At 63.8% G+C, this 56643-nt stretch carries 56 protein-coding genes (2 of these 56 running past the window's edge); 31 read left to right on the top strand and 25 right to left on the bottom strand.

Going from position 1 to position 56643, the window contains the following annotated elements; genetic code table 11:
- Positions 1-5, top strand: partial view of a GGDEF domain-containing protein gene (locus MUO32_RS04715; protein WP_374708587.1) — the 3' portion only. It extends 961 nt beyond the left edge of the window; the window shows 5 of its 966 coding nt (coding positions 962-966); its start codon lies beyond the left edge, outside the window; the stop codon is at positions 3-5.
- Here MUO32_RS04715 and MUO32_RS04710 read toward each other — a convergent pair whose 3' ends face one another.
- From MUO32_RS04710 to MUO32_RS04680, 7 genes are all read right to left on the bottom strand, one after another.
- On the bottom strand, positions 6-332 hold the full coding sequence (locus MUO32_RS04710; protein WP_257947061.1) for a cupin domain-containing protein: 327 nt from the start codon (positions 330-332) through the stop codon (positions 6-8).
- Between the two features lie 8 nt (positions 333-340).
- Complete coding sequence (gene kduD / locus MUO32_RS04705; RefSeq protein ID WP_257947060.1) at positions 341-1096, bottom strand: 2-dehydro-3-deoxy-D-gluconate 5-dehydrogenase KduD; 756 nt, start codon at positions 1094-1096, stop codon at positions 341-343.
- Positions 1093-1935 (bottom strand): 5-dehydro-4-deoxy-D-glucuronate isomerase, encoded by an 843-nt coding sequence (gene kduI / locus MUO32_RS04700; protein ID WP_257947059.1) that lies wholly within the window; start codon positions 1933-1935, stop codon positions 1093-1095. Before kduI ends, kduD begins: the two co-directional genes overlap by 4 nt.
- Positions 1936-1960: 25 nt before the next feature.
- Positions 1961-2692 carry an ATP-binding cassette domain-containing protein gene (locus MUO32_RS04695; protein ID WP_257947058.1) on the bottom strand — a complete coding sequence of 244 codons (732 nt, stop codon included), beginning with the start codon at positions 2690-2692 and terminating at the stop codon, positions 1961-1963.
- Positions 2692-3711 carry an ABC transporter permease gene (locus tag MUO32_RS04690; protein ID WP_257947057.1) on the bottom strand — a complete coding sequence of 340 codons (1020 nt, stop codon included), beginning with the start codon at positions 3709-3711 and terminating at the stop codon, positions 2692-2694. Before MUO32_RS04690 ends, MUO32_RS04695 begins: the two co-directional genes overlap by 1 nt.
- A gap of 72 nt (positions 3712-3783) precedes the next feature.
- The gene (locus MUO32_RS04685) at positions 3784-4734 is read right to left on the bottom strand and encodes a substrate-binding domain-containing protein (protein ID WP_308311250.1); all 951 of its coding nucleotides are present in this window, start codon (positions 4732-4734) and stop codon (positions 3784-3786) included.
- A gap of 123 nt (positions 4735-4857) precedes the next feature.
- Complete coding sequence (locus tag MUO32_RS04680) at positions 4858-6372, bottom strand: aldehyde dehydrogenase family protein (RefSeq protein WP_257947055.1); 1515 nt, start codon at positions 6370-6372, stop codon at positions 4858-4860.
- Between the two features lie 124 nt (positions 6373-6496).
- Between MUO32_RS04680 and MUO32_RS04675 the strand changes: the two genes are divergently transcribed.
- Positions 6497-7198, top strand: a complete 702-nt coding sequence (locus MUO32_RS04675) for a GntR family transcriptional regulator (protein WP_257947054.1) — start codon at positions 6497-6499, stop codon at positions 7196-7198.
- Here the strand turns inward: MUO32_RS04675 and MUO32_RS04670 are convergent.
- Positions 7187-7966 (bottom strand): ABC transporter permease, encoded by a 780-nt coding sequence (locus tag MUO32_RS04670; protein WP_257947053.1) that lies wholly within the window; start codon positions 7964-7966, stop codon positions 7187-7189. The two genes, MUO32_RS04675 and MUO32_RS04670, sit on opposite strands and share 12 nt — an antisense overlap.
- Positions 7967-8078: 112 nt before the next feature.
- Here MUO32_RS04670 and MUO32_RS04665 point away from each other — a divergent pair, with 112 nt between their 5' ends.
- Entirely contained in the window at positions 8079-10175 is a 2097-nt protein-coding gene (locus MUO32_RS04665; RefSeq protein ID WP_257947052.1) for a 4Fe-4S binding protein, read from the top strand.
- Positions 10172-11047 (top strand): FAD:protein FMN transferase, encoded by an 876-nt coding sequence (locus MUO32_RS04660; protein ID WP_257947051.1) that lies wholly within the window; start codon positions 10172-10174, stop codon positions 11045-11047. Before MUO32_RS04665 ends, MUO32_RS04660 begins: the two co-directional genes overlap by 4 nt.
- A 2-nt stretch (positions 11048-11049) precedes the next feature.
- On the opposite strand, the gene MUO32_RS04655 is transcribed toward MUO32_RS04660, so the two are convergent.
- Complete coding sequence (locus MUO32_RS04655) at positions 11050-11946, bottom strand: transporter substrate-binding domain-containing protein (protein ID WP_257947050.1); 897 nt, start codon at positions 11944-11946, stop codon at positions 11050-11052.
- A gap of 6 nt (positions 11947-11952) precedes the next feature.
- Positions 11953-12639: a cytochrome c-550 PedF gene (gene pedF / locus MUO32_RS04650; protein WP_257947049.1), complete on the bottom strand. Its 687-nt coding sequence runs from the start codon at positions 12637-12639 to the stop codon at positions 11953-11955.
- Between the two features lie 150 nt (positions 12640-12789).
- Here pedF and MUO32_RS04645 point away from each other — a divergent pair, with 150 nt between their 5' ends.
- The 6 genes from MUO32_RS04645 to MUO32_RS04620 are packed head-to-tail and all read left to right on the top strand — an operon-like array spanning position 12790 to position 17542.
- Positions 12790-13977: an ABC transporter substrate-binding protein gene (locus MUO32_RS04645; RefSeq protein WP_257947048.1), complete on the top strand. Its 1188-nt coding sequence runs from the start codon at positions 12790-12792 to the stop codon at positions 13975-13977.
- A 1-nt stretch (position 13978) separates the two neighbouring features.
- Entirely contained in the window at positions 13979-14944 is a 966-nt protein-coding gene (locus MUO32_RS04640; RefSeq protein WP_257947047.1) for a YVTN family beta-propeller repeat protein, read from the top strand.
- Positions 14945-14965: 21 nt separating this feature from the next.
- Entirely contained in the window at positions 14966-15424 is a 459-nt protein-coding gene (locus tag MUO32_RS04635; protein WP_257947046.1) for a hypothetical protein, read from the top strand.
- A 5-nt stretch (positions 15425-15429) separates the two neighbouring features.
- Positions 15430-16143, top strand: coding sequence for an ABC transporter ATP-binding protein (locus tag MUO32_RS04630; RefSeq protein ID WP_257947045.1), 714 nt, complete (start codon positions 15430-15432; stop codon positions 16141-16143).
- Positions 16140-16982 carry an ABC transporter permease gene (locus tag MUO32_RS04625; protein WP_257947044.1) on the top strand — a complete coding sequence of 281 codons (843 nt, stop codon included), beginning with the start codon at positions 16140-16142 and terminating at the stop codon, positions 16980-16982. The genes MUO32_RS04630 and MUO32_RS04625 overlap by 4 nt, the downstream gene beginning before the upstream one ends.
- A 14-nt stretch (positions 16983-16996) precedes the next feature.
- Positions 16997-17542, top strand: coding sequence for a tetratricopeptide repeat protein (locus tag MUO32_RS04620; RefSeq protein WP_257947043.1), 546 nt, complete (start codon positions 16997-16999; stop codon positions 17540-17542).
- On the opposite strand, the gene MUO32_RS04615 is transcribed toward MUO32_RS04620, so the two are convergent.
- Together MUO32_RS04615 and MUO32_RS04610 are read right to left on the bottom strand one after the other, a co-directional pair.
- Positions 17482-18159, bottom strand: coding sequence for an ABC transporter ATP-binding protein (locus tag MUO32_RS04615; RefSeq protein ID WP_257947042.1), 678 nt, complete (start codon positions 18157-18159; stop codon positions 17482-17484). The genes MUO32_RS04620 and MUO32_RS04615 overlap by 61 nt on opposite strands.
- Positions 18131-19105 (bottom strand): ABC transporter substrate-binding protein, encoded by a 975-nt coding sequence (locus MUO32_RS04610; protein ID WP_257947041.1) that lies wholly within the window; start codon positions 19103-19105, stop codon positions 18131-18133. Before MUO32_RS04610 ends, MUO32_RS04615 begins: the two co-directional genes overlap by 29 nt.
- 195 nt (positions 19106-19300) lie before the next feature.
- On the opposite strand from MUO32_RS04610, the gene MUO32_RS04605 reads away from it, so the two are divergent.
- The 5 genes from MUO32_RS04605 (at position 19301) to MUO32_RS04585 (ending at position 25824) form a co-directional block, all read left to right on the top strand.
- The gene (locus MUO32_RS04605) at positions 19301-21067 is read left to right on the top strand and encodes a PQQ-dependent methanol/ethanol family dehydrogenase (protein ID WP_257947040.1); all 1767 of its coding nucleotides are present in this window, start codon (positions 19301-19303) and stop codon (positions 21065-21067) included.
- A 114-nt stretch (positions 21068-21181) separates the two neighbouring features.
- Positions 21182-21868: a response regulator transcription factor gene (locus MUO32_RS04600; protein WP_257947039.1), complete on the top strand. Its 687-nt coding sequence runs from the start codon at positions 21182-21184 to the stop codon at positions 21866-21868.
- Positions 21869-21962: 94 nt separating this feature from the next.
- Positions 21963-23114: an FIST N-terminal domain-containing protein gene (locus MUO32_RS04595; protein WP_257947038.1), complete on the top strand. Its 1152-nt coding sequence runs from the start codon at positions 21963-21965 to the stop codon at positions 23112-23114.
- The gene (locus MUO32_RS04590) at positions 23111-25303 is read left to right on the top strand and encodes a PAS-domain containing protein (RefSeq protein ID WP_257947037.1); all 2193 of its coding nucleotides are present in this window, start codon (positions 23111-23113) and stop codon (positions 25301-25303) included. Before MUO32_RS04595 ends, MUO32_RS04590 begins: the two co-directional genes overlap by 4 nt.
- Positions 25304-25386: 83 nt before the next feature.
- Positions 25387-25824, top strand: a complete 438-nt coding sequence (locus MUO32_RS04585) for a pseudoazurin (protein ID WP_257947036.1) — start codon at positions 25387-25389, stop codon at positions 25822-25824.
- Positions 25825-25886: 62 nt separating this feature from the next.
- Here the strand turns inward: MUO32_RS04585 and MUO32_RS04580 are convergent, their stop codons facing one another.
- The 3 genes from MUO32_RS04580 to MUO32_RS04570 form a co-directional block, all read right to left on the bottom strand.
- Positions 25887-26498, bottom strand: a complete 612-nt coding sequence (locus MUO32_RS04580; protein WP_257947035.1) for a TerC family protein — start codon at positions 26496-26498, stop codon at positions 25887-25889.
- 168 nt (positions 26499-26666) lie between these two features.
- Positions 26667-27344 carry an aspartate/glutamate racemase family protein gene (locus MUO32_RS04575; protein ID WP_257947034.1) on the bottom strand — a complete coding sequence of 226 codons (678 nt, stop codon included), beginning with the start codon at positions 27342-27344 and terminating at the stop codon, positions 26667-26669.
- A gap of 5 nt (positions 27345-27349) precedes the next feature.
- Positions 27350-28810, bottom strand: coding sequence for an MFS transporter (locus MUO32_RS04570; protein ID WP_257947033.1), 1461 nt, complete (start codon positions 28808-28810; stop codon positions 27350-27352).
- Between the two features lie 153 nt (positions 28811-28963).
- Here MUO32_RS04570 and MUO32_RS04565 point away from each other — a divergent pair, with 153 nt between their 5' ends.
- Complete coding sequence (locus tag MUO32_RS04565) at positions 28964-29815, top strand: MurR/RpiR family transcriptional regulator (RefSeq protein WP_257947032.1); 852 nt, start codon at positions 28964-28966, stop codon at positions 29813-29815.
- A 21-nt stretch (positions 29816-29836) separates the two neighbouring features.
- Here the strand turns inward: MUO32_RS04565 and MUO32_RS04560 are convergent, their stop codons facing one another.
- The 3 genes from MUO32_RS04560 to MUO32_RS04550 are packed head-to-tail and all read right to left on the bottom strand — an operon-like array spanning position 29837 to position 33428.
- The gene (locus MUO32_RS04560) at positions 29837-30991 is read right to left on the bottom strand and encodes a M20 aminoacylase family protein (protein WP_257947031.1); all 1155 of its coding nucleotides are present in this window, start codon (positions 30989-30991) and stop codon (positions 29837-29839) included.
- A gap of 2 nt (positions 30992-30993) precedes the next feature.
- On the bottom strand, positions 30994-32232 hold the full coding sequence (locus tag MUO32_RS04555; RefSeq protein WP_257947030.1) for a Zn-dependent hydrolase: 1239 nt from the start codon (positions 32230-32232) through the stop codon (positions 30994-30996).
- Complete coding sequence (locus MUO32_RS04550; protein WP_257947029.1) at positions 32229-33428, bottom strand: diaminopropionate ammonia-lyase; 1200 nt, start codon at positions 33426-33428, stop codon at positions 32229-32231. Before MUO32_RS04550 ends, MUO32_RS04555 begins: the two co-directional genes overlap by 4 nt.
- A 101-nt stretch (positions 33429-33529) precedes the next feature.
- Here MUO32_RS04550 and MUO32_RS04545 point away from each other — a divergent pair, with 101 nt between their 5' ends.
- Positions 33530-34006, top strand: coding sequence for an Lrp/AsnC family transcriptional regulator (locus tag MUO32_RS04545; RefSeq protein ID WP_257947028.1), 477 nt, complete (start codon positions 33530-33532; stop codon positions 34004-34006).
- Here the strand turns inward: MUO32_RS04545 and MUO32_RS04540 are convergent.
- The 4 genes from MUO32_RS04540 to MUO32_RS04525 form a co-directional block, all read right to left on the bottom strand.
- The gene (locus tag MUO32_RS04540; protein WP_257947027.1) at positions 33978-35027 is read right to left on the bottom strand and encodes an acyltransferase; all 1050 of its coding nucleotides are present in this window, start codon (positions 35025-35027) and stop codon (positions 33978-33980) included. The genes MUO32_RS04545 and MUO32_RS04540 overlap by 29 nt on opposite strands.
- Positions 35024-36277, bottom strand: coding sequence for an O-antigen ligase (locus MUO32_RS04535; protein WP_257947026.1), 1254 nt, complete (start codon positions 36275-36277; stop codon positions 35024-35026). Before MUO32_RS04535 ends, MUO32_RS04540 begins: the two co-directional genes overlap by 4 nt.
- 7 nt (positions 36278-36284) lie before the next feature.
- Positions 36285-37508, bottom strand: coding sequence for a polysaccharide biosynthesis/export family protein (locus MUO32_RS04530; RefSeq protein WP_257947172.1), 1224 nt, complete (start codon positions 37506-37508; stop codon positions 36285-36287).
- A 138-nt stretch (positions 37509-37646) separates the two neighbouring features.
- Entirely contained in the window at positions 37647-38324 is a 678-nt protein-coding gene (locus MUO32_RS04525; protein WP_257947025.1) for a sugar transferase, read from the bottom strand.
- A 713-nt stretch (positions 38325-39037) separates the two neighbouring features.
- Between MUO32_RS04525 and MUO32_RS04520 the strand changes: the two genes are divergently transcribed.
- Both MUO32_RS04520 and MUO32_RS04515 read left to right on the top strand, forming a co-directional pair.
- Complete coding sequence (locus MUO32_RS04520) at positions 39038-39361, top strand: exopolysaccharide production repressor protein (protein WP_308311249.1); 324 nt, start codon at positions 39038-39040, stop codon at positions 39359-39361.
- Positions 39362-39461: 100 nt separating this feature from the next.
- Positions 39462-40454 carry a glycosyltransferase family 2 protein gene (locus tag MUO32_RS04515; RefSeq protein ID WP_374708597.1) on the top strand — a complete coding sequence of 331 codons (993 nt, stop codon included), beginning with the start codon at positions 39462-39464 and terminating at the stop codon, positions 40452-40454.
- An 88-nt stretch (positions 40455-40542) separates the two neighbouring features.
- Here MUO32_RS04515 and MUO32_RS04510 read toward each other — a convergent pair whose 3' ends face one another.
- Together MUO32_RS04510 and MUO32_RS04505 are read right to left on the bottom strand one after the other, a co-directional pair.
- The gene (locus MUO32_RS04510) at positions 40543-41466 is read right to left on the bottom strand and encodes a polysaccharide pyruvyl transferase family protein (RefSeq protein WP_257947023.1); all 924 of its coding nucleotides are present in this window, start codon (positions 41464-41466) and stop codon (positions 40543-40545) included.
- A gap of 23 nt (positions 41467-41489) precedes the next feature.
- Positions 41490-42449: a glycosyltransferase family 2 protein gene (locus MUO32_RS04505; protein ID WP_257947022.1), complete on the bottom strand. Its 960-nt coding sequence runs from the start codon at positions 42447-42449 to the stop codon at positions 41490-41492.
- Positions 42450-42572: 123 nt separating this feature from the next.
- Here MUO32_RS04505 and MUO32_RS04500 point away from each other — a divergent pair, with 123 nt between their 5' ends.
- The 9 genes from MUO32_RS04500 to MUO32_RS04460 all read left to right on the top strand — a co-directional run bounded on the left by MUO32_RS04500 (position 42573) and on the right by MUO32_RS04460 (position 53796).
- The gene (locus tag MUO32_RS04500) at positions 42573-44051 is read left to right on the top strand and encodes a lipopolysaccharide biosynthesis protein (RefSeq protein WP_257947021.1); all 1479 of its coding nucleotides are present in this window, start codon (positions 42573-42575) and stop codon (positions 44049-44051) included.
- Positions 44052-44422: 371 nt separating this feature from the next.
- A complete protein-coding gene (locus MUO32_RS04495) occupies positions 44423-45538 on the top strand; it encodes an acyltransferase (RefSeq protein ID WP_257947171.1) in 1116 nt (371 codons plus the stop codon).
- 2 nt (positions 45539-45540) lie between these two features.
- Entirely contained in the window at positions 45541-46317 is a 777-nt protein-coding gene (locus MUO32_RS04490; protein ID WP_257947020.1) for a glycoside hydrolase family 16 protein, read from the top strand.
- Positions 46318-46329: 12 nt separating this feature from the next.
- Positions 46330-47535, top strand: a complete 1206-nt coding sequence (locus tag MUO32_RS04485; protein ID WP_257947019.1) for a glycosyl transferase family 1 — start codon at positions 46330-46332, stop codon at positions 47533-47535.
- Positions 47525-48523 (top strand): glycosyltransferase family 2 protein, encoded by a 999-nt coding sequence (locus MUO32_RS04480; RefSeq protein ID WP_257947018.1) that lies wholly within the window; start codon positions 47525-47527, stop codon positions 48521-48523. The genes MUO32_RS04485 and MUO32_RS04480 overlap by 11 nt, the downstream gene beginning before the upstream one ends.
- The gene (locus MUO32_RS04475) at positions 48520-49443 is read left to right on the top strand and encodes a glycosyltransferase family 2 protein (protein WP_257947017.1); all 924 of its coding nucleotides are present in this window, start codon (positions 48520-48522) and stop codon (positions 49441-49443) included. The genes MUO32_RS04480 and MUO32_RS04475 overlap by 4 nt, the downstream gene beginning before the upstream one ends.
- The gene (locus MUO32_RS04470; RefSeq protein ID WP_308311247.1) at positions 49440-50447 is read left to right on the top strand and encodes a glycosyltransferase family 2 protein; all 1008 of its coding nucleotides are present in this window, start codon (positions 49440-49442) and stop codon (positions 50445-50447) included. Before MUO32_RS04475 ends, MUO32_RS04470 begins: the two co-directional genes overlap by 4 nt.
- A 4-nt stretch (positions 50448-50451) precedes the next feature.
- Positions 50452-51357 (top strand): UTP--glucose-1-phosphate uridylyltransferase, encoded by a 906-nt coding sequence (locus tag MUO32_RS04465; RefSeq protein WP_257947016.1) that lies wholly within the window; start codon positions 50452-50454, stop codon positions 51355-51357.
- 84 nt (positions 51358-51441) lie between these two features.
- Complete coding sequence (locus MUO32_RS04460) at positions 51442-53796, top strand: polysaccharide biosynthesis tyrosine autokinase (protein WP_257947015.1); 2355 nt, start codon at positions 51442-51444, stop codon at positions 53794-53796.
- A 38-nt stretch (positions 53797-53834) separates the two neighbouring features.
- On the opposite strand, the gene MUO32_RS04455 is transcribed toward MUO32_RS04460, so the two are convergent.
- Entirely contained in the window at positions 53835-54365 is a 531-nt protein-coding gene (locus tag MUO32_RS04455; RefSeq protein ID WP_257947014.1) for a dihydrofolate reductase family protein, read from the bottom strand.
- 193 nt (positions 54366-54558) lie between these two features.
- Between MUO32_RS04455 and MUO32_RS04450 the strand changes: the two genes are divergently transcribed.
- The 3 genes from MUO32_RS04450 to MUO32_RS04440 all read left to right on the top strand — a co-directional run.
- Positions 54559-54864: a hypothetical protein gene (locus tag MUO32_RS04450; protein WP_257947013.1), complete on the top strand. Its 306-nt coding sequence runs from the start codon at positions 54559-54561 to the stop codon at positions 54862-54864.
- Between the two features lie 132 nt (positions 54865-54996).
- Complete coding sequence (locus tag MUO32_RS04445; protein WP_257947012.1) at positions 54997-56166, top strand: ATP-grasp domain-containing protein; 1170 nt, start codon at positions 54997-54999, stop codon at positions 56164-56166.
- A 51-nt stretch (positions 56167-56217) separates the two neighbouring features.
- Positions 56218-56643: the 5' portion of an esterase family protein gene (locus MUO32_RS04440; RefSeq protein ID WP_257947011.1), read on the top strand. 285 nt of this gene lie beyond the right edge of the window; 426 of the gene's 711 nt are visible here — the first part of the coding sequence; it begins with the start codon at positions 56218-56220; its stop codon lies beyond the right edge, outside the window.

The raw sequence follows: 56643 nt of genomic DNA, 5'->3' as shown, positions 1-56643 counted from the left end.
AATGATCACAGGAAATCGTCACGGCCCGGCGTGAAGGTGTCGATCAGCAAGCCGGGTGCAAGGGCCACGACGCCGTGCACGAGGTTGGGAGCGACGATGAAGCTGCTGCCGGCGGCAAGGCGTGTGGTAACACCATCCACCGTGACGTCGAACGCGCCTTCGGCGACATAACTCACCTGCGTATGCGGATGGGAATGCAGCGCGCCGACAGCCCCTTCTTCAAAACGGAAGGCGACGAGCATCAATTCCGGACGATGGCTCAGAACCGCTCGGCGATTGCCGGGGGCGACTTCGGTCCAGACGGTGTTTTCGGGTAGGGTATAGGGCTGCATGGGTTCTCTCATCGCGCAAGCCATCCGCCATCGACGGGCAGGATGGTGCCATGGATATAATCGGATGCCGGGCTCGCAAGGAAGACTGCGGCGCCGGCCATGTCTTCCGGCCGCGCCCAGCGGCCGGCAGGAATGCGCTTCAGGATATCGGCATTGCGCTCGGCATCCGCGCGCAATGCGGTCGTGTTGTTGGTCTCGACATAGCCGGGCGCAATGGCGTTCACGTTGATCCCCCGCGCCGCCCATTCGTTTGCCAGAAGCCTGGTGATACCGGCAAGGCCGCTCTTTGCCGCCGTATAGGACGGTACGCGGATGCCGCCCTGGAAGGAAAGCAGGGAGGCGATATTGATGATCTTCGCCGGCCTGCCTGCCGCAATCGCCGCCTTGGCGAAGGCCTGGCAGAGAAAGAAGACGGATTTCAGGTTGGTGTCGAGCACCGCATCCCAATCCTCTTCCGTGAAATCGAGTGAATCCGCCCGGCGGATGATGCCGGCATTGTTGACGAGGATGTCTGGCGTCGCACCCGCCTCCAGCGTCTCGGCAATGACCTTGCCAGCAACACCCGGCTCGGAAAGGTCAGCCGCGATGGCAACAAACCGCCGGCCGGCCGCCTTCACCTCCGCTTCGGTCTCCGTCATGACGGAACGCCCGACGCCGACGATATCGGCGCCCGCCTTCGCCAGTCCCACGGTGATGGCCTGGCCGATGCCGGTATTGGCGCCGGTGACGATTGCCCAGCGGCGGGAGAGATCGAAAGATGTCATCGCAGCGCTTCCATAGGCACCTTGTCCATGTCGGTGAAGCTCATGTTATCGCCGGCCATGGCCCAGATGAAGGCATAGCGGCCGGTGCCGGCGCCCGAGTGGATCGACCAGCCGGGCGACAGTACCGCCTCATGGTTCTTCAGCACGACATGGCGTGTCTCGGCTGGTTCGCCCATGAAATGGAAGACGCGCGTCGCGTCCTGCATCCCGAAATAGAGATAGACCTCCATGCGCCGGTCATGCACATGGGCCGGCATGGTGTTCCAGACGGAGCCCGGCTCGAACATGGTGAGGCCGACGAGCAGCTGGCAGCTTTCGCAGACGTCGGGATGCACATACTGGTTGATGGTGCGGTGATTGGATTCCTCCGCAGAGCCAAGATGCACCTTTTTCGCCATGTCGCGGGTGATATGCACCGTCGGGCATGTCCGGTGCGCGGGAGCGCTCAGGACATAGAACAGGGCCGGTTCGGCGGGATCGTCGCTGGCAAAGCCGAGCGCACCCTCGCCCATGCCGATATAGATGCCTTCCTGAAAGCCGAGCGCAAAATCCTTGCCTCCGACGCCCACCGTGCCGGGACCGCCGATATTGATGATCGCGGCCTCGCGGCGCTCGAGGAATTGATCCGTGCCTGTTTCGGCGACACGGCCGATTTCAAGCCTCTTGTCGGTTGGCACAACGCCGCCGACGATCATGCGATCCAGATGACTGTAGGTGAGATTGACCTCGCCCGGCCGGAACAGCGTCTCGATGACGAAGCCATCGCGAAGCCCTTGCGTGTTGCGCCTTGCGGCGTCCTCAGGCCCGACGACCTGGCGTACAGATACGGAAAGTGTCACGGCATATGCCTTTCAAAAGTGGAAATCAGGTGAGCACGACATAGTCGGTGAGCTGGTTGATCGTCGTGTCGGCCTTGGCGACATCGAAGACCTTGGTGCCGTGGCTCATGATCACGAAGCGGTCGCAGACCTGATAGGCGTGGTAGATATTGTGCGTCACCAGCACGCTGGAGACGTTCTCCGCCTTCAGCTTCAGCACCTGGTTCAGCAGCGCCTCCGTCTCACGTACGGAAAGGGCCGAGGTCGGCTCGTCGAGCAGCAGCACGCGCTTCTTGAAATAGACGGCGCGCGCAATGGCGACGGCCTGCTTCTGGCCGCCCGAGAGATTGCCGACCAGCGTGTCGGGGCTATCGATACCCGAAATATGCACCGCGTTCTGCAGCACCTCCATGGCGATCTCGCGCATCTCGGCCTGCCGCAGGAAACCGAAACGATCGGTCAGCTCGCGCCCCATGAAGATGTTGCGGGTGATCGAGAGGCTGTCGACCAGAGCTGTGTGCTGGTAGATCGTTTCGATGCCGGCATCCGCCGAATCCGAGCGGCAGGTGAAGAGCGTCTTCTTCCCGTCGACGCTGAGGTAACCGTCCGTTGGCTTGTGAATGCCGGAGATCAGGTTGACCGTCGTCGATTTGCCGGCGCCATTGTCGCCGAGCAGGCCCACCACCTCGCCTTCGCCGATATGGAAGCTCAGATTGCGCAATGCTGTCAGAGCGCCGAAACTTTTGGAAATGTTGTGCAGTTCGAGAAGATTGGACATCACGCAACACCCCGCCGCTCGATGAGATGGTTGAAGATGGCGGCCAGCACGATCAGCGTCGCGATGAACATGTCGAGATAGAAGCCGGGAGCGCGCAGCAGCAGCAGCACGTCGGTGATGGTGTGGATGAGCAGCACGCCGAGAAAGATACCAATGATCGAGCCACGCCCGCCGCGCAGTGACAGGCCGCCGATCACGCAGGCGGCGATCGCCTGGAGTTCGAGGCCCGCACCCTGACCGGGCTGCACGCTGCCGACGCGGGCCGTGGCGAGGATGCCGGCAACCGCCGCCATGCCGCCGGCAATGGCAAACGCAACCAGCTTGACGCGATTGGTGTTGATGCCGATGGCCTCCGCCGCCCCGCGATTGCCGCCCGTCGCGAAGACATGGTTGCCGAAGCGGTGGCGATGCAGCAGGAAATGGAAGCCGACGACGAAGAGCACGATCCAGATGAAAGCGGCGTTGATGCCGAGCAGCGTACCGGAAAACAGGCTGGTGAAGACGGGTTCGGGATCGAAGCGCACCTGCACTGCGCCGTTGTAGAGCAACACGGCGCCGCGCCAGAATAGCAGGCCGCCCAGCGTCACGATAAAGGACGGCAGGCCGAAGCGGATCGTGATCTGGCCGTTGAGAAGGCCGATCATCACGCCGGCCAGGACACCGAGCGGTGCGGCGACGAAGGCGCTGACGCCGGCACCGACAAGGCTCGCCATCAGGACGGCGGTGAAGGTGTAGACAGAGCCGATGGAGAGGTCGAATTCACCCGCGATCATCAGCACGCCGGCGCCGAGCGCCAGGCAGCCGAGCACCGGGACCGCCTTCATCAGGATCGTGAGGTTCTGCGGCGAGAGATAGCGGAACTCATTGGGATAGAGCAACGCGCCGGCGATGCAGACGATCTGCAACGTCATGAAGACGAGGAAGATCGCACCGGCGGGCATGCCCATGATCTGCTTGAGGATGGATTGTCTTTGCGTGCGCGAACGGGGCGCGGCGCTGTCGGCAAGGATAGGTGTCACGGTCTGGCACTCGATCTTTTTTCGGGGGAAGGTACCCGCCGGGGCACGCCGGCAGGTTCCCGCGCATTCCGGTTAGCGGAAGCTGCCGATCAGCGGCTTGACCGAGCTGATGCGCGACTTGTCGAGGAAGGCGCCCTGTCCCGTATCGACATCCGTCGGGGTCAGCCCATACTTCTTGGCAAGCGCGATCTGGGCGATCGGATAGTAGCCCTGGAGGTAGGGCTGCTGGTCCATCGTGGCGAACATCGCCCCCGATTCCACCGCATTGACGATCTCGACGGCAAGATCGAAGCCGCCGAACGGGATGTTGACGCCGGCATCCTTGATGGCGCCCGCACCGACCGTCGAGGTGACCGAGCCCGTGCCGAACAGCGCCTTCACGGTCGGATTGGCGATGAGGAACTGCGCGATGATGTTCTGCGCTTCGGCCGGGTCGAGACCGGCACGCACCGTCTCCACCTTGATGCCGGCTTCCGTCATCGCCTTCTCGATACCGCCGCCACGAGCGACCGCGAAGCTCGCCTCGGGGATTTCGCGCGGATTGAAGACGACGTCGCCGGACTTCAGGCCGAATTCCTTGATCATGCGTTCGCCGAGTTCGACACCTGAGGCGAACTCGTCCATGCCGACATAGGCTTGGCGGCAATTGCCCTTGGCGCCTTCGAGGTCGTCATTGTTGAAGCCGATGACGACGATACCAGCCTTGACGGCCGCGCAGATGCTCTCGTCGAAGGCATCCGACGAGGAGATCGCCACCGCGATGCCGTCGACGCCGCTCGCCGTCGCGCTTTCGATCAGGTCGTTCTGGCGCACCGGATCGTTGTTGGCATATTGCACGTCGAGATCGACGCCGAACTGGCTGGCGGCGTCTTGCGCGCCCTTCACCACGGGGTTAAAGAACTGGACACTCGGATCGAGGTAGATGATCATCGTGGCCTTGACGTCTGCGGCAATCGCCGTAGATGCCATCATGGTGGCAAGACCCGCGGCCATTGCCGCGGCTTTCAACCTGGTCATTTTCATTTGCGTATCCTCCCTTTGGATGTGCAATGCGGGTCCAAAAGACCCAAGTCTCGGCTGGCGGGCTCCGACCAAAGATTTCGCCAGCCGAGGTTTTCCTCCTAATGACCGCAAGTCGCGGTCCTGTTACCCGAACCAGGGCGCGGGGCGCCCGAACGTGACGTGCACGCCCTTGAACTGGGAATATTCATCGAAGCCGTAGCGGCCGAGTTCGCGGCCGAGGCCGCTCTTCTTGTAGCCGCCGATCGGCAGTTCCGGCGTGCCGTCGATCACGCTGTTGATCCAGCAGCGGCCGGCACGAATGCGGCGGATACTCTGCAACGCGTTTTCGAGATTGGTGGACCAGACGGAGGCCGACAGGCCGAATTCCGTCGCATTGGCCATCGCCACCGCCTCGTCCGCCGTCTTGAAGGTCAGCGTCGACAGCACCGGCCCGAAAATCTCCTCGCGGGCAATCGACATATCGGGCGTGACACCGGCAAACACCGTCGGCGCGTAGTAGAGACCGGCCTCCCTGCCAACCCTCTCGCCACCGAGCAGAAGCTTCGCGCCGGAAGCGACGCCCGCCTCGACATAGGAATGCACTTTCTCCGCATGTGCCTCGGAGATCATCGCGCCGATCTTGGTGCGCTCGTTCAGCGGATCGCCAAAGGTGACCTTGCGCGAAATATCGAGCAGGCGTTCCATCAGCGCATCGCGGATGCTTTCCTCGACCAGCAGGCGGCTGCCGGAAATGCAGCACTGGCCGGCATTGTGGTAGACGCCATAGGCGATGCCGTCGGCCGCCGCGTCGAGATCCGCATCGGCGAAGACGATCTGCGGCCCCTTGCCGCCCAGCTCCAGACCGACGCGCTTGACGCTGCGCGCCGCGATCTCGCCGAGCTTGGTGCCGACACGCACCGAACCGGTAAAGGCCACCATGTCGATGCCGGGGTCCTCCGCAAGCACCTGGCCGGCCGGATCGCCGTATCCTGTGACGACATTGAACACGCCATCCGGGATGCCAGCCTCACGCGCCAGCTCGGCCATGCGGATCGAGGTGCCGGAGGTGAATTCCGAGGGCTTCAGCACCACCGTGCAGCCGGCGCCGATGGCCCAAGGCACGCGCTCGGAGGCGATGATGAAGGGGAAATTCCACGGTGTGATGATACCGACGACACCGACCGGTTCGCGCAGCACGAGGCCGAGACGGTCGTCGCCGATATTGTTGTGGCTCTGGCCTTCCAATGCACGCGCCTGGCCGGCGGCATAGGACCAGAGGTCGGCGCAGAAGCCGATCTCGCCGCGCGCCTGGGCGATCGGCTTGCCGACCTCCAGGCTTTCGGCCAGCGCCAGCTCTTCCTGATGCACAAGGATAAGGTCCGCCACCTTGAACATCAGGCGCGAGCGCTCGGCGCCCGACATGCGCGGCCACGGGCCGGTATCGAAGGCGCGGCGTGCGGCGGCAATCGCCAGGCGCACGTCATCCGCCGAGGCTTCCGGCCACGTGCCGACGACGGTTCCAATGTGGCCCGGGCTTACCCGATCGATCGTCCGGCCGGATGCCGCATCGACGGACTTGCCATCGACAAGCATCTGATAGCGGGCTTTAATATTCAGCCGCGGGTCACGGGAATCGGGTGTTATGAAATTGGACAGCAATATCGTCTTCCGGCCGGCAAGTTGGCGCCGGCCCCTCCCTGTTGATCCGGATTTGAGGCCACCGGATTTCTGTTGCACATGAATTGTATGGTACTGTATGGTGGCTCCAAATGGATGTCAACGCATGATGGTGGGAAAAGACGTGAACCTTGAATCCTTGAAGATCGACACGGGCGAAACCGCGGCAGCGCAGGTGGAACGGGACCTGCGCGAATCCATCATCCGTCTGGAACTCGCCCCCGGAATGCGGCTCTCCGAACAGGAAATCGCCACCCGCATGGGTGTTTCGCGCCAGCCGGTGCGCGAGGCGCTGATCGCGCTCGGCAAATCGAAGCTCGTCGATATCAGGCCGAATCGCGGCACCGTCGTCGTGCGCATCTCGGCGCGCCAGATGATGGAGGCGCGCTTCGTACGCGAGGCGATAGAGACCGCCGTCGCGCGCCGTGCCAGCGAGAGCTTCGACAGCTGGACCCGGCGAAAGATCGATACGATCCTCGCCCGCCAGAAGGCTGCACGGGATACCGATGACCACAATGCCTTCCGCCGCGAGGATGAGCAGTTTCACATTGCCATTGCCGAAGGGGCGGGCTGCGGGCTCGCCTGGAATGCCATCTCGGATATCAAGGCGCATATGGACCGGGTCTGCAACCTGCAGCTCCGCCATCCCGATTCCATGACGCGGCTGATTGCCGAACACGAGGCGATCATCAACGCCATCGACACTCGCAACGCCGACACCGCCGAGACTGCCATGCGCAGTCACCTCAACGGCATTCTCGCCGACCTGCCGCAGATCGAGGCGGCAAATCCCGATCTATTTGAGTGACAGCGTCTTCCAGCGCGTCACATGCGCCTCCCAGCGCTGGATGAAGGCGTGCTCGACAACCAGCATGACCGCGACGAAGGCGAGGGAATAGACGAGCACGTGGGCGATTTCGAATTGCTGGAAATAGAGGTGGATGCGGAAGCCCACACCGTTCGAGCGGCCGAGAAACTCGACCACGAGCACGATCTTCCAGATCACCGCGATGCCGTTGCGTGCCGCGACCGCAAGCCACGGCGCCAGCTGTGGCAGCACGAGGTGACGCAACCGCTCTCGGCGGGAGAGACGGGCGACGGCTGCAAGGTCCTCCAGCGCCGGATCGAAGCTGCGCACGCCCTGGCGCACGGTGATCATCACCATCGCCGTCTTGTTCAGCGTCACCGCGACGATCGCTGCGAACTCGTTGAGCCCGATCCAGAGATAGCAGAGCACGATCAGCACCAGCGCCGGCAGGTTCATGAAGATCGTCACCCACGGGTCCGCCCAGCGATTGAAGGACCGGTAGCGACCGAGAAGAAAGCCGAAGAGGCTTCCCGCCGCCATCGCCAGCACGAAGGAAACGATCACCCGCAATAACGTCGCCAGCAGTTCGCGCGGCAGCCGCCCGGAAACTGTTTCCGACCAGAAGACACGCGCGACATCGACCGGTCCGGGCAGGACAGCCGGATCGGCCTTCAGGCCGGCGAGTGCAGCCCAGAACAGGCCGAAAAAACCGAGCGATAGAAAGAAGACCATGCCCGAAGGGCGGTCTTCGGCGCGCGTCCGTGCCATCGTAAGTCTCCCATTCCGACCATAGCCGCCGCGCCCATCCGCCGATCCTCGACCTTGGTCGTATGGCGGCGCCTCGGCAGGCGCATAGAAATCAGGGCGGGAGGATCTGACGATGGAGAAACGGCTGGCGCGGCGTCTAGCGCTCCTGGGCGTCCTCATTCTCGGCCTTGTCCTCTGCGGGCGCGGCGCGCTTGCCGCTCCCCTTGACCGGGAGGCGCTCGCCCGCATGGTCGTGCCACCTTATGCGCTCGGCGAGCTGGTAAACGACAAGGGTGTCTGGACGCTGCTCAATTCCGGCGGGGCGGAGGCGGGTTATGTCTTCGAGACAGGCCCCCTTGCGCCGCTTCCCGGTTTTTCCGGCGCGCCGATCAACATGCTCGTCACGATCGACAGGGACGGCCGCTTTCTCGATGTCCGGCTCGTTTCGCACAATGAACCGATCTTCGTTTCCGGCCTTGGTGAGGCGCCGTTACGCGCCTTTCTCGAGCAATATCGCGGCCATTCCATCCGCGAACCGCTCGTCGTCGGCACGCCCTATGGAGAGGCCGGCAACGGTTCCGACCTCGTCTACCTGGACGGCGTGACCAAGGCGACGGCTTCGGTGCGCATCGCGCACGAATCGATCCTTGCCGCGACGCTCGCCGTGGCGCGGGAGAAGATGCAGGGGATAGCAAGCGGCCCGCCTGTCCACCCCGATCCGGCGATAGACGAACCGCTCGACTGGACAGCGCTGGTCGCGCGCGGGCTTGCCCGGAACATCAAGGTCGACAATGCGGGAGTGGACGAGGCGTACAAGGGCACGATCTGGGCACATGACGACCCCGAGGCCGCCGCCGACCCCTCGGGCCTCTTCCTCGATCTGTGGGCAATCGATATCGGCCCTCCGGCAATTGCCCGTGCGGTGCTGAGCGAAGAAAGCCTTGCCGATCTTCAGCGCCTGTTGCGCGTTTCACCGGATGACGAGCCCATCCTCGTCATCGATGCAGGGCGTCATGGCCTCGTCTCTCCGGATTTTGTGCGCAACACGGCGCCTGACCGGCTTTCAGCCGAACAGGATGGCCTGCCGGTCGCCCTTCGGGATGCCGATATGACGGTGGAAACACGCGACGGCGTGCCGCAAGGCACGACCATGCTGTTGCGCGTCGACCGTCGGCTCGGCTTCGACCCGACACGGGACTGGACGCTCTCTGCCCAGGCTGTGCGGGCGCATGGCATGCTGAAACCGGAAATGGGATCCGTGCATTTCCCGCTCGCCCTCAAGGCCGATGCCGCCTTCTATGTCCGTCCCGAGACTGCCGTAGCCCTCCCGCCGTGGCAGGCGGCGATGGTTGATCGCCGATGGGATCTCGCGGCACTCGGCGTGCTGCTGGCCGGGTTGATGGCCGCGGTCGGTCCCGGCATGCACGCGCTTTCCGCGCCCTCGGTGCTGCGCCCCGCGCGGCTTGCCTTTCTCACGCTCGTCGTCGGGTTCGTCGGCTGGTGGGGCCAGGGTCAATTGTCGATCGTCACGCCGCTTGCGGTGCTCAGGACGGCGAGCGGCGGCGGCAACCTGGCCGTCCTTCTGTACGATCCCTTTTCGCTGCTGATCTGGGCGGCAGCCATTGCCGGCTTCGTGCTCTGGGGACGCGGGCTCTTCTGCGGCTGGCTCTGCCCCTTCGGCGCCATGCAGGAATTCGCCCATCACGCCGGCCGCCTGCTGCGGCTGCCGCAATGGAACCCCTCGCCAAAATGGGATGCGCGGCTGAAGGCAGGCACATGGCTTTCGCTTGCGGGCGTCATAACGGTCGCCGTGCTTGTGCCGGAACAGGCGGAAACGGCCGCCGAGATCGAGCCGTTCAAGACCGCCGTAACCACGTTCTTTCAACGCGAATGGTACTACGTCGCCTATGCCACCTTCTGGCTGCTGCTTGCCATGGTCACCTTCAAGGGGTTCTGCCGTTATCTTTGCCCGCTTGGCGCGCTCATGGCGTTGGGCGGTGTTTTGCGCATGCGCAAATGGATACCCCGGCGTGCGCAATGCGGCTCGCCCTGCCAGCTCTGCCGCGTCCGCTGCCCCTACGGCGCCATCGGGAAGACCGGTGAAATAGCCTATTCCCAGTGCTTCCAATGCCTCGACTGCGTGTCGATCCATGACGACGCCACGCAATGCGTGCCGCTGGTGCTCGCAGCGCGCAAGCGCACACCGATATCTGCGGAGGCGAGAGCATGAACCGTCGACGTTTCCTTTTCATCGCCGCGGCCGCCGCCTTTTCCGGCACCGCACAGGCGCAAACCACGACCTGGCAGGCGGACATGCTGGGCGGCACGGTGCGCGTAGACCTGCGTGGCCCGCGTGGGCTTTGCGAGGACACCGCCCGCAGGATCGGTGCGACGATTGCCGAGGTGGAGGCGGCAGCAAGTCTGTTCAAGGCAGATTCCGCCCTATGCCGGCTGAATTCAGCAAGCTATCTGGATAATCCGCCCCCTGTCCTTCTCGCGCTGCTGCACCTCTCCGATCACCTGCACAAGGCAACCGGCGGACTGTTCGATCCGACGGTGCAGCCGCTTTGGCGCGCGCTTGCTGAAGGGCGCAGTCCCGCAGAAGGCCGCATTGCGATCGGTTGGGAACGAGTGTCGATCGGACCGGCCATTCGCCTTGCCGAAGGCCAGGCCCTGACCTTCAACGGCATCGCGCAGGGTTATGCGGCGGACCGCGTGCGCAATCTGCTGCGGGACGCCGGCTACGGCCAGGCGCTCGTCGAAATGGGAGAATTCGCCGCGATCGGAGGGCCGTTCAGCGTCGCGGTGGAGGATCCGGCCCTCGGTGAAATCGCCATTCGCCGCCTCACCGGCAACGCCATCGCCACATCAAGTCCTTCGGCCATGCTGATCGGCAACGCGTTCCACATTCTGGGCCCAGGGGGCGAACGCCCGTGCTGGTCTACGATTTCGGTGGAAGCGGAAAGTGCCGCCGCCGCCGACGGTTTCTCGACGGCCTTCTGCCTGATGCCGGCTGCAGACATCCGTGCCGCATTGCGCCGGACCCGCTCCATCACCCGCGTAACGGCGGTGGATCTCGCCGGCGATGTCTCGACCTTCTGAGCCTAGCGCTGTGGCGCCGTGAAGGTCAGCCCGTGCTCGGCGAAAATACGGCCGATCTCGCCGTCGGCCAACGCCTTCTCGATTGCATCGTCAACGGCATAGGCGAGGTCCTTGTGCTGGAAGTTGATGCCGACGCCGAGCGTCCAGCTTCCCCGCGCGAAGCCGACGAGCGGTGGGGAATGCACTTTCAACCCATCGTCCGGATGCTGAGCGAGCCCGGCTTCCAGCTCGGCGCGTGGTCCCATCGCCGCCTTGGTGTCACCCTCCGCGAGCCCATCCACGGCTGCGGCGGTCGAGCGGAAGCGGTGGATCTTATCCACGGGGCCGATCAGCGACGTCAGGTAGAAATCGGAAATCGAGTCGTTTTCGACAGCGACGGGATCGAAACGGAAGAAGGGCGGAGTGGGCGCCTTTTCCTCATATTCCGCCGCGCGATAGGCGATCGCGACGTTTTCGGTGGCATACTGGCCGGTGAAGGTAACCTGCTCGATGCGGCAGACGAGAGCGCTGTCATAGGGTACATGCAGCATCACATCGCTGACGCGACCGCCGACGGCGGCCCCCTTCCACACATAGTTGAGCAGGTCGGCTTCCAGATTTTCACCGGCAGCGACGAGGCGGAACTTTGCCTCGACACCGAGAGCCTTCGCGATCAGTTTGCCGATCTCGACGTCGACGCCCGCCGCCCTGCCTTTCTGCTCGAAGGACCACGGCGCGTAGTCGTCATAGACCGCGAATTCGATCCAGCCCTCCTCGATGATCCGGTCGAAATCCCGGCCGACATCCTGCGCGAAGGTGTTCTGCGGCTTGGGCTGGGGCTTGTAATCCTCACAACGTGCAAAGGCGCCGCCCGGCAGGGCGGCACCGATGACGAGGGCCAGAAGGACGCGGCGCAGCATGGCGCTTTACTGCGTGGCGGAAAGGCCGACGGTCAGCACTTCCGCCGCCTTCTTCCAGCTTTCCGGCTTGTCGGAGAGGATGCGCGCCGCCTCGTAGGTGACGCTGTCGGCGATCGGGGCGCCGGAGGCCGTCTTCACGTCCGTCGCGATCGTCTCCAGCTCCTTCTTGAGCGCGGCAGTGTCGGCCACCTTGCCGCTGCCGAGCTCATCACGGATTTCGTGCAGGCGCTTCGCGTGGGCGTCGAGCGCGCCGTCCTCGGGTCGCGTTTCCACATAGGTTCGGATCGCCCAGGCAGCCTTCTGGCCGAGGATATCACCGAAGGCCGGCATCTTGGTGGTGCCGTCCTGGGTATAGCCGTGCCGGAAGCGCTCGATGAACCATTCGTCGCCCGCCTCTTCCGCCTCGAGGAAGCGCAGGTCCGGCGCAAGGCCACCCGAAACAGCACCGAGGCCATGACAGCGCGCACAGTTCTGGTTGTAACCCGACGAGCCGATCTCCACGGCCTTCAGCCAGATCTCGTGGCCCGCCTTTGCTTCACGATAGGGGTTTTCGGTGAGCCACTCCTCGCCAACTTCCGGCAGCGCATCCGTATTGACCGGTTGCGGCGCCACGTCGCCATGGGCAATCACCAGGCCGGTCGTTGCCAAGAGGATGACTGCGGCAATCCCGCCGCGAATGATGTTGGCCGACATGCGGTCCTCCCTCGCATTTCAAACTGATCGTTTTCTAAGACACACACCGCATCCTGCGATATGCGACCTAGGTCTCCCCGCCCCATGGCACCAAGGTCGTATTTCCGCTCCCGCCCCAGGACGACATTCTGGCCGGCGGGAGGAATTGACATGCCGGCAGTTTTTGCAGCGCGCCGTTGGGGCCTATGCCTTGCGACCGTGACCGTCTGCCTGGCGTCACCGGCCGCAGCCGGGATCGCCATACCGATGACCTATCTCCGGCAGGAGGTGGAGGCGCCGCCGGTGCTCTCCAACCTCGATCCGATCCCTGAAGATCGCGGCATCGCGGGCGCCGACGTGGCGCTGACGGATACGAAGACGACCGGCAGCTTCATGGGCCATGACTACAGCCTCGCCGTCGTGTCGGTCGAACCCGGCGGTGATTTCCTCGATGCAGCCCGAAAGGCGCTTGCCGCCTCGAAAATCCTCTTTGTCGACGGCACGCCGGAAGGCATGCTCGCCGTCGCCGACCTGCCGGAAGCGAAAGGCGCCCTGCTCTTCAACATCGCCTCGGGCGCCCGGCGGCTGCGCGATGCCGATTGCCGCGCGAACCTGCTGCACACCATGGCCGAAGACGCCATGCGCACTGACGCGCTGATGCAGGTCCTGAAGGCCCGGCGCTGGACGCGCACCGTGCTGATCGTCGGCCCGAAGCCGGAAGACAAGGCCTATGCCGAGACGTTGCGCGCCTCCGCCCAGAAATTCGGCGTCGACATCCTCGCCTCGAAGGACTGGAGCTTCGACACGGACCTGCGGCGCGCCGCCGGCCAGGAAATTCCGCTCTTCACCCAGGATTTCCCCGATCACGACGTTCTGCTGATCGCTGACGAAGCCGATGATTTTGCCCGCTACGTGCAGGACAACACCTGGCTGCCGCGTCCCGTTGCCGGCGCGGACGGGCTTCGCGGCGAAGGCTGGGCGCCCGTGCTCGAGCAATGGGCCGCCGTGCAGCTTCAAAACCGCTTCGAGAAGGCGGCGGGACGGGAAATGGGCTCGCGCGACTATGCCGCCTGGACGGCGCTGCGCACCATCGGCGAGGCGGTGACACGCACCAACTCCGCCGACCCGGCGGTGCTGCGCGCCTTCATTCTCTCGGACAAATTCGCCCTCGACGGGTTCAAGGGCCGCAGCCTCAGCTACCGTGCCTGGAACGGCCAGCTCCGCCAGCCGATGGCCGTCGTCAATGCCCGGGCGCTAGTCGAACTGGCGCCGCTCGACGGCTACCTGCACCAGACCAACGAAATGGACACGCTGGGCCTCGACCGGCCTGAAAGCGCCTGCACCGCCTTTGGAGAATGAGATGAGATTTCCCGCCCTGTTGATCGCCCCGCTCCTGGCCACCGTCCCGCTTCCTGTGCTTGCCGGTGAAATCTGGGTCACGAACGAGAAGGACGACACGATTTCGGTGATCGATACGACAACGCTGGAAGTTGTCCGCACCATCAAGACCGGCGAGCGGCCGCGCGGCATCACCTTTAATTCCGATCACAGCCGCGTCTATATCTGCGCCTCCGACAGCGACACGGTGCAGGTCATGGACCCGGCGACGGGAGAGGTCCTGCACGAACTGCCGTCCGGCGAGGACCCGGAGCAGTTCGTGCTGGCGCCCGACGACAAGCACCTCTGGATCGCCAACGAGGACGATGCGGTGACGACCGTCGTCGATGTGGAGACGCGGCAGGTGGCGGGCCAGATCAATGTCGGCATCGAGCCCGAGGGCATGGCCGTCTCGCCGGATGGCAAGATCGTCATCACCACCTCGGAAACGACGAACATGGCGCACTGGATCGACACCGAGAAGAAGACGATCTTCGCCAACACGCTGGTTGATTCCCGCCCGCGCCATGCCGAATTCGCCAAGGGCGGTACGGAACTCTGGGTCTCCTCGGAGATTGGCGGCACGATCACCGTCTTCGACGTCGCCACGCAGGCGGAAAAGGCAAAAATCCGCTTCGAGATATCAGGTGTCAACGCCGACCTCATCCAGCCTGTCGGCTTCGAATTCACGCCTGACGGCAAGAGGGCCTTCGTCGCGCTCGGCCCGGCCAATCATGTGGCGGTGATCGACGCGGAGACCTTTGCTGTCGATAAATACGTGCTCGTCGGCCGCCGCGTCTGGCACCTTGCCTTCTCGCCTGACCACAAACAGCTTTTCACCACCAACGGGGTCTCGGGTGACGTGACCGTCGTCGACGTCGCGACGCTCGAATCCGTGAAATCCATCAAGGTCGGCCGCTTCCCCTGGGGCGCGGCGACCCGGCCATGATTTTTTGAAGGAGAGGATAAAATGAAGAAAGCACTTTTCGCCGCCATGATGCTCGCCGCCATGCCATTCGCAGCGCTGGCAGACGACGATGACGACGCCAAGCCCGAGGCAGGCATGGGTCTTGCCGGCGTCCTCTCGAAATCCAATCGCGAGACGTTGCCGGAGCTGACGCTCTCGGCCGGGCAACCTGTTGCCAAGGCGCCCCTGACGCTGAAGTCCGGCAAATACTACACGCTGAAGATCGAGGCCGATGGCAGCCAGGAACTGGCTCTGGAAGGCGCCGGGTTCTTCCGTGCCATCTGGGTCAACGAGATCGTCATCGAGGGCATCGAAATCCGCCCGCTCGGCGTCGATTCCATCGAGTTCGACGAGGCGGGCGAGGCAGAGATCAGTTTCGTCGCGATCAAGCCCGGCAGCTACCACCTGAAAATTCCAGGCAGCACGGGCGATACGCAGCAGGTCGCCATTACCATCGAGTGAGCATCATGGGCGGATTGACGGTGGACGGCATCAGCCATGACTGGGGCGCGCGACGCGCGCTCGATGGCGTGTCGTTTTCCGTCGAGCCCGGCCGCTTCTGCGCCCTGCTCGGTCCCAACGGCGCTGGAAAATCGACGCTGTTCGGCATGCTCACACGCCTTTTCACTCCGCGCGAAGGGCGCATCGCCGTCGCCGGACACGACATGGCGCAAGAGCCGCTCGCCGCACTCGCCCGCATAGGCGCCGTCTTCCAGGCCTCGACGCTCGATCCCGACCTTACCGTCAAGCGCAACCTCCTCTATTTCGCGGCCCTGCATGGCCTTTCGGGGCGGGAGGCGGAGACGCGCGCCATGGCGGCGCTCGAGCAGCTCGGCATGGCCGAGCGCGCCGGCGAGAAGGCGGCGAAACTGAATGGCGGCCACCGCCGGCGCATGGAAATCGCGCGCGCCCTGCTGCACAGGCCACGGGTGTTGCTGCTGGACGAGCCGACGGTCGGGCTGGATGCGGCCTCGCGCGCCGCGATCACCGCCCATGTGCACGATCTCGCATCCGCCGGTCTGACCGTGCTCTGGGCGACCCATCTGGTAGACGAGGTGCGGACAACGGACCGCCTCGTCATTCTCCATCAAGGCCGCGTGCTCGCCGATGGAGAGGCCGGCGCGATCGGCGGCGACGACCTCACCGCCCGCTTCCTGGCGCTGACAGGAGAGCGGGCATGATGGCGGAGGCTTTTCCGGCAATCGAAGAGACGTCGCGCGGCTTCCTGCGCTCCCATCCCTTCATTGCGCTCAAAGCCATCCTCCACCGGGAGGTCCTGCGCTTTCTTGGGCAGCGCGGCCGGCTTATCGCGGCCCTGGTGCGACCGTTGGTCTGGCTCTTCGTTTTCGCGGCCGGCTTTCGCGCCGCACTCGGCCTGTCGATCACGCCGCCCTACCAGACCTATATCACCTACGAGATCTACATCGTGCCGGGGCTGGTCGGCATGATCCTGCTCTTCAGCGGCATGCAATCCTCCTTGAGCCTCGTCTATGATCGGGAGATGGGCTCCATGCGCCTGCTCCTGACGGCACCGTTGCCGCGCTGGTGGCTGCTGTTCTGCCGGCTCCTGGCAGGAAGCCTGATCGCCGTTCTGCAGGCCTACGCCTTCCTCGCCATCGCCGCGCTCTACGGCATCCGCTTCCCATGGTTCGGATATCTTGCCGCTGCCCCGGCCATGGCGGCAGCAGCCATGATGCTCGGCGCGCTCGGCCTGTTGCTCTCCTCCTTCATTCGCCAGCTCGAAAACTTTGCCGGCGTGATGAATTTCGTGATCTTCCCGATGTTCTTCCTCTCCTCCGCGCTCTATCCGCTTTGGAAAATGGCCGAGGCCTCGCCGCGACTGCGCGATTTCTGTGCGCTCAATCCCTTCACCCATGCCGTCGAGCTGATCAGGTTCGCCCTTTATGCAAAGGGCAATCTCACAGCACTTGCCGTCACGCTCGCCGCCTTCGTCGTCTTCGGCCTCGTTGCCGTCTGGGGCTATGATCCCGCCCGGGGCCTTGCCGCCCGAAAGGCCTGAACAGGAGAACCACCATGCGCCTTGCCATCCTCGCCGCCAGCCTGCTGCTTTCCGCCACCGCCGCCCTGTCGCAGACCGACGCCGGAGCGGGCGGCACGCTCAATCCCGAGGAGTTGACGCTGAACCGCGTCATGAAAGACGTCGCCGAAGGGCGCACCAGCATGACCATCTGCGCCACCGGCTACTACATCACCAAGTCCGGCCGGCACGAAATGGCGCGCGAACTCTTCGAACGCTGTGCCGCGGCCGGTTGGACGGGAGCCATGACCTGGATGTCGCAACTCGACGACAACGGCCTTGGCGGCGTGGAAGATCCGGATGCCGCAGCGGAATGGGACCGCCGCGCGGCCGAGGCCGGCGACCCCGTCGGCAAGCTCAATTATGGTCTGGACCTCATGCGCGGCCGTGGCGTCGTGGAAAACCGGGCGCTGGGCCGCCAGCTCGTCGATGAGGCGGCGGAGAGCGGGCTTCCCACCGCTCGGCGTCTCAAGGGCGCTGGCTATGACCTCGACGTGGTGACGCCCGACGCCGATAACTGGAAATACGCGCCAGCCTTCTGATCCTCTACAAGCCTTGCCGGGCGTCCTTCCAGACGAAGGATGCGTCCGGCGAGACGCTCCGCCTCCGCGCGCATATGGGTGACGAGTAATGTCGCGCATGGGCGCGCTGCGGCGAGCCGCTCGAAAAGGTCCATCATCTCCGAGGCCAGGGCCGGATCGAGGCTGACGAAAGGCTCGTCCATCAAGAGCAAGTCCGGTGTGGAGGCGAAGGCGCGCGCGAGTGACAGGCGTCGCTGCTGCCCGAGGGAAAGCGTGCCGGGAAAGCGCTCGCCAAGTCCCGCCAGTCCCACCTCCTCCAGCCAGCCTTGTGCCTCGTCCGCGGAAATGCGCGCGACAAGGGTGAGGTTCTGGATAGCCGTGCGCCAGGGCAGGAGAACCGGTTCCTGAAAGACCATGGCAATGCGCTCGGGTGCCTGGCGGTGTCCGGCGAAAGTGCGGTCGAGACCGGCCACGATGCGCAGCAAGGACGTCTTGCCGACCCCGGAAGGACCGGTCAGCGCCACCGTTTCGCCAGGCTGCAGCGACAGCGCCATGGCGCCGAGCACATGGTCCGGTCCCCCGCTTTCGAGGTCGAGGCTAAGAACCGGCTCAACTGCCGGGATGGTGGAAAACGCCATCGGGCAGCTCTTTCAGATCGCCGACGAGATCGGCGCCGCCGAGTTCCGTCAGCAACGCCAACAGGCGGGCGGCGGCCTTCTCATCGACCGCGCCCCGCTTGGGAATGCCGGCAAGGAAGCCTGCCTTCAGTGCCTCGAATTCCGCGTCGCTCGATGCCTTCATCATCGGACGGATGCGCTGCCAGGCGGCCGGATCGGACACGAGCTTGTCCTTGGCGGCATGCGACGCGGCGGCGATCGCTTCGGCAAGCCCGGGACGAGCCTTCAGCAGTTCCCCACGCACCACATAGCCGACGAGCGGCATTTCCGGATCAAGACCCAGGGCTTGTGTGGCCTTGTCGACCGAGACCAGCATGCGCATGCCCGCTGCCTGCATCCGGGCGCCGAAATTCCAGAAATTCAGGGCGCCCTGCACTTCGCCGTCCAACGCCGCCTTGTAGATCAGCGGCGGAGCGCCAAAGACCTGCGCCGTCGCATCCGAGAGGTCGAACCCCTCGGCCTTGCGGGCATAGGCGCGCAGGATCAGCCAGCTCTTGTCGATGGGGCTGCCGGCGACGCCGATCTTCTGACCCTTGAGATCGGCAAGCGTCCGGGCAGGACTGTTCGCCGGCACCATCAATCCACCGACGGCGCGGGAGTAGGGAATGAAGACGAGATCGCGGCCGGCCGCGCGCTGGCGCGCCACCCAGAGCCAGTCGGACACGATCATATCCACCTCGCCAGCGACAAGCGCGATCTGTGCCGCTGGCGCCCCGGCGACATCGCTCACGGCGAGGGAAAACCCGTTCGCCTTGTCGAAGCCGTGGTGGCGGATGGTGTCGGCCTCCCAGTTCACGGTGCCTGAAAGCTGGAGCGCGGCGCGCACCACCGGCGTTTCGGCAAGTGCGGGCATAAAGGACAGAAGTGCGGCGGCGACAGCGCCGGCGAGCGATATCGGAAATCTCATGGGCTCCTCCTCCGGTGAGGCTAACCGCCCGCGCGTCGGCCCGATATACGACCTATTGACGGGGGGCGAAGACGCCCGCAGACGGGCTGAAGGGGCTCTTTACGACCAAGGTCCAATTCAACCCTTCCGGAACTGCGCCGATGATCCCATTCGTGGAGCCCGCACCCTGCTGCGGGCATGGAGTGGGAGGATGCCATGAGGAAACTCGTTCTGGCCGCGATCGCGGCCATCGCCTGTTCGAGCGTAGCGCATGCCGGCGTGACGGAAGACGATCTTGCCAAGGATGCCGAAACCGTCGGCGATATCCTGACCAACGGCATGGGGCGCAGCCTGCAGCGCTTTTCGCCGATGGAGACGCTGAACACCAAGAACGTCAAGAACCTGCTGCCTGCCTGGGCCTTCTCGCTCGGTGGCGAAAAGCAGCGCGGCCAGGAAAGTCAGCCGATCATCTATGACGGCATCATGTACATTACCGGTTCCTACAGCCGTCTTTACGCTATCGACGTCAAGACCGGCAAGGAGATCTGGCAGTACGATGCCCGTCTGCCGGAGGGTATCCTGCCCTGCTGCGATGTGGTCAACCGTGGCGCAGCGATCTTCGGCGACAATATTTACTTCGGCACGCTCGATGCACGCCTCGTCGCGCTCAACCGCAAGACCGGCGACGTCGTCTGGAACAAGAAGATCGCCGACTACAAGGAAGGCTACAGCTATACCGCCGCACCGCTCATCGTGAACGGCCTCGTCGTTACCGGCAATTCCGGCGGCGAATTCGGTGTCGTCGGCGAGGTGCAGGCGCGCAATGCCGAGACTGGCGAACTCGTCTGGACCCGACCCGTCATCGAAGGCCACATGGGCACCTTCAAGGGCAAGGAAAGCACGATGACCGGCACGCTCAACGCGACCTGGCCGGGCGACATGTGGAAGACCGGCGGCGGGGCGACCTGGCTCGGCGGCTCCTATGACGAGGACACCAAGACGCTTGTCTTCGGCGCGGGCAATCCGTCGCCGTGGAACAGCCACCTGCGCAACGCCGGCAAGCCCGTCGAAGGCAACAAGGGCGACAATCTCTATGCCGCCTCGCGGCTTGGCATCGATCCTGAAAACGGCGAGATCAAGTGGCATTTCCAGACGACGCCCCGTGAAGGTTGGGACTTCGACGGCGTGAACGAGGTCGTTCCCTTCGTCGACAAGGGCGGCAACAAGCGCTTCGCGACCGCTGACCGCAACGGCTTCTTCTACGTGCTGAACCGCGAGGACGGTAAATTCGTTTCCGCCCATCCGTTCGTGAAGAACATCTCCTGGGCGAAGGGCATCGATGAGACCGGCCGCCCGATCTACAACGAAGACAACCGTCCGGGCGATGCCGCCGAGGCGGCGGATGGCGCCAAGGGCCAGCAGGTCTTTGCCGTTCCGTCGTTCCTCGGTGGCAAGAACTGGATGCCGATGGCCTACAGCCCGAAGACCGGCCTGTTCTACGTGCCCTCCAACGAATGGGGCATGGATATCTGGAACGAGCCGATCAGCTACAAGAAGGGCGCCGCCTATCTGGGTGCCGGCTTCACCATCAAGCCGCTCTTCGAGGATCACATCGGCAGCCTGAAGGCGATCGACCCGAACACCGGCGAGATCAAGTGGGAATACAAGAACGGTGCTCCGCTCTGGGGTGGCGCAATGACCACGGCCGGTGGTCTCGTCTTCTTCGGCACGCCGGAAGGTGACTTTATCGCCCTGAACAACGAGACCGGCGAGGAGCTTTGGAAGTTCCAGACAGGCTCGGGCATCGTCGGCCAGCCCGTGACCTGGGAACAGGACGGCGAGCAATATGTCTCGATCATCTCGGGCTGGGGTGGTGCGGTTCCGCTCTGGGGCGGGGAAGTCGCCAAGAAGGTCAACTATCTCAACCAGGGCGGCATGGTCTGGACCTTCCGCTTGCCAAAACAACTGGCCTCGCTGGATTGAGATTTGGAGCCGGGCGGAAACGCCCGGCTTTCATGCTTTGGCGCCTGGCCAAAAGGCCGATGAAGACGGATGAATTCGATGCTAAGCTATCGCCAGCCCTATCGGGAATGTCGCATGTTGCCAGTTCTACTGCCGGAAAAACCTGTTCGTGTGCTGAAGTCGGCGCTGATCGTGGACGATCATCCGCTGTTCTGCGACGCGCTGGCCATGACGCTGACAGGGCCGGTCGGTATTCCGGACGTGGAGGCCGTGGGCACGCTGGAGGCGGCACTTGCGCGGCTTGCCGCAGGTCCGCGGCCCGACGTCGTGGTGCTCGATCTCAACCTGCCTGACGTCAACGGGCTCGACGGGGTGGTGCGCCTGCGCCAGGCTGCACCGGAAACGCCGATCGTCGTCGTTTCGTCGCTCGACGAGGTCCGCGTGGTGCGTGCGGCGCTGAAGGCCGGCATCAATGCCTTCGTACCGAAACATGCCTCGCGTGAGGAGTTCCGCGAGGCGTTCTCGGTCATCGCGCGTGGCGAAATCCATGCAAGCCGTCTCGCTCTCGAAGGGTCGGCACCGAGCCTGTCGGAGGAAGCCGTCAAACGGCTCGCGCTGCTGACGCGCCAGCAGGCCCGCATCCTGCAGCTCGTCTGCGCCGGGCGCATGAACAAGCAGATCGCCTACGAGCTTTCCATTGCCGAGACCACGGTGAAGGCGCATGTCACCGCCATCATGCGCAAGCTTGGCGTCCAGACGCGCATGCAGGCGGTGCTCTTCGCCCAGGAAGCGAGTTTCGCGACGATGATCACCGACGCCTAAGACTATCGGGTAAGAACCGCATTCCATGCTGGCCGTCGCTGCGCCGGATGCTTTAGAGTGGAAGACGGGGGAACGGCGGAGGAGGCCATCACCCGTGGATGAACACTATGTCGCCCGTGCGCTCGTTTCCGCGCACGAGAACTGTCCTGTCGATCGTCTGGCGGCCAGCCTTGGCTCCGGTCCGTTTTCGCTCGTGCTGCTTTTCGTTTCGCCCGAGGCGGATGTCGCCGGCATTGTCGCGGAGGCCTCGAAAGCATGGCCGGATGCGAAGATTGCGGGTTGCACGACAGCGGGCGAGATTACCGGTGATGGCTACGACGAGGAAACGATTGTCGCCGTCGGTTTCAACGCCCGCCATTTCGCTGCGGAAACGCTTCTCGTTCCCGATCTCTCGAAACTCGCCGCCAGCGAGCTTTCCGACGCGTTGCTCCTCATTCGCCAGTCGCTCGCCCGCGACCACGGCCACCTGCCGGAGGAATTCGCCCTGCTTCTCGTCGACGGGCTTTCGGCGCGCGAGGACGAACTTGCCTCGGCGCTGGCCGCCGCAACCGGCGCAATGCCGCTGATCGGCGGCTCGGCGGGCGACGGCACGCATTTTCGCGAAACGCTTGTCTTCGACGGAGAGCGGCTTCTCGCCAATGCCGCCGTCATCTCCGTCATTCGCGGTGACTGTCCCCTGCGCTCCTTCAAGATGGACCACATCAAGCCGACGGAGCGGCGAATGGTGGTGACGGAGGCGGATCCTGCGGCCCGTATCGTGCGGCGCATCAATGCGGAGCCGGCCATTCATGAATATGCACGCCTCATCGGCATGGATCCGGAAAGCGTCAACACCCTGACCTTCGCGATCCATCCGCTCACCGTGCGCATGGGCGAGCGCCATCATGTGCGCGCCATCCAGCGGGTGCTGCCTTCGGGCGAGCTGCTGTTCTTCTCGGCGATTGACGAGGGCATGGTGCTGACGATCGCCGAGCCGCACGATCTCGTCGGGCACCTTTCGGCGGAACTGCAGGCGCTGAAGGCGCCGGCCAATCCCGTCGCCGTGCTCGCCTTCGATTGCATTTTGCGGCGGATAGAAGCGCAGGAGCGGCAGATGACCGGCCGTGTCTCGGATCTGCTGCGCCAGCACGGCGTCATCGGCTTTTCCACCTATGGCGAGCAGATCGGCCCCATGCATATCAACCACACGATGACCGGCTTCGCCTTCTACCCACCGGGCACCGTCGTTTCGGGAAAAAGCCCATGAACAGCCGCATTTCCGACGGGCTGTTCGATCCTGCCGATGGCGAGGCCCGCAATCTCGAAAAGATGCTTGTCATCGCCGACGCGCTGATGCGCCATGTCGAGCAGAGCACCGGTGAGCGGGGCGCCGCCTTCGAGCAGTTTCGCCGCGCGGCCATGCTGGAGGAGCGGGTGCGCCAGCGCACGCGCGACCTCGAGGCGACGCTGAAGCTTCTCAACGATGCCAACAGCGCTGCCGAGAGGGCGCGCCGCGATCTCTCGCTCGCCATCGAGGCCATCGAGGAGGGCTTTGCGCTCTTCGATCCGGCGGAGGTCCTCGTGCTGTGCAATTCCCGCTTCTGCCGGGACCTCGCCGATATACGCCCGGCACTTTCGCCCGGGATTACCTTTGCCGACTACGTCCAGACGGTCAGCCGCTCCGTAAAACTTGCACTCCCACGGGGTGTCACGCCAAAGAGCTGGGCAGCGGAGCGCATGCGGCTGCACAGGGCGCGGCAGGTCTTCAATGTCGGGCTTTCCGGCGACCGCTGGCTTCAGGTCAGCGAGCAGCGCACGGCCGATGGCGGCACCGTCATCCTCCAGACCGATATTACCGACCTGATCCGCATGGAGCGCTCGGAGCGCGGCAAGCTCCTCGACGACCAGGCGCGCATGATCCGCGCCACGCTGGAGCATATCAACCAGGGCGTCGGCATTTTCGACGCCAACCGCCGGCTTGTCGGCTGGAACAGCCGGATCGCGCAACTGCTCGACATTCCCCCCCGCCTTTTGCGGCGGGGCATCCCCTTCGAACTCCTGGCCAACCATATCAGCCACGCGGTTACGCTCGGCGACGGTTTTTCGGGAGACATGCTGCGGCAATGGATCGACGGCGGTTTGCCGCGCGGGGCCCTTTCCTTCGAAGTCACGCATGCCTCCGGCATCATCCTCGATGTTTTCGCGCAGGAAATGCCCGGCCGCGGTTTCGTGATGTCCTTTGCCGACGTGACGCGCGAACGCCTTGCCATCCACGCCATGATCCGGGCGAACAACTCGCTGGAGGCGCGCGTGGCTGCCCGCACCGGCGATCTCGCCGCCGCTCTCGCCGAGGCCGAACGTGCCAATTCCGCCCGCGTGCGCTTCGTCGCCGCGGCCAGCCACGACCTTCTTCAGCCGCTGTCCGCCGCTAAACTCTTCGTTGCCGCCGCCCGCGACGATGCGGAAGCGACGCCCATGCAGGGGACGCTGGAAAAAGCGCACAACGCGCTGGTCAGCGTCGAAGGCATTCTGGGCGCGCTGCTCGACATTTCCCGGCTGGAAGCAGGCGGCGCGGCGATCGATATCGGTCCGGTGCCACTCTCGCTGCTTCTCAGGCAGCTCACCGACGAATTCGCTCCCATAGCCGCCCGCAAGGGCCTGCGGCTCGACATCCTGCCCTGCGGACTCACCGTTTCGAGCGATCCGACATATCTGCGCCGCATCCTGCAAAACCTCATCAGCAATGCTATCCGCTATACGGCGAGCGGCCGTATTCTTGTCGGCCCGCGAAGGTCGAACGGTCAGGTCCGCATCGAGGTGCACGATACGGGACCGGGCATCGCGCCGGACCAACAGCAGGCGATCTTCCGGGAATTCCACCGCGTCCAGGGATCCGCGTCCGCCTCGGAAGGCATGGGCCTTGGCCTTGCCATCGTCGAACGGGCCTGCGGGCTTCTCGGCCATCGGCTCTCGCTGCGCTCGGAGCTTGGTCGCGGCACCTGTTTTACCGTTGAGCTCAATCCCGTCGCGCACCAGGCCGGCCCCATCTACCGCGAGGTGACGCCGATTATTCCGGAGGAACCCGGCGACAACGGCGACCGCATCGCCCTGCTCGTCGAAAACGACGTGGACCTGCGCCGGGCCATCGCACTGCTGCTGGAACGCCGTGGCGTCAGCGTGCTGGAGGCGGCAAGCGGCGAGGAGGCGCTATCCTTGCTGGAGGAAATCGGCATCGTGCCCGATATCTACCTCGTCGATCAACAGCTCGACGGCGCGCTGACGGGCATCGAGACGGTGGAGGCTTTGCACGCCCAGTACGGCGAGCGCCCGACCCGCATCCTGACGGCCGACCGCAAGCCGCAGACCCGCCTTGCCGCCGAGGCCGCCGGCATCGAGATCATGTACAAGCCGATCGCTGCCGATGCGCTGGAAGCCTTCGCGCTGCACGCCGGCTGATCCGCAAGGCCGACACCAAGGTCGCATTGCGACGTCAGCCGCCCCATGGGACATCCCTTTCACCTGGTCTGGAGGAGATGGACATGAAGAAATTTCTGGCGGCGGCAGCCCTGATGATCCTCGCGAGCGGCACGGCGCATGCCGCCGAGCACATGGTCAAGATGATGAACAAGGGCGAGAGCGGCAGCATGGTTTTCGAACCTGCCGCGATTGCCGCGCAGCCGGGCGATACGGTCCACTTCATCCCCACGGACAAGAGCCACAATGTCGAGGGCATCAAGGGCATGCTTCCCGAAAGTGTCAAACCCTTCAAGAGCAAAGTGAACGAGGAATATGTGCTGACGGTCACCGAACCCGGCTATTACGGCGTCAAATGCTCGCCGCATTACAGCATGGGCATGGTCGCCCTCATCCGCGTGGGCGACGGTGCGTCGAATGCCGAGGCCGCCAAGGCGGTCAAGCTGCCCAAAAAGGCGGGCGAGCGGATGACGGTCTCCTTCGAGGCCCTAGCGGCGAAGTAGGCACGCGGCGAAGATGGCGCCGGGCGCCATCCATTCAGGTGTCGGCTGGAAGCGGTCGGTCTTCAGCCGGCGCCAAGATAGGGCATGACCTCGAGCGCACCGCGATAGATCATGTCGAGCGAGACATACAGGATGATCGCAAGACCGACATAGGCGATCCACCGGTGCCGGTTGAGCAGGTTGGCGATGAAGTTCGCCGCGATGCCCATCAGCGCGATGGAAAGCACGAGGCCGATGACCAGCACGCTCGGATGCTCGCGGGCCGCTCCTGCGACGGCCAGTACATTGTCGAGCGACATCGAAACGTCCGCGACGACGATCTGCGTGGCGGCCTGGAAAAAAGTCTTCTTCGGCGCATCCTGAAGACTTGCCTCATCCTGGCCGCCATGACCGGCATGCAGCTCGCGCCACATTTTCCAGCACACCCAGAGCAGAAGCAGACCGCCGGCGAGCAAAAGGCCGATGATCGCGAGAAGATGCACCGCAACCGTCGCAAAGAGGATGCGCAGCACCGTTGCCGCGATGATGCCGACGAGGATCGCCTTCTTGCGCTGGGCCGGATCGAGACCCGCCGCGGCAAGGCCGATGACGACGGCATTGTCGCCGGCCAGAACCAGATCGATTGCAATGACTTGCAGAAGCGCCGTCAGACCGGCGGCTGTCAGAATTTCCATGCGTCCCACCTTCCGATGCGCGAGGCTCAGGCGGACCGTCCCCTGCCCACCTGATTCCGATCAGTACCCTTTCGGATTTGCGGTTTGCAAGGCGAATTCACATTTTCGTGAAAATGCAGATCGGCGGGCCGGAGCCCGCCGATGAGAAAGGCCATGATCAGGCTGGCCTCAGATCGCCTGTGGTATGTTTCCGTCCTGATCGATCAGGCTGAAGACCCGTTCTACCGCGCAGGGGATGGGCCCAAGCACCGGCCGGCCGAACCGTGTCCGAAGCTGTTCGGCGGCCTGGCCGAGCGGGCCGCCGCCGATGATAACGGCCTCGGCGCCATCCCGTTCGATGCATTCGCGCACCGAACCCGCAAGCGCCTCCGCCAAAAGCCCGGCATCGGCGGCCAGAGCCAGCGGGTCGCCCGCCGTGCAGCGCGCACCCGCATAGAGATGACCGAGGCCAAGATCATGAGCTCGCTGGTCGATGGCTTCGGCAAGATCCGGCGTCGAGGTGGCGACGGCAAACCGGCGCGCGCCTTGCGAGGCTTCGATCATCGAAGCCTCGCAGATGCCGACGACGGGTACGTTCACCTTACGGCGAAGCTCGGCAAGGCCGGGATCGCCGAAAGCGCTGACGATGATCCCCACACAATCGCGGTCGTGCGCCGTGCCAAGCTCGACCACCTGGCTGGCGGAGGCCGCCAGCTGTTCGGGCGTGGTGATCATCGACGGGCTGCGATCCGCCGTCACGACCCGGACGTCGAGCCTGCCACCTGCGGCCTTCTGCGCGATGGTCTGCATCATGTCGCTGGTGGCAAGCGAACTGTTGGGGTTGATCAACAGTATATGCGGGGTCATTTCGGTTATGTTCCTGCCTTGAGGGGCGCGCCCGCGGCGACGTTTTCACTCGTGCCGACGTTATCCGCGCGTTGGGTGATGTCCTCCATCGACATGCCGTAGGTTTCAGGTCCCAGGCGAATGCAGACCGCGAAGACGGCATACATGGCGGCCGCCAGGCCGAACACGCCGCCCATGCCGTAGCTGTCGAACAGCGCGCCCGAGATGGTCGGTACGAAGGAACCGGCGGCCGAGCCCGATGCCAGGATGAACGCGACGCCGAAGGCACGGATGCGGGTCGGGAAGAGTTCCGGCGCGTAGATCCAGATCGAGGTGTTCAAGAGAAGCACGAAGAACTGGAAGAGCGCGCCGAAGAACAGCACCATATAGATGGTGGTTCCGAACTGGAGGATGGAGAGTGCTGCAAGGCATGCGCAGATCGCGCCGACCGTCAGCACGCGCTTGCGGGGGAAGTAGTAGCCGAACAGCGAGGCAGCGATGGCGCCGAGAACGCTGCCGCTCTGAATGATCATGCTGTAGAACAGGCTGCCCTGCAGCGTGTAGCCCATCGAGACGAAGATGATCGGCATCAGGGTGAGCACGGAAAGCTGCGCGCCGTAGCTCATCAGGATGGCGATCGACACCGGCACGATGCGGCCGAGGAACGGTCTGCGGAAGAGTTCCTTCCAGGCACCCTTGGCACGTGGCGCGTCCTGTTCGTTGTCCTTCGTCAGGTATTCGCGGACGACAAGATTTTTTGGCCGGAGCGTACCGGAATCCAGCACCGAGAGCACCTTGTTCGCCTCGTCGATGCGGCCCTGCGACGCAAGGAAACGCGGCGTTTCCGGCACGTAGCGGCGATAGAAGACGACAAGCAGGGCTGGCAGCGCCAGCGAGGCGAAGAGCCAGCGCCAGCTATCCTCACCGGGGAAGATGGTAAAGATCATCAGCCCGTAGACGGGCGCCAGGAAATTGCCGAAGCCGCCCGCGCCCACATTGACGAGGCCGGCGGCCGTTCCGCGAAATTTCGGCGAGCAGAATTCCGACAGCATGGTGACGGCGGTCGAGATTTCGCCGCCGACGCCGAAGCCGACAATAGCGCGGGCGATGCACAGGAACATGAAATCCGGTGCGAGTGCGCAAGCGGCCGAGCCGAGCGAAAACAGCAAGAGATTGATGGTCAGCATGACCCGACGGCCGTAGCGGTCGCCGAGAATGCCCGAAAGCAGGCGGCCGATGGCCGCACTTCCGAAGGTGATCGTATTCAGGAAGCCGATATCCGTGCCCGTCAGGCCCCAATGCTCCTTCAGGAGCGGGCCGGACACGCCGATCGTGTTCTGCTCGAAGCTGTCGAACAGGCAGCCGATCAGTACCAGCGCGATGATCTGTTTATGCGCGCGCGTGACCCCGATGCGGGTGAGCGCGCCCTCCAGTTGACGAATTGCCGGCGATGATTTGCCGGACTGCACCATGCCTTCTGCTGCCATAGTCTCCTCCTCTTTGGCCTCAGTATGAAAATGTATTTTCTTATACTATATGTATGAAATCATTTTTTCAAGGAACTTTAAGTGCGCTTTGACCGGCGCACCTTGCGAAGTGCGACGGCTCCGTTACAACCTTGATTTTAATGGGAGGCTGGCGTGACCAAGACGGGTTCCACGGATCGTTCGTTTCTGCACCGCGTGCGCGACGCGCTCGACGACCTGCACCCGGCCGAGCGGCGGTTGGGCGATTTCGTCTGCGACTTTCCAGGCGAACTGGCCAGCTATTCCGCCTCTGAACTCGCCAAACTCGCGCAGGTCTCGAATGCTACGGTGACGCGCTTCGTTCGAAGGCTCGGCTATGAGAGCTATGAGGAGGCGCGCCGCCATGCGCGCGACGAGCGGCAGACGGGTTCACGCCTTTTTCTCGCCGCCTCCAGCGATGCCGCCGCAGCGCAATCCGTCGCCGCCCATGTCGCACAGGGCATCAGCAATCTAGAGGGCACCTTCGCGACGATTACGGATGTGCAGGTCGACGCCGTCGCCGATGCCATCTTCGACGCGCGCAAGACCTGGGTGATCGGCTTTCGCAGCAGTCACGCCTTTGCCGAGTATCTGCAATGGCAGATGACCCAGGTGGTGGAAAACATCGTCGCCATTCCCGGCGCCGGCCAGACGCTCGGCGAACACCTCGCCAGCGTCACGGAAAAGGATGTCGCCATCGTCTTCGGCCTGCGCCGCCGCGTGGCGCAGATGGACGCCATCCTGACGTCCATCGAAAAAAGTGGCGCCAAGCTCCTCTACATCACGGATGAGGGCGTGCCCCACCGCGCGACTGCGACCTGGCACTTCCGCTGCCAGACGCTGGCGCCCGGCCCTCTCTTCAACCACGTCTCCGTCATGGCCGTTTGTCATCTCATCACGACACGCGCCATCGAACGCGCCGGCCCTGCCGGCCGCACCCGCCTGCGCGGCATCGAGCGCTTCGGGGACATGCTGGAAGAACTCTAGGCAAACCCGCGAGGGCAAGCGTCATGCCTGTGGAAGCCTTTTGCGGGCGATACTCGCGTGGAAGCTCGCACCGTAAAGCAGTCCGTCATCGTTGAAGTCGTAGGTCGGATTGTGCAGCGGCGCGGATTGCGTGCCGTTGCCGAGGAGGACGAAGCAGCCCGGAACGAAATCCAGGAAGCGCGCAAAATCCTCCGAGCCGGTCATCGGTTCCCGGCGTAGCGCGATGTTTTCGGGTTCGAAGACCGCCGCTGCGGCGGCGAAGGCTTCGTCGGTCAGCGCCACGTCGTTCAGCAACGGCACGAATTCACGCGTATAGGTGACTTCGGTCGAGACGTTGTAGGAAAGCGCCGTTCCCTCGGCGATTACGCGCATCTGCTTTTCGATCGCAGCACTCACCTCCGGACGGAAACTGCGGGCATCGCCAAGGATGCGCGCCAGCCCCGGCAGTGCGTTTCGCGTGCCATCCGTCAGAAGTTCCGTCACGGAGACGACGCCGATATCCGTGGGGTTCAGCCGGCGCGAGACGATCGTCTGGAGGTTCGTGACGAGCGCACAGGCGGCCACCAGCACTTCGTTGCTCCCATGCGGTCGTGCCGCATGGCCGCCGACACCACGCAGCACGATCTCGAAGTTGTCCTCCGCCGACATGATGGCGCCGGGGCGGGTTTCGAAGTGCCCGACGGGCAGGCCCGGCATGTTGTGTATCCCGTAGATCTCGTCGAAGGGAAAACGCTGCATGATGCCGTCCTCGATCATCGCCAGCGCGCCCCTGCCCCATTCCTCGGCGGGCTGGAAGACGAAGCGCACAGTGCCGTCGAAGCCGCCTTCTTCGGCGAGTAGCCGGGCGGCGCCGAGCAGCATCGCCGTATGGCCATCGTGTCCGCAGGCATGCATGAGACCGGGGTTCTTCGAGACATAAGGCACATCGCCCTGCTCGGAGATACGTAGCGCATCCATGTCGGCGCGCAGCGCAATCGAGCGATTTCCACTGCCTCGCTTGAGGGTGCCCACGACACCCGTGCCGCCGACCCCCTCGACGACCTCGTCGAGCCCGAATTCCCGAAGCCGCGCGGCGACGAAAGCCGCTGTCTGCTTCTCCTCGAAGCCGAACTCCGGATGGGCATGAAGATGACGGCGCCATGCGCGCATGTCCGAAACCAGTCGGTCGATACCCATGCCTATTCCCCTTGCGTCAGCGTGCGGGTCACATCCAGCAGGATGTTGGCCCCTGCCAGAAGTTCGTCGTCCCCGGTGAATTCCTTCGGATTGTGGCTGATGCCGCCCTTGCTCGGTACGAAAATCATCGCCGCCGGCGCAATGCGCGCGATCATCTGCGCATCATGGCCTGCACCGGAGGTCATGCGCCGGCAGGAGAGTACCCGCCCCTTGGCCGCCGCGTCGATTTCCGCGACGATACCGGCATGGAAGGTGACCGGCTCGAAGCGCGCAAGCCGCTCCACGGAGATCGCCACATCCTCCTCGGCCGAAAGCATATCGAGGAAGCCGGCGAGAGCCTCCTCCTCCTGCCTGAGCCTCGCCTCGTCCGGATCGCGCAGATCGACCGTGAAGGTCGCTCGCGAGGGAATGACGTTGATGGCATTGGGCTCGAAGGCCATGCATCCGACCGTCGCCACCGTCGGCGTGTTCGAAGCCTTGGCGCGCTCGCGCAGGAAGGTGATGACGCGAGCGGCGGCATGACCGGCATCGCGGCGCATGGAGATCGGCGTCGTGCCGGCGTGGTTGGCATCGCCCTCGATCGTCACCTTCTGCCAGGAGATGCCTTGCAGGTTTTCCACCGCCCCGAGCGCGACGCCCTCACGCTCCAGCACCGGGCCCTGCTCGATATGCAATTCGAGATAGGCATGCGGCGTCAGGAAGCCCGGCTCCCGGTCTCCTGCATAACCGATGCGGCGAAGCTCATCGCCAAGCATCGATCCATCGGTTCCGACCGTGGCCAGCGCCATCTCGACATCCAGCCCGCCGGCATAGACGAGCGAGCCGAGCATGTCGGGCGCATAGCGTACGCCCTCCTCATTGGTGAAGGCGGCAACGACGATGGGCCGCGACGGCATATAGCCTGACGCTTTCAACGTCTCGATGACCTCCAGACCCGCAAGCACGCCGTAGCATCCGTCATAGATGCCCGCATTGATGACCGTATCGATATGCGAACCGAGCATCAGCGGCGGGTGATCCGCGATGCCCTCCGTGGCCCAGATGCCGAAGATGTTGCCGATGCGATCGACCGCGACCTCGAGCCCTGCTGCTTCCAGCCAGGAAACGAACCGGTCGCGGCCGTCCCGCTCGGCGTCGGACGCGGCAAGGCGCGTCAGCCGGCCATCGCCATCCCGCCCGATATCGCCGAGTTCGCGGAGGCGCCCAAGCAGCCGACCCGCGTCGATCGATGAGAGCGTCATGCGGCACCTCGCGACAGGACTTCGGCCGGCGAAGCGCCGACGAGCGCCTGATAGCACCCAGGATCGGTTGCCCCCTCGGTGTTGACCACGAGGATGCGCGATTGCGGGCCGATGGAAAGCGCCGCCTTTACGTCGGGATCGGCAATAGCCTTCAGGAAGCCGGCAAGGCCGACGCCGCCGCTCTCGCCGGAGACGATGGGCGGATCGCCCGCGGCCGGATCGGCAAGGCGGCGCATTACCGAAACCGCATCCTCCTCCTCGACAGTCATGAACGCATCGGCGGCGCGCGCGAGAATGCGCCAGGCGACCCGCGAGGGCTCGTAGCATTCGAGCATCGCCATGATCGTGGGCTCGCCATGCGGTACGGTCACCAGGTGGCCAGCACGCGCCGTCTCGAACAGGCAGGCCGCGCGTGCGGGATCGACGACGGTGAAGAGCGGGCGCCGTTCGCCGAGCGCGATAGCCAGATGCCCGGCAACCGCCGCTGCGATGCCGCCGACGCCGGCCTGGACGAAGACATGGGTGGGAGGCGCCGGGATTTGCCGCAGCGCTTCGCGCACGAGGGCTGTGTAACCCTGCATAACCAGCCCCGGAATACGCTCGTAACCGGGCCAGGACGTATCGGAGACGATCGTCCAGCCGCGTTCTTCGGAAATGCGCGTCGCCTCTTTCACGGAGTCGTCGTAGCTGCCGGCGACGCGGATCATCTCGGCTCCGAAGCGGGCAATCGCCGCCACGCGTTCGTCGCTGACGCCGGCATGCACGAAGATCGCCGAGCGTGCGCCGACAAGCTGGGCACCCTGCGCGACCGAGCGGCCGTGGTTGCCATCGGTCGCGCAGGCGAAGGTCATGCCTTGCGCGATCTGCCGGATGTCAGGGGAATGCAGTGCGGCCATGTCGACCGCGCGCCCGAGACGTGCCGCCGCTTCCTCCAGCACGAGCCGGATGACGGCATAGGCTCCGCCGAGCGCCTTGAAACTGCCGAGCCCCAGCCGCTGCCCCTCGTCCTTTACATGGATGGCGTCGACACCCGTTGCCGCTGCGAGGCCCGGCAGGGAAACGAGCGGTGTCTCGGCATTGTTGTCGCGATAGTGCAGATGGCGCTCCACGCCTGTAGCCGCTTCGAGGCCGAGCGTCTCGGCATCGGTGGGATCGAGCGGGCTGCGATGATCGGGATGGGTGTTGAGAAGAAACATGAGGTCCTCTTTCGCTTTCCCGCAGAAACATATTGCAGAAGAGGCGAAAGCGGCGCTGATATTTGGCGGTCTTTTTGCAAGTTTGTTTCGTGGAGTCGCCCTTGCCGTCCTCTTTTACGCCTCAGCTCGATGCCTTCGACCGCAAAATCCTCGACATCCTGCAGCGCGACAACACGACGCCGCAAAGAACGATCGGCGAAGCCATCAATCTCTCCGCGCCTGCGGTCCAGCGGCGCATCAAGCGCATGACGGAAGAGGGCGTCATCCGCGCCAACGTCGCGATTGTCGATCCCGCGGCCGTCGGCCAGGCGATCACCATTTTCGTCGAGGTGGAGGTCATCAGCGAGACGGCGGAACAGATCGAGCAGGCGAAGCGGGAGTTTGCTGCCGCGCCACAGATTCAGCAGTGCTATTACGTCACCGGCGAGGCCGATTTCGTGCTCGTCATCGTCGTGCCGTCCATGGCCGAATACGAGGCTCTCACCCGTCGCCTGTTCTTCGGCAACAATAACGTCAAGCGCTTCCGCACGTTCGTGGCGATGGATCGCATCAAGGTCGGGCTTGCCGTTCCGACCTGAACTCACCCGCCGCTTTCGTGCGGCGGACGAACCAGCCGCCCTTGCCGCCGCGCAACAGCGGTTGCTCGACAAGGTGGTACCCGGCGAGCCCCAAAGCGATGCCCACGCAAACGGACAGGGCGAAGGCCAGGGCGGGCGAAAGGCCGCCCAGGACTGCCGCTTTGGCTGCGACGGAAATCGCAAATGTATGCCAGAGATAGATCGAGTAGGACGCATCGCCGAGCATGGCGGGAAGCGAGAAACGCACGATGCCGCCGTGCTTTTCAAGCGCGACCGTTCCGTAAACCAGTGCACAGGCGAGCGGTCCGCAGGTCCATTCGTCGAAAGGAAGCCGAAGGATACCGATCGTCGCAAAGCCTGCCAGGCCAAGACCGATGAGCGCGAGAGCCAACGGGCGACGCGGAACATGGCCGTTGAGCCACAGACGGGCGATCAGCATGCCCGCGACGAACTCCAGGATGATCGGACGCGTGTACATGAGGAAGAGCGGGGCGTCGCTCTCAACAACAAGACCGAGGATCACCAGCAGACCGAAGGCCGCTGCCATAACCGTCAGCCTCATACGCGAAGGCAGCGCGAGGCAGGCGGCGAAGACGAGGTAGAAGAACATTTCGTAGTTCAGCGTCCAGCCCTGCACGAGCACGGGCCAGAGTTCCCCGCTGCTCGGCGAACGTGCCGGCAGGAAGAGCAGCGAGGCGGCGACATGGCTGCCGCTCAGTACGAGATTGGGAAAAAGGCCCGCCAGCGCGCCGGCCACCATGACGCCGGTCGCAAGCCAGTAGACCGGCACGATGCGGCGGATGCGCTCGATGAGAAACCGGCCTGGCGATACGGTACGCCGTTCGACGATCACCCACATGATGAAGCCGCTGATGACGAAGAAGACGTCGACGCCGGCTGCTCCGATCGCGAAGGCGTGACCCGTGCGCTCCGCGGCATGGAAGAGGACGACAGCCAGCGCCGCAAAGGCGCGCAGATACTGGATGCCATACAGTGTGCCGGACTTGTTCTGCGCGGTCATGCGAAGGCTGCCCGTTGCGGGCGGCCGTTCACGACACGGCTCCTTCGGCCATCGGCCAGCTTGCCGGCGGCGAAATAGAGCAGGAACGAGCCGACATGGTAGGGATTGAGGATGTCGATCTCCACGAAGGTGCGTACGGCGAGCAGCGCCGCAACGGTGAAGAGCACCAGCGCCTCCTCGTCCCGCGCCGCCGAGAGCAGCCGGCGGAGATGCCCGCCAAGAGTGACGACGAGCACTGTTGTCAGGAGCAGGCAGCCGATGAGGCCCGTTTCTACGGTGGCGGCGATGAAGGTGTTATGGAAGTGAAAGCCGCTGCGCGTGGAAATGAAGAAGTCCGCCCAGAGCTTTTCCGCCAAGGCAAAGCCCTGCACCCAGAAGGCCTGGTAGCCGATGCCGGCGAAGGGTGCTTCGCCCGCCGCTTCGATGCCCTGCTGCCAGAGATAGGTACGGCCGGTGAGCGTCGCGTCCTTGCCGAAGGCGCCGAGCACCATCTCATAGCCCCCGCCATAGGCGCCGGCGATGGCGACCAGCACCGTCAATACCGAAAGCGCCAGGAACAGCATCTTGCGATGGCGCGGGGCAAGCCTTTCAAGCGCCCGCAACGCCAGGCACAGGCCGGCGATGGCGACCGTCGTCAGCACCGAGGTCGCCGATTGCGAGGCCTTGAGGCAATAGAGCGCGATCAGGACGCATCCGATGGCGGCAAGCTTCCAGGGGCCACGCTCGACGCCGAGGAAGAGCGCGGCAAATGCAAAGAGCACCGCCAGCGACGCATAGAAGCCGAGCTGGTTCTTGGACGCGAAGGCGCCGACGAAACTGTAAGTGCCATCGAGCGGGTCGAGGTGATAGACGCCAAAGGCCATGGAGTAACCGAGGACGAGCCCCGTGCCGATCATCCCGCCGCGCACCAGCGTGCGGGTATCGACGACGCGCATGGCGATCAGCGCGCAGATGACATGCGAGAGATATTGCACGCCTGCGCGCGCCGTGGCTCCGGGCGCTTGCGACCAGAAGACGGAAAGGCAGGCAAACAGCGCGAAGGCGAAGATCCAGGCGTAGCGCGTATAGTTGCCGAGCACACGCCTGTAGTCGATGGCGGCAAGCGGCAGCCACAGGGCGTAGTAGGCGAGAATGGACGCCTGACCGAAGCGGAAGGAATAGGCGAAGACGAAAAAGGACAATGCGACGGCGAACGCGGCGTAGGCCTCATTGCCGTCGGGTCCGATCAGGCGCGTCTTCGCGATCCGCATCAAGGCCTCACTGCGTTTTCAGATCGAGTTCCACCTTCACGACATCACCCGGCAGGACCGGGGTCGTTTCGGCGGCGCGAATCTGCTCGGCCTTGCCCTTGACGGTGCGCAGGATCGAGTAGCCGATATTGTCCGCGCCCATCCCGCCCTTCAACGACGCGGCATCGGCCGACTGCATCAAGGCCTCCGACATCAGGTCCCGGCTTGTGCCCAATTTCAGCGTCAGCGTATCCAGTTCCTGCTCGGTGTTCTGCAGCTCCTGCGCAAGCTGGGCGTCCCAATCGTTCTGCAGGTTCGTTTCGTCCTGTGCCGCCTTGTTGATCTCCTGCCTGGCCTTCAGCGAGGATGTGTCGATGTCGAGCAGCGCGGCCTGCAGATCGGCCGTGCGCTGTTCCAGAGCCAGGCGTCGGGAACTGATGGCGAGGCCTTTCTCGGCAAGCGAATCCACCTTGGAGAGATCGCCCTGAACGAGTTCGAGCTGACGCGTCTGCGTTTCGGTTTTCTTGCCGAGTGACTCGACTTCATTGTTGAGCAGCGATTTCAGGTCGGCGAGCGCGGTCAATTGCAGCCGCAGCCGCTTTTCGCGCGAAGTCATCAAGGCCTTCTCGCTTTCGAGGATCGCGCGCGCCTCGTCGGAGGTCCCGAGTTCCTTGGGCATGACGATGTCTTCCGTGCCATTCATCTCGGCAGAAATGCGGGCACGGCGGATTAGAAGGCGGTTGCGTTCGGCCACCTGCACGGCGGCCTCCCCCTCTGAGCGCAGGAAGTCACGCGCAAAGCGCTGGCCCGGATCGCCACGCTTGAGGCCGCCGCTGAGACTGACGGCCTTGAGCACCGTGAGGCCCGGTGCGTACGGATAGGCGCCGGGCGTTTGCACCTCGCCGGAAAGATAGACCGGCCGGTACTCGGCGATCTCCACCGAGGCGGAGGGAAGGTCCTTCAGGCCGAACAGGATCTGCATCTTCCCGCCGATATCCGCCGCCAACTCCGCCGAGGTGCGGCCGTCGGCCGGCAGTTGTCCGATGAAGGGCAAAGAAAGAGCCCCGTCGGCACCGATACTGTAGTCGCCGCTGACGGCACTCCAGTCGCGGATCGCGCCTTCTGCGGTCTGCCATTCGGCAACGCGGATGCGCAACTTGTCCATCACGCCGAGCCGGTATTCCTCCGCAGAGGCTGGCGACGGCGGCGCGACAAGCGCAAGCGCCAGGCAGAGCCCGCCAAGCACTTTCATGGGAAAGGCGGTCGCGGCAAAGGCCGCGGTCGAATTGGTTTTCATGAAAACCCCTGTCTTGGTGCGTTTGCGTGCGTCCGCGATAGCCCGGCGCGCTCAGATCTCCCGCGGCCCTCGAGGACGCGGGAGCGCTTCGGATCAGTAACTGCCGCGGGAGAGGCAGACGGCCGGGATGGTGCGCGCGACGATCATCAGATCGCTGGCCAGCGACCAGTTGCGCACATAGTGGGTGTCGAAGGCGACGCGGGATGCATAGGACACGTCGTTGCGTCCGCTCACCTGCCACAGGCCGGTGAGGCCGGGCCGCGTCTGGAGGTAGTAGACGGCGGAAGCCTCATAAAGCTCCAGCTCGTCCTCCACCACCGGTCGCGGGCCGACGAGGCTCATCTCGCCCCTGATGATGTTGATAAGCTGGGGCAATTCGTCGAGGCTGAGCTTGCGCAGCACCGTTCCCACCACAGTGACGCGTGGATCATGCTGCAGCTTGCGCGTGGAGCGCCATTCCTCACAGGCGGCCGGGTTCTCCTCCAGATAGGCATGGAGAAGAGCATCCCCGTTTTCCGCCATGGTGCGGAATTTCAGGCAACGGAAACTCGATCCGTTATAGCCGATGCGGCGATGGCCGTAAAAGACCTTGCCGCCATCGGACATTTTCACAAGCGCCATGATCAGCACGAAAATCGGGCTGAGCATGACGAGGGCGGCCAGTGCCACCAGAATGTCAAAACTCCGTTTCGATATCCCTCCTACCGGCGGAGCGCCTGATATTGACGAACTGAAAAACGGCGAACTGGCCGATCGGGTCGCGGACTTCATAGAGATGGCTCCATTGGATTTGCGATTTGGTCGGGTCCCTCGGACGCGTTCGTACATCCAAGGCAGAGTGTATGGTCACAGTTTGTTTTTTGAAGCGTGATCGGTGGACAAAGAATCCAATGCCTGAATTTCAGAAGATTATCATGTCCTAATTTTATGATTATTTTCTTCAGAGGACAGTGTCGTTGAATCGTTTTTCAAATCCTCTTGCAATATTATTCAGGTGATTCTGGCGAAACTTTATTTACATCACTTCTTTTGACGCGCTCTCCACCCGTAGTATTACGTGAATCTACCAAAATCGGCTTGAGTCACCTCGCCTCATGCGCTGGATAAACATGGATGAAAGCGATAATTTTGCACTGCAATATTATTTTGCATCGCAAAATTTTCCGTGAGGCGACTCTCAAATTGTAACAAAAGTTGATCGCAGCGGGCCTGAGCCGCAACCCATCAGATGCAGCCAGAAACGGTCTTTTCCCGTCATCGGCGTGGCGATCACCCCGCCTTTGTCCAACCGTGTCGGAATCTGGGCAGGAACGGGGCAGATGATTCCATCGGGCGGTGACGACCGCGGCTTAACGGAAGCACAACACAATTGGGAGAAAAGGGGAACACGGGCTGCTTGTGGCTGGTTAATACCAATGATTGCACGGAAGACGGTGGCGCCCTATAGTCTCCCGTGAGCCTCGGAGGAGAAGGCAGACCTATCGATGAAACGCGCGCCGGAAACGAAATGGCGGGACAGCCCGGCCTATGGGCCGCGCTTCTTCCTGAGCATGTTTTTTGCGTTGGTGGCTTTTGCGATCATTACCTTCGTCTCCACCGGCTCGCTCGCAACGACTGCGATCCAGACCTTCATCTGCGCTGTCCTCATCCAGATCGGCTATTTCGTCGCCCTGCTTTTCATAACCTGGCGGACCGCAAAGGCGCGCAAGGCTGAGCAGGAGAGCGGAACGCGCGGCAAAACGGGGCTGGACACATCCAAGCCGCCGGTGCCCGTTTCGATGAACGAACCGGGCCACTCGCAATCCTGATTGCGCCGCCGCCCCGGCGGAGCCGTTTTTGTGCCCTTTTCACCTTTCATGCTGCATTGCAGCGCGGATTCTTCCGCGCATGGTTCAACGCGTGAAGGGGATTGTCGTGACCGAGGAAGAAAAGGTCTGCGTCATCATTGCTGCGAGGAATGCGGAAGATACGATCGGTCGGGCCGTGCGCTCGGCGCTTGCCGAAGGTGAAGTGGCCGAGGTGGTGGTCGTGGACGACGGGTCGGACGATCGAACCATGGCGGCCGCAGCGGCAGCCGATGACGGAAGCAAGCGGCTCGACGTTATCCGTTTCAAGGTCAATCGGGGCCCATCTGCTGCCCGCAACCACGCGATCGCCGTTTCCCGTGCGCCGCTGATCGCCATTCTCGACGCGGACGATTTTTTCTTTCCGGGGCGCTTTCGCCCCATGCTCGCCTGCAAGGGCTGGGATTTCATCGCCGACAATATAGCCTTCATGGAAAAGGCCGATCCGGCCCACGCACCGGTGGACTTCGCACCACGCCCCAGGCCTCTCCACCTGAAGGATTTCGTCCTCGGCAACATCTCGCGCCGGGGCGCACCGCGCGGTGAACTCGGCTTCCTCAAGCCTGTCATGCGCCGGGCGTTTCTTGATGCCCATGCGCTGCGCTACCGCGAAGACATGCGGCTTGGCGAGGACTACGAACTCTATGTGCGTGCGCTGATCGCCGGCGCGCGCTACACCGTCATTGAAAGCTGCGGCTATGGGGCGGTGGTGCGCGCCAATTCGCTGAGCGGCCAGCACCGGACGAAGGACCTCGAAACCCTGTTCGAGGCGGAGCGCTCGATCCTTGCAGCAGGGAACGTCCCGCCCCAGGCCGAGAGCGCGATGCGCCATCACTGCCGGCAAATCGGCCGGCGGCATGCGCTGCGCCACTTCCTGGATCGCAAGCGGGACGACGGCGCGAGCGCTGCCCTTGCCTACGCGCTCACGAACCCGTCAGCCATACCGGCCATCGCCGGCGGGATTTTCCGGGACAAGCTGGATGCCGCCCATCGACGTGTCCGGCCACGACCATCCGCCCCGCAGCACGGGCTGCGCTATCTCCTCACGACCGACTAGCGCAATTCCGGCAGGCTTCGCAGCGGTTTGCGTCCGCAATTGCGCAACACGCAGAGATGCGGCGTTTTCGCGAGAAAAGCGAAATACCCTAGAGATAGTCGCGCCGTACATTCTCCAGCACGGCATAGAGCCGCTCTTTGCGTTCGAGAAGGCGCGCATCGCTGCTGAGCTGCGGTTCGGCGCGGCTTGCCTGCCACAGCGCCAGGGTCGATGGTGCTGCAAGCATCTGCTTGGCGGCAAGGCGCAGCCCTGACCGTGGCGATGCCTGGGCTACGGCGATCTCTCCGGTCCCCGCGAAGGTCGTCCCCTCATAATCGACGCCCCAGAAGCGGGCGCCCTTGATGATCGCCTCTGCCCTTGTGGAGATGGGGATGCGGCGCGGCCGATGCTCGACGCCGAGCGTCGCCGCCCAGTCCTGCCATTTGAAGCTGTTGATGTTGGCCGACGTGCTGACGGCCACCCACGGCACCCGGAAGGCATCGGCGAGGATCGCACCATGCATGGATTCCGCGATGATCAGCTCGGATTGCGCGATCTCGCCGATCACGTCCTTCGCCTCCCCGCGTGGATCGATATAGTGCATGCCCGCGGTCGCGCAAACGACCGGCCAGAGCCCCGCCACCGCCGATTCCCAATGGGGCACGAAGGCGCAGGGATAACGCTTCGGTTGATTGGAAAACTCCGGCATGTCGGCAACCAGCACTGCGGGGTCGACGATGCCGAGGTCCTCGGCCACGCCGATCTTGCCGGCCGTCAACGGGCCGCGCACGCAACGGATATCCCAGAGATCCCTGTCACGCATATCCGGCAGGCTGCCGTAGCCGAATCCGCTGCCGAGCACGAGTTTTCGCCCCTCTTCCGGCAGAAGGGTGCTGTTCAGCACGGTGCCCACACCGACGAGGAGCACGTCCGCATGCGCCTCGCGGAACCCCGGCAGCAGGAAATCCCAGAGCCAGAGATTGAGATCGTCACCGAAATTGCCATGTTGCGATTCCCAGTAGTAGGGCTTCATGACCTCTCCTTGAAAACGTTGGATCAGCGGGAGAACTTGCCGGCGGCAAGCTCGAAGACGCTGGTAAAGAGCTTGGGATCACGCACCGCCCAGCGAGCGAGCATGTCGAACTGCGGCAGCTTGCGGTGGCGCACGCGCCGCGCCTGGCTCCATAGCGCCTGGCGCCGCGCCGTCTGCTTGTAGGAGCGCAGCGACGCGATTTCAGCCGGACGTTCGGCAAAACGTTGTTCCAGCCGGTCCAGCGCCACCCAGGTGTTGAATTGCTGGTGCAGGAACTGGGGGGAGTCGTTGTCCACGCCGTGGAAGATGTTGAGCCCTTCGCCGCGCACCGCGCCGGCGCTCGCGCTCAGCACAATGCGCCGGGCTCCAAGCACGCAGTCGCAGAAGAACAGCACATCCTCCGCCGCAAGCCGCAGCGCCGCATCGAAGCGTATGCGCTCGATGAGCGGACGACCGATGACCATCGCGGAGAGGTGCAGAAAACTCCAGTTCTTCAGCATGACCTGCGTCAGGCCGGGAATTTCGATGAGCAAGGGATCATTGGAGAGACGGATGACGGACTCGGTCTTTTCGAGGTCGGCAACACCGAAATGATAGTAGAACGCATCGCTGCCGGTGATTGAGGCGAAATAGCAGTTCGCGTCAAATTGCGACATCGCCCTCACTGCCTCTGCGAGGTGGTCGGGAGCCCATGTGTCGTCCGAATCAAGGAAGGCGACGTACTCGGTCTCAATGGGCACATTGTCGAGCCCGGTGTTGCGCGCACCGCCCGGCCCGGCATTTTCCTGGCGCACAATGCGCACGCGGGCGCGTTCTTCCTCGGAAAAACCGATAATGTCGCCATCGGCGGGATAAGGGGATTCGTCGTCGACAACGATGACGTCGAAGTCTTTGAAATTTTGTGAAAAAATAGACGTGAGCGCACGCCTTAGAATGCCCTGATCCTTCTGGTAGAAGGGGATTACAACTGTCAGCTTCGCCATTTTTTCGTCCCTGTGTTCTCTCTAGAAAGACGTTCGTCTGGTCTCCTCCCACCGGGGCGCGGCCGTTTCCGGCGCAGGCTTGTCGTCGTCGTCAAAGCTCCTCTTGCGATACAGGATCCCGCTATGTCCCAGTCCATGAATGCAAAGTCGGTGACCCGAAACGTCGGCTGGAGTGTCCTATCCAAGACAAGCACATTCGGGCTTAAATTTGTCACCGTGCCGATTCTGGCCCGTCTGCTGACGCCCGAAGAGTTCGGCGGCGTGGCTGTCGCGCTTGCCGTCGTGCAGTTTCTGGCGATGATCGGCGGGGCGGGTCTGGCCTCCGCGCTGATCCTTGAGCCTCGCGAAGACGAGGAGACGATCCACTCCGTTTTCTGGGCCAATCTCGCCTTCGCCTGCCTGATGGCGGCGGGGCTCTACATCTGGGCCGAACCGCTCGCCGGCTGGTTCGGCGCGGCCGACGCGGCCTATCTTCTCCGGCTCATGTGCCTGCTCATTCCGCTTCAGCTTGCCGGCGACGTTGCCTATGCGCTGGTCGCGCGGCGCATGCAGTTCAGCCGGGATGCGCTGTGGAGCATGATTTCCGAATCGGTCGCAGCGATTGCCGCCGTCATCCTGGCACTTGCGGGGTTTGGCGTCTGGGCGCTCGTCGCGCAGCTTTTCGTAGCAGGTGTGATACGGCTTGCCGGGCTGTTCTTCGTGTCGCGCTATCTGCCGCGCTTTCAGTTTCGCACCAATGGCGTTGTTCGCCTGGGACGCTTCAGTCTCGGCCTGATGGGCTCGGAAGTCGCCAATTTTGTCACCTTCCAGTCGCCCATGGTGGTGATCTCGCGTTTTCTCGGTCTTGCCGATGCCGGTGCCTATTCCGCGGCCAATCGCTTTTCCAGCATTCCGAATCAGGTGGTGCTGTCAGGCGTGATGGGCGTGCTGTTTCCCGCCTTCAGCGCCATGATGCACGACCGGCGGCGGCGCTCGCAGGCGCTGATGCTGAGCACGCAGGTGACGACCCTGCTGCTCGCGCCGATGATGTTCGGCCTCTGGGCGCTTGCCGAACCCGCCATGCTGCTGCTGTTTGGCCCGCAATGGGCCGCCGCCTGGCCGGTGCTCGGCTTGCTTGCTCTCTCCAAGGGGCTGCTCACTCCCTGCAGCACCTTCATCCCCTATCTCAAGGGGTCCGGTCACGGCGGGGCATTGTTCTGGTGGGCTGTCGGCCGCGCCGTGGCAACGACCGCCGCCGTGGCCTACGGCGCCCACAACGGTACGCTGGTCGAGGCTATGCTGGCGCTCTGCCTCGTCAACGCGTTCGTTCTCGTCGGCTATTCCTGGGTCGTCTTCCGCGCAGACCAGACGCCTTTCCTCTCCGGTTTCTACCGCTCGATCCGCCCTATGCTGACCGCTGCGCTGATGGCGCTCGCCGTGCGCTATGCGCTCGACCACTATCTCGCCCAGCATTTCCATCCCGCGCTGCAGGTCGTGCTCGGCATCGCGCTGGGCGGCCTGATCTATGCTGTGTTCACGCTTCTCACCGAGCGGCCGCTCCTGAAAAAACTCGTCGATCTCGTGCGTCGGCCCAAGGCGGCCGTCGTCGCCGACCTGCCTTGAGCCCGCCGCAATTCGACCTCCGGCGGCCGTATTCACACTGGTCGCCGGCAAAACGCACCCGGAACCACAAAAAAGTTTCGGTCCGCGCTGCACCCAGAAATTGCGGGTAAATCAGTATATTCGCATGGACTTCAAAGTATTGAGGGGCAGGGGCTCGAACTTTCCTGCCGGCACATAAAAATGACGCGACTTCGCGCCGCCGGTCGGACCGCGTATGCTGCAATGCAACCGTTCTTGCCGATGAAATTGCTGCGTCGCCATATTTTTTGCCGCCCGGTCACTCACACTCCACTTCGTAGGCTCCAGTCTGCTCTTGTTTGAACGCCGTCCGGGGGGATCGGCTCACCAGAGGGGTGACGGACATCGTGACCATCGACGCGACCATCTCGGCGCGTATCAACCTGATGCGCATCGTGCTGATTTCCGGGATCATCTTCGTGCATGTTCCCTATGATCCGGCGACGAGCCCCTATATGGGCACATTCGGCGGGCTGGACTGGCTGCGTGTGTTCCTCGCCGACAGCCTGTTTCGCATCGGCGTGCCGTGCCTCAGTGCCATCTCCGGCTATCTGCTTTTTCATCGCGGCCTTGCGGGCTTCGACTACGGCAAGACCTTGCGGGGCAAGGCTTCGACGATCCTGCTGCCTTTCCTTCTCTGGAACGCGGCCTTTCTAGCCTTCGTCTATATCGCGCAGACAGGCGGTATCGGTTTCGGCTACCTGCCGGATGTGGTGAACGCCAGTCCGCGCGAGCTGATGAATCTTGGCCTTGCCATCGAAACCTGGCCGATCAACATCCCGCTCTATTTCCTGCGCGACCTGTTGCTCTGCCTGCTGCTGTCGCCGCTTATCGCCTTCGTCGTCATGCGCTATCCGCGCACCGTGTTCATCCTGATGCTGGCCTATGCGGTGCTGCCGCTGCCGAACGGCATCTTCCTCAAGAAATCCATCCTGTTCGGCTTCAGCTTCGGCGTTGCGGCCGCGCTGCATCGCGTCGATATCACGCGTTTGGATCGTTTCGCCGTGCCCGTCGTGCTCGCCGCTGTCACGATGGCGCTGCTGCTCTCCTTCGCGCTCTATGCCTTCGGCCCGGAATTTCCGGTGTGGCTCGACACGCTGCGCGCCCTTGCCGCGATTGCCGGCATTTTCGGCGCCTGGGCGCTCTCCGCGCTGCTCATCCGCACCGGCACCGGTCAGGCGCTATCGCGGCTCGGCGGCCTGAGTTTCTGGATTTTCTGCGGGCACTATCCGCTGCTCATCCTGTTCTGGATGGTCTGGAACCGGCTCGGCATTGCCGACTATCCGCTGTTCTATGCCGCAAGCCCCGCGCTGGCGCTTGCCATCCTCGTTTCGACCCATGCAGCGGCGCGGCGCTTCACGCCGGCCCTCGCCGCCATCCTCACCGGCCGCCGCGCAGGCGGTCAGAAACGGCCCGTGGCCGGCCATCCGCAGATGGAGCCCGACGGCCCCATCGCCCAACGGAGGTGACAATGACCATTTCCCTGAAAACAACGCTCTGCACCGCGACGATCCTGCTTGCCGCCGGCCCGCTCGCCGCGCAGGAAGGCGTGAGCGGCACCTCTTTCGTCGAGGAGTTTGATACGCTCGACACCGCCCGCTGGTATGTTTCCGACGGCTGGAACAACGGCGGACACCAGAACTGCACCTGGTCGAAGGATCAGGTCGCGGTCGATGGCGGCAAGCTCACGCTGTCTTTCGACGCCCGGCCCGCCGGTGAACGACAGTTTTCCTGCGGCGAGGTGCAGACCCGCAAGCGCTACGGCTACGGCACCTACGAGGTGCGGATGAAAGCGGCGACAGGTCCCGGCCTCAACTCGGCCTTCTTCAGCTACATCGGCCCCGCCGACAAGAGGCCGCATGACGAGATCGACTTCGAGGTTCTCGGCAAGGATACGGGCCGTGTGCAGGTCAACCAGTACATCGCCGGCAAGGGCGGCAATGAGAAACTGGTGCCCGTGGAAGGCGGCGCCGACAGTGACTTCAACGATTATGCCTTCGCCTGGCAGAAGGATCGCCTGCGCTACTACGTCAACGGCGTGCTCGTGCATGAGGTGACGGACCCGGCCAAACTGCCGTCCAACGCCCAGAAGATCTTCCTTTCGCTCTGGGGCACCGACACACTATCGGACTGGATGGGCCGCTTCGCCTTTGCCGGCAAGGCAACGCTCGACGTCGAGCGCATCGCCTTCACGGCAGAAGGCGACCCTTGCCAGTTCGACGGCTCCGTCGCCTGCCTGTTGAACTGACGGATGACCCCGATGCCCAGGGTGCTGTATCTCGTTCACGACCTTTCCGATCCCGCCGTCCGCCGGCGGGTGCTGATGCTTGGCGCCGGCGGTGCCGCAGTGACGCTCGCCGGCTTCCGGCGCGGCGAAAACCGTCTCGCGGACATCGAGGGCGTCACGCCGCTCGAACTCGGTGCCACCGCGGATGCCCGCTTCGTCCAGCGCCTCGTTGCTGTAGCGGGCGCGGCCGCGAAACTCCCCCGGCTGCTGGCTGGTGCTCCCCGGCCGGATGTCATTCTTGCGCGCAATCTCGAAATGCTCGCGCTCGCCGGCCGCGCCTCCACGCATTTCGGTGGCGTGCCTGTTGCCTATGAGTGCCTCGATGTGCACCGCCTGCTGCTGAATGGCGGCATGACCGGCAAGGCGCTCAGGGCGGCGGAGCGCCATTTCGGCCGCAGGGCCGGCCTTCTCGTCACCAGCTCCCCGGCCTTTGTCGAGCATTATTTCAAGCCGCTGTCCGGCCTTCGCGCGCCCGTCCATCTGCTCGAAAATCGGGTTCTGGAGCTCGATGGCCGCGAAACGGCCATCCCGTCCCGCACCCGGCCGGCGGGCGCACCGTGGCGTATCGGCTGGTTTGGGGCGATCCGTTGCCGCAAGTCTTTCGATCTGCTCGCCGCCTTCACCCGGCGCATGGAAGGCCGCTTCGAGGTCGTGCTGCGTGGCCGGCCGGTGCGCAGCGAGTTCGACGACTTCGATGGCCTTGTCGACCGCGAGCCCTTCCTTCGGTTCGAAGGCCCCTACCGCAATCCGGAAGACCTTGCCGCGATCTATGCCGAGGTCGATTTCACCTGGGCTATCGACTTCTTCGAGGAAGGGCAAAATTCGCTCTGGCTCCTGCCGAACCGGCTCTACGAGGGCTGCCGCCACGGCGCCCTCCCCATCGTTCTCGATGGAACCGAGACGGCTCGGCTTGCCACGGAGCACGGCGTTGGCCTGGCGCTTGCCGATGCACGGCTTGAAACCCTGATCGGCCGTTTCACGGGTTTCGACGAAGCCGCCTATCAGGCGCTTCATGCCAATCTCGTCCGGCGCGGCACACGGCCATGGATTCTCGACCGCGCCGATTGCACCGCCTTCGTCCAGCGTCTCGCCGCCCTTCGCCGTCCGGCGGAGCAGGCTGCGGCGCCGCAGCCCATTCCCTCCCTCGTCGCCAACAAGGTGGATTGCCATGACCGTTGACGCTGTCGCAGCCGTGCGTTGCCTGATCGTAATCCCGTGCCTCAACGAGGCGTCCTATCTCGAGTCGCTGGTGAGCCAGCTCGAACCCACCCTTGCCGAGCTCAACGCGACACTCGTTGTTGTCGATGGCGGCAGCACGGATGGCACGCGGGACATCGCCCGCAGCCTCGCGGCCCGCCTGCCGAAGATGCATGTGCTCGACAATCCCAAACGCATCCAGAGCGCGGCGATCAACCTTGCCGTCGAAACCTTCGGCGTCGAGCACGACTATATGATCCGCATCGACGCGCACGGCACCTATCCCAGGGATTACTGCCGCGTACTGGTGGAGGAGGCGCTGGAAACCGGTGCCGACTCCGTCGTCGTCGCCATGCAGACCGTCGGCTTCGGCACCTTCCAGAAAGCGACGGCCGTGGCCCAGAATTCCGTGCTCGGCAATGGTGGGGCCAAGCATCGCGTGGGGGCGCAGAGCCATTGGGCCGACCATGGCCACCATGCATTGATGCGCATCTCGGCCTTCCGGGCCGTCGGCGGCTATGACGAAAATTTCACGGCCAATGAGGACGCCGAGTGCGACTACCGGCTCCGCCAGGCGGGCTATCGCATCTGGATGACTGCGCGCACCAGCATGATCTACTATCCCCGCGCCAGTGCCCTGCCGCTCTTCAAGCAGTATTTCGGCTACGGTCGCGGGCGGGCGCGCAACTTTCTGAAACACCGCGCGCGGCCGAGCCTGCGCCAGATGCTGCCCCTGATGGTGGCGCCGGTCGCCGTCGGTGCATTCCTCGCGGCATTGACCTGGATTGCGGCCGTGCCCTTCGTGCTGTGGGCGGCGGCCTGCCTCGGTTACGGCGCCTGGATGGCGCTGGGCGAGCGCAACCCCTACGGCCCGCTCGCCGCTATCTCCGCGATGATCATGCATTTCGCCTGGTCGGCCGGCTTCTGGCGCGAACTGCTCGACATCCGCCAGCGCAGGGTGCCTGCATGAGTGCGCCGCTTCGCATCGATATCGCCGTCTGCACCTTCCGCCGTGAGGCTTTGACGGAAACGCTCGCATCCCTGGCGACGCTGAAGGTTCCGCCGGGTATCAGCCTTCGCGTCATCGTCGCCGACAACGATGTCGAACCGAGCGCCTATCCCCGTGTCGAGGCTGTCGTGGCGTGGCTACCCATGGAGGTGGCGTATGTTCACTGCCCGGCCGGTAATATTTCGATTGCCCGCAACGCCTGCCTGGATCACAGCGACGCCGATTTCCTCGCCTTCGTCGATGACGACGAGACGGTGGAGCCGCAATGGCTGTCCCGCTTGCTCTATGCGGCGGAACTGAACGGGGCGGATGTCGTGCTGGGGCCCGTCCGCGCCCTCTACGGGCCGGGGGCCCCCGACTGGATGCGGCGTGGCGAATTTCATGCAACCAGACCCGTCTGGGTGAAGGGCGAGATCCGCACGGGCTATACCTGCAACGTCCTGATGCGCCTCGCGGCACCGTCGATCGCCGGGCGACGGTTCGACCTTGCGCTCGGCCGCAGCGGCGGCGAGGATTCCGCCTTTTTCAGCGGGGTCTACGATGCTGGCGGCCGCATCGTCTTTGCCGCCGATGCCTGGGTGGAGGAACCCGTCCCCGCGGCCCGCGCCCGCTTCGCCTGGCTGGCGCAGCGACGGCTGCGCATGGGGCAGACCCATGGCCGCATGCTTGCGGAACGGCATGAAGGTGCCGCCCGTATGAAAGCGGCAGCCCTTGCCGGCGCGAAATGCGCAACCTGCCTTGCGGGTGCCGCCGCCTTTGCCCTTTTCCCGATCCGCCGCAACCGCTTCCTGTTGCGCGGCCTGCTGCATGCCGGCGCCATTGGCGGCCTGTTCGGCGCGCGCGCCATCGAGCCCTATGGAAAGCTGGAGACCGTGCGATGACAGCCCCCGACATCAGCATCGTCATCGCCGCGTATAACGCGGCCGAGACGATCCAGCGCGCCATTCGGAGCGCCCTTGCACAGCAGGGCGTGACGGTGGAGGTGATCGTCGCCGATGATTGCTCGACGGATGCGACACGTGCAGCCGTCGCAGTCTTCACTGACCCCGCCGTGCGCCTCGTCGCCCTGGATCGCAATCGCGGCCCCGGCGGTGCGCGCAATGCCGGCTTCGCCTTGGCACGCGGCCGCTGGATCGCCGTGCTCGATGCAGACGACACGATGCGGCCCGAGCGGCTTGGCGGCATGATCGCAGCCGCAGAGCAGGAAAACGCAGCACTCGTTGTCGACAACATCGACATCCTGCATCTCGACGGCCGCCTCGAAACCATGTTTCCGGACGATCTGCTCACCAGAACCCCACGGCTCGACCTCCCCGATTTCATCGATTCCAACCGGATTTTTCGCAGCACGCACAATTTCGGCTACATGAAGCCGGTCTTCCGCCGCGCCTTCCTGGAAGACAACGACCTTGCCTATGACGAGGCATTGCGGATCGGTGAGGACTATCTGCTCTTCGCCTCGACGCTCGCCGCCGGCGGCCGCTGCGTGGTCACCCCGGCAGGGGGCTATGTCTACCACATCCGTGAAGGCTCGATTTCGCGCGTGCTGCATCTCCGTCACGTCGAGGCGATGCTTGCCGGGGACCAGCGTTTCCTCGCCCGCTACCCTTTGACAGCAGCAGCAGCGGCAGCGCAGCGCCGCCGCACGCGCAACCTCCACGAGACGCGCGCCTTCCTTGCGCTCGTCCAGCATCTCAAGAACCGTTCGTTCGGGCCTGCCCTTAAAGTGGCACTCGGCGATCCCGTCGCACTCCGGCATCTGGCGATGCCGGTTGCCGCCCGATGGCGTCGTCTCGTGACGCCATCCCATCGCAAGACGGCCGCGCGCCGCGCTGCCTCCTCCCCAACGACAGCGCAGGATCGCGCGCTCAAGAACAAAGGATAATGCCATGGAGCGAACCAGGACTGTCCGCAAGGCCATCATTCCCGTCGCCGGCAACGGAACCCGCTTCCTGCCGGCCACCAAGGCCATGCCGAAGGAAATGCTGACCATCGTCGACCGCCCCGTCGTGCAGTATGCCCTCGACGAGGCGCGCGAGGCCGGCATCGAGCATGTCGTCTTCGTCACCAGCCGCAACAAGCAGGTCATCGAGGACCATTTCGATGACACGCCGGAGCTCATCTCGTCGCTCGAGAAATCCGGCAAGGACGATAAGGTCCGCGAACTGGGAGAGCTTCTGCCGCAGGCCGGATCGGTCAGTTTCACGCGCCAGCAGGCGCCGCTCGGCCTTGGCCATGCGGTCTGGTGCGCCCGGGACGTCATCGGCGATGAGCCTTTCGCGCTGCTGCTGCCGGACATGATCTCGTTTGGCCCACGCGGCTGCCTTGCCGGGCTTATGGATCTCTACGGCGAGGTCGGCGGCAATGTCGTCGGTGTCGAACAATGCGCACCCGAAGAGGTTTCGCAATATGGCATCGTCGGCAAGGGGGCTGCCGTGCGCCACGGTTTTGCCGTGACCCACATGGTGGAAAAGCCGCGGGCCGACGAAGCCCCGTCCAATCTTTTTCTCAACGGCCGCTACATCCTCCAGCCGGAAATCTTCGGCCATCTTGCCCGCCAGCAGCGCGGCGCGGGCAACGAGATCCAGTTGACCGACAGCATGCTGAAACTTTCGGGAACCCAGCCGTTCCACGCCCATGCTTACGAAGGGCGAACCTACGACTGCGGCTCCAAACAAGGCTTCATCGAAGCCAATGTCGCCTTCGCGCTCGCGCGGCCGGATATCGGCGGTGCGGTCTACCAGTCCCTGCGCGCCATGATGTCGTCGCACGAGGGCCGGATTCGCGCGGCATAAGACCAAGGCCCCGGATGGGAGGATCCGGGGCCGCCTCCGGGAGGACAGAGTTTCCATCGCGCCCGAAAGGTAGAACGGAGCCCCATGCACCAACGCACCGTACCGCACAGCAGCATCCTGAGACGGGAACCGGATCCGTCCGATTCCTTCATCGACCTCAACCGCCTGCTGACGATCCTCGTTCGCCGGGCGCGGCTGATCGGCCTTGCCGTCGCGCTCGCGCTCGCGTTGGGCGTGACCTATCTTCTGTTCGCGACGCCTGTCTATACATCGATGACGCAGATCCTGCTCGATGAGGACCTGTCGCGCTATGCGGAGGAGAGCGAGCCGGCGCCGCAGAGCAGCCAGCAGGTCGACATGCGCATTGCCAGTGCCGCCGAAATCCTGAAATCAGGCCGGCTGGCGCTGCGCGTCGTCGACGACCTGAAACTCGCCGACAACGAGACCATCGTCAATCCACCGCAATCGCCCCTCGCGATCGCCAAGGGATGGGTGAAGTCGCTGGCGTCCTTCGGCTCCGCCGGACCGCAAGCATCGGAAGACGCGCTCGCCAACGGCCGCCGCGACAAGGCGGCCGCCGTGCTGCAGCAGGCCTTGACGGTCGAACGTGTGTCGCGCAGCGCCGTGCTCGCCGTGTCCTTCCGTTCCACCGATCCGCAACTCGCGGCCGCCGTGACCAGGCGCTATGCCGAAGCCTTCTTCGAGGACCAGTTGAGTTCCAACTTCACAGCGACGGAACAGGCTTCCACCTGGCTTCAGGAGCGGTTGACGGACATCCAGGCTCGCGCACAAGAGGCCGCATTGGAGGTAGAGCAATACCGCACGGAAAACGGCCTCACCACGGCACGCGGCGAACTGATGTCGGAACAGCAGCTTGCCGACCTCAACAGTCAGCTCATCCTCGCGCAGGCCGATGCCGCCAGCGCATCGGCTCGATATGCCCAGTTTAAGGCGATCGTCGAGCAGGGCCCGGATAATGCTATCGACAATGCGTCCATCCCGACACAGGGGGCGGATGCCTCTGCGCTGCAGGAGTTGCGCGGCCGCTACAATTCCGTCGTCAAGCGTGCCCAGGACATTACGAAGAACTTCGGTGCGGATCATCCGCAGGCCACCGCCCTGCGGGCGGAGAAGGCGGACCTTGCCGGGCAGATCTACCGACAGCTTCAGCAGCTGACGGCAAGCTACCGCAACGAATATGACGTCGCCCGCTCGCGCGAGGTTTCGCTCAGGGAAAACATCCAGAAGGTCGCCGGCAACAATGCCGAGGCGAACCGCTCCTCGGTGCGCCTGCGCGAACTGGAGCAGAAAGCGACGGCGCTGAAGGCGCTTTCGGAAAGCTATCTTGGCCGTTTCGAGCAGGCTTCGCAAAAACAGTCCTTCCCGATCGCCAAGGCGCGGGTGATCTCCGATGCGGGCGTCCCCGTCTCGCCATCCAGCCCCAGCAAGACCATGGTGCTCGGCCTCTCGCTGGTGCTCGGCCTGATGGCCGGCGGCGCGCTGACCTTCGTGCAGGAGATGCGCGAACGCGCCTTCCGCCTCGAAAACGACGTTCGCACCATCCTGGGCCTGAAACCGCTCGGTTACCTGCCGCTCGTCGGCGGCGGGCAGAAGAAACGCAAGCCCGCGATGATCGGCGCCAAAGCCGTCAAAACCGAGCCATCGTCCGGCGCTGAGGATGACGACGTCATTCCGCTCGAGCGCATGACGCGCGTGGTGCTGGACGCACCCCGCTCCGCCTTTGCCGAAACCTTGCGCAATGCGAAGCTCACTGCCGAAACCATGCTCCACGGCCGTCAGAACCGCGTGATCGGCGTCACCTCGGCGCTACCGGGTGAAGGCAAGTCGACGGTCGCGACCAATTTCGCGGCCCTCCTTGCCGTCAGCGGCAAGCGCACGCTGCTGATCGACGCGGACGTGCGCCGGCCGGGCCTTAGCGCCATGATGAAACCGACCCCGCAGATCGGCCTTGTCGAGGTGCTGCGTGGCGACATCCCCTGGACGCAGGCGGTCAAGACCGACCGCCGATCCCAGCTCGCCATCCTTCCGATTGCGCTGCGCCCGGGCGAGGCCCGCCGGCACGAAGCCAACGAACTGATGTCCTCGGCAGCGATGAAGCAACTCATCGATGAGGCGCGGCAGAATTTCGACTATGTCGTGGTCGACCTGACGCCGCTTGGACCTGTGGTCGATGCGAAGGCCTTCGAGCCGCTGGCAGACGGTTTCCTTTTCGTCATCGAATGGGGCAAGACGTCTGCGAACTTCGTGCGCGAGCTCCTCGCCGCCGAACACCGGATCGAGGGAAAGACGCTCGGCGTCATCCTCAACAAGACTGACATGGCGGCGCTGACCCGTTACAGCGATGCGGGCGGCGCGGAACAGTACCGTGATCTCTACGAGCAGTATTATACCGACAGCATGAAGGGCATGACCGGCTAGAGGCTTGACGCGCGCACATGGCGTCGAAATCCGCGGGATCAAGCGGGAACGTAGGTCAGCCTGATCACATCCTCGCCAATTCGGTCGTGCGTCATAAGACGGAGCGGCGGCCGGGGCCCCGCGAAATATGGCGTGCCGTGACCGAGCACGACGGGGTGAAGGTAGATGCGATACTCATCGATCAGGCCAAGTTCGGTGAGGCTTTTCGCCAGGACCGGACCGGCAACTTCGATCTCCCCTTCATGCTCCGCCTTCAATCTTCGGATCGCCTCCTCAAGGTCGTCCGCGACAAGCCTGGCGTTCGGACCGACGGAGTTCAGCGAGCGTGAGACGACCCATTTCGGCTGTTTCCGCCATGCCGCAGCAAAGGCGTGTTTGTCTGCATCCCATTCAGGGTGATCATCGTCCCAATAGCGCATGATCTCATAGATCCGGCGGCCGTACACACTGCCCGCCTGCCCCTGGGCCTCCTCGATGAAGTGACGGAAGAGTACGGGGCTTGGCCCAAACGCCATGTGATCGACGTAGCCATCCAGAGACTGGTTCATGCCGAATACGAGCTTGGCCATAGCCACGTCCCTCCCCTGGACGCGACAATCATGCAGATCCGATTGCAATATGCAAGCGGTTACGTCTGGATCGGCGGCTTACTTGCCTGCAACGGGCCGGCCAATCGAAAGTGGATGACCCGTGAAAGTTTGGGTTGACCGCCTTCGATGACCAGACGACACTTCGACCAACCGCGAGGCAGGAGGAAAAATAATGGACGAACCAGACCGGTGGCGCCACATGGCAAGCGCACCCAGAGACGGTAGCCGGGTTCTCGTCACCGTCCGCTCCTCCGAACAGGGGCCGGCGGAAGTGGATGTCGCCTACTGGTCGAATGGCGATCGGTTTGGAGCAGAGGGTTGGCGCGCTTCCGATTCGTCCCCCGGCCGCGTCATTGAATATGCCGAACCGGAACTGAAGTGCTGGATGCCGATGCCCTCGGCCGATCGCAGCCGTGCCTCCGCGCCCTCACCTTGGGAAGGCGAAGACGCCCAGCAGCTTGACGGATCCGGGATCTGACGAACGGCTTCGCGGCCCGGCTGGAAGCCGTCGCCGCAGGCGCATAGCCCAACCTCACCACGCAGCCTACGCATCGTTTTCGGCTAATGTACAAGAGGCCCCCTTGCCTCCTGTCTTCGGAGTGTCTTCCTCGTGAAGTTTGTATTCTTTTCTCCGCAATTTCCCGCGAGCAGCATCGAATTCTGCGACCGTCTTCACAAGGCGGGCGCTACGGTTCTGGGTATCGGCGATGCGTCCTACAGCCATCTCGCGCCAAGGCTGAAAAATGTGCTCGGCGAATATTACCGTGTCGCGGATATGGAGGATGCCGATCAGGTCCTGCGCGCCATGGGCCATTTCATTCATCGCTGGGGGCGGATCGATCGTTTCGAATCCCTCAACGAGCACTGGCTGGAAAAGGATGCCGCGGTCCGCACCGATTTCAACATTCCCGGCATTCGAAGCGACTTCATCGAGAACCTGAAGCACAAATCGAAGATGAGCGCCTTCTTCAAAAAGGCGGGTGTCCAGACGATCCGGCAGCACAAATATTCGAGCCGGGCCGGCGTGGAGGCTTTCGTCGCCGAGGTCGGCTATCCCATCGTGATCAAGCCGGATCAGGGGTCGGGTGCCAGCAACACGGTGAAGATCGACGGCAAACAGGGCCTCGACGCCTTCGAGACGGCGAAGCTGCCGGGCGTGAGCTACGTCGCGGAAGAGTTCATCGACGGCATCGTGCTGACCTATGACGGGCTGGTAGACCGCGACGGTCAGGTCGTCTTCGCCGCCAGCCACCGCTTTGAGCAGAGCATCATGGACGTGGTGAACACCAACTCCCACCTCAACTATTATTGCCTGCCATTCATCGACCCCGAGGTGGAGGAGGCCGGCCGCGCGGCGGTGAAGGCCTTCGGCATCCGGGAAAAATTCTTCCACATCGAATTCTTCCAGACCCGCGCCGACAAGCGCATCGTGGCGCTCGAAATCAACATGCGCCCGCCCGGCGCCTGGATGACCGACGCCATCAACTACTCGTACGACATGGACGTCTACCGAGAATGGGCGCAGATGGTGGTCCATAACACGGTTGGCGGGCCTTTCACGGGGCGCTACTACACGGGCTATGCCAGCCGGAAGAACCATATCCGCTACGTCAACGACCACAGAGCCATCGTTGCGGCCCATGGCGAAAAAATCGTCCATTTCGCGCCGATCGAAGACGTGTTCAGCCGGGCCATGGGCAACTTCGCCTATCAGTTCCGTTCGGAAGATTTCGAAGAGGTGAGAGCCATCGTGCGCTTTATTCAGGATTCGGAGTGCTAAGCAGTGCAGGTCGAGCATCACAAGCGGTTCAGCAGGCATCTCGGGCGGGAGATGGAATTCAAGACCTACGGCCATGCCGGTCGTCCCGTGCTGGTCTTCCCCACATCCAACGGCCGCTTCTTTCAATATGAGGATTCCGGCGGCGTCGGCGCGCTGGCCGGCCGCATCGACGCCGGAGAGCTGCGGCTATGGACCGTCGATGGTATCGACGGCGAGAGCTTCTTTTCCAACGGCCATGACCTGCCAGCCCGGATCGCCCGCCACGAATCCTATTTCCGCTACGTAAACGAGGAATTGCTGCCGGAGATCCTCCATGTCGGCGGGCGTGTGCCGATCCTGTCTGGCTGCTCCATGGGCGCCTTCCATGCAAGCAATTTCCTGTTCCGCTTTCCCGGCCGGGCCGCCGGGGTGATTGCCCTGAGCGGCGTCTATTCCACCCGCCATTTCTTTGGCGACGCGTTGGAGGGTCAGATCTAC

Source organism: Shinella sp. CPCC 101442 (assembly GCF_024704725.1).
Classification (GTDB): domain Bacteria; phylum Pseudomonadota; class Alphaproteobacteria; order Rhizobiales; family Rhizobiaceae; genus Shinella.
This window is presented reverse-complemented; position numbering and strand designations above follow the sequence as displayed.

Bases quoted from the DNA above. Each gene is read 5' to 3' on its own strand.
- MUO32_RS04710 (WP_257947061.1), bottom strand. From the start codon at position 332: ATGCAGCCCTATACCCTACCCGAAAACACCGTCTGGACCGAAGTCGCC.
- kduD (WP_257947060.1), bottom strand. From the start codon at position 1,096: ATGACATCTTTCGATCTCTCCCGCCGCTGGGCAATCGTCACCGGCGCC.
- MUO32_RS04695 (WP_257947058.1), bottom strand. From the start codon at position 2,692: ATGTCCAATCTTCTCGAACTGCACAACATTTCCAAAAGTTTCGGCGCT.
- MUO32_RS04685 (WP_308311250.1), bottom strand. From the start codon at position 4,734: ATGAAAATGACCAGGTTGAAAGCCGCGGCAATGGCCGCGGGTCTTGCC.
- MUO32_RS04675 (WP_257947054.1), top strand. From the start codon at position 6,497: ATGATGGTGGGAAAAGACGTGAACCTTGAATCCTTGAAGATCGACACG.
- MUO32_RS04670 (WP_257947053.1), bottom strand. From the start codon at position 7,966: ATGGCACGGACGCGCGCCGAAGACCGCCCTTCGGGCATGGTCTTCTTT.
- MUO32_RS04665 (WP_257947052.1), top strand. From the start codon at position 8,079: ATGGAGAAACGGCTGGCGCGGCGTCTAGCGCTCCTGGGCGTCCTCATT.
- MUO32_RS04660 (WP_257947051.1), top strand. From the start codon at position 10,172: ATGAACCGTCGACGTTTCCTTTTCATCGCCGCGGCCGCCGCCTTTTCC.
- MUO32_RS04655 (WP_257947050.1), bottom strand. From the start codon at position 11,946: ATGCTGCGCCGCGTCCTTCTGGCCCTCGTCATCGGTGCCGCCCTGCCG.
- pedF (WP_257947049.1), bottom strand. From the start codon at position 12,639: ATGTCGGCCAACATCATTCGCGGCGGGATTGCCGCAGTCATCCTCTTG.
- MUO32_RS04645 (WP_257947048.1), top strand. From the start codon at position 12,790: ATGCCGGCAGTTTTTGCAGCGCGCCGTTGGGGCCTATGCCTTGCGACC.
- MUO32_RS04640 (WP_257947047.1), top strand. From the start codon at position 13,979: ATGAGATTTCCCGCCCTGTTGATCGCCCCGCTCCTGGCCACCGTCCCG.
- MUO32_RS04635 (WP_257947046.1), top strand. From the start codon at position 14,966: ATGAAGAAAGCACTTTTCGCCGCCATGATGCTCGCCGCCATGCCATTC.
- MUO32_RS04630 (WP_257947045.1), top strand. From the start codon at position 15,430: ATGGGCGGATTGACGGTGGACGGCATCAGCCATGACTGGGGCGCGCGA.
- MUO32_RS04625 (WP_257947044.1), top strand. From the start codon at position 16,140: ATGATGGCGGAGGCTTTTCCGGCAATCGAAGAGACGTCGCGCGGCTTC.
- MUO32_RS04620 (WP_257947043.1), top strand. From the start codon at position 16,997: ATGCGCCTTGCCATCCTCGCCGCCAGCCTGCTGCTTTCCGCCACCGCC.
- MUO32_RS04615 (WP_257947042.1), bottom strand. From the start codon at position 18,159: ATGGCGTTTTCCACCATCCCGGCAGTTGAGCCGGTTCTTAGCCTCGAC.
- MUO32_RS04610 (WP_257947041.1), bottom strand. From the start codon at position 19,105: ATGAGATTTCCGATATCGCTCGCCGGCGCTGTCGCCGCCGCACTTCTG.
- MUO32_RS04605 (WP_257947040.1), top strand. From the start codon at position 19,301: ATGAGGAAACTCGTTCTGGCCGCGATCGCGGCCATCGCCTGTTCGAGC.
- MUO32_RS04600 (WP_257947039.1), top strand. From the start codon at position 21,182: ATGTTGCCAGTTCTACTGCCGGAAAAACCTGTTCGTGTGCTGAAGTCG.
- MUO32_RS04590 (WP_257947037.1), top strand. From the start codon at position 23,111: ATGAACAGCCGCATTTCCGACGGGCTGTTCGATCCTGCCGATGGCGAG.
- MUO32_RS04585 (WP_257947036.1), top strand. From the start codon at position 25,387: ATGAAGAAATTTCTGGCGGCGGCAGCCCTGATGATCCTCGCGAGCGGC.
- MUO32_RS04580 (WP_257947035.1), bottom strand. From the start codon at position 26,498: ATGGAAATTCTGACAGCCGCCGGTCTGACGGCGCTTCTGCAAGTCATT.
- MUO32_RS04575 (WP_257947034.1), bottom strand. From the start codon at position 27,344: ATGACCCCGCATATACTGTTGATCAACCCCAACAGTTCGCTTGCCACC.
- MUO32_RS04570 (WP_257947033.1), bottom strand. From the start codon at position 28,810: ATGGCAGCAGAAGGCATGGTGCAGTCCGGCAAATCATCGCCGGCAATT.
- MUO32_RS04560 (WP_257947031.1), bottom strand. From the start codon at position 30,991: ATGGGTATCGACCGACTGGTTTCGGACATGCGCGCATGGCGCCGTCAT.
- MUO32_RS04555 (WP_257947030.1), bottom strand. From the start codon at position 32,232: ATGACGCTCTCATCGATCGACGCGGGTCGGCTGCTTGGGCGCCTCCGC.
- MUO32_RS04550 (WP_257947029.1), bottom strand. From the start codon at position 33,428: ATGTTTCTTCTCAACACCCATCCCGATCATCGCAGCCCGCTCGATCCC.
- MUO32_RS04540 (WP_257947027.1), bottom strand. From the start codon at position 35,027: ATGACCGCGCAGAACAAGTCCGGCACACTGTATGGCATCCAGTATCTG.
- MUO32_RS04535 (WP_257947026.1), bottom strand. From the start codon at position 36,277: ATGCGGATCGCGAAGACGCGCCTGATCGGACCCGACGGCAATGAGGCC.
- MUO32_RS04530 (WP_257947172.1), bottom strand. From the start codon at position 37,508: ATGAAAGTGCTTGGCGGGCTCTGCCTGGCGCTTGCGCTTGTCGCGCCG.
- MUO32_RS04525 (WP_257947025.1), bottom strand. From the start codon at position 38,324: ATGAAGTCCGCGACCCGATCGGCCAGTTCGCCGTTTTTCAGTTCGTCA.
- MUO32_RS04520 (WP_308311249.1), top strand. From the start codon at position 39,038: ATGAAACGCGCGCCGGAAACGAAATGGCGGGACAGCCCGGCCTATGGG.
- MUO32_RS04510 (WP_257947023.1), bottom strand. From the start codon at position 41,466: ATGAAGCCCTACTACTGGGAATCGCAACATGGCAATTTCGGTGACGAT.
- MUO32_RS04505 (WP_257947022.1), bottom strand. From the start codon at position 42,449: ATGGCGAAGCTGACAGTTGTAATCCCCTTCTACCAGAAGGATCAGGGC.
- MUO32_RS04500 (WP_257947021.1), top strand. From the start codon at position 42,573: ATGTCCCAGTCCATGAATGCAAAGTCGGTGACCCGAAACGTCGGCTGG.
- MUO32_RS04490 (WP_257947020.1), top strand. From the start codon at position 45,541: ATGACCATTTCCCTGAAAACAACGCTCTGCACCGCGACGATCCTGCTT.
- MUO32_RS04485 (WP_257947019.1), top strand. From the start codon at position 46,330: ATGCCCAGGGTGCTGTATCTCGTTCACGACCTTTCCGATCCCGCCGTC.
- MUO32_RS04480 (WP_257947018.1), top strand. From the start codon at position 47,525: ATGACCGTTGACGCTGTCGCAGCCGTGCGTTGCCTGATCGTAATCCCG.
- MUO32_RS04475 (WP_257947017.1), top strand. From the start codon at position 48,520: ATGAGTGCGCCGCTTCGCATCGATATCGCCGTCTGCACCTTCCGCCGT.
- MUO32_RS04470 (WP_308311247.1), top strand. From the start codon at position 49,440: ATGACAGCCCCCGACATCAGCATCGTCATCGCCGCGTATAACGCGGCC.
- MUO32_RS04465 (WP_257947016.1), top strand. From the start codon at position 50,452: ATGGAGCGAACCAGGACTGTCCGCAAGGCCATCATTCCCGTCGCCGGC.
- MUO32_RS04460 (WP_257947015.1), top strand. From the start codon at position 51,442: ATGCACCAACGCACCGTACCGCACAGCAGCATCCTGAGACGGGAACCG.
- MUO32_RS04455 (WP_257947014.1), bottom strand. From the start codon at position 54,365: ATGGCCAAGCTCGTATTCGGCATGAACCAGTCTCTGGATGGCTACGTC.
- MUO32_RS04450 (WP_257947013.1), top strand. From the start codon at position 54,559: ATGGACGAACCAGACCGGTGGCGCCACATGGCAAGCGCACCCAGAGAC.